Origin of the sequence: Pseudomonas kairouanensis (assembly GCF_004682055.1) — a bacterium.
GTDB classification, from domain to species: domain Bacteria; phylum Pseudomonadota; class Gammaproteobacteria; order Pseudomonadales; family Pseudomonadaceae; genus Aquipseudomonas; species Aquipseudomonas kairouanensis.
This window is the reverse complement of the sequence record NZ_QUZU01000019.1, coordinates 56,567-105,250: the sequence shown is the minus strand read 5'-3', so window position 1 is coordinate 105,250 and position 48,684 is coordinate 56,567. Positions and strand designations below refer to the sequence as shown.

General features: G+C 60.9%; 52 protein-coding genes (1 of these 52 running past the window's edge). 28 read left to right on the top strand and 24 right to left on the bottom strand.

Going from position 1 to position 48,684, the window contains the following annotated elements; genetic code table 11:
• Nucleotides 1–29 precede the first annotated feature (29 nt).
• From DYL59_RS16655 to DYL59_RS16640, 4 genes are read right to left on the bottom strand one after another with little or no spacing between them, the layout of a single operon-like run.
• Complete coding sequence (locus tag DYL59_RS16655) at nt 30–314, bottom strand: YceK/YidQ family lipoprotein (RefSeq protein WP_135290137.1); 285 nt, start codon at nt 312–314, stop codon at nt 30–32.
• Nucleotides 307–936: a flavin prenyltransferase UbiX gene (ubiX, locus tag DYL59_RS16650; RefSeq protein ID WP_017735613.1), complete on the bottom strand. Its 630-nt coding sequence runs from the start codon at nt 934–936 to the stop codon at nt 307–309. Before ubiX ends, DYL59_RS16655 begins: the two co-directional genes overlap by 8 nt.
• A complete protein-coding gene (gene mpl, locus DYL59_RS16645; protein ID WP_135290136.1) occupies nt 933–2,282 on the bottom strand; it encodes a UDP-N-acetylmuramate:L-alanyl-gamma-D-glutamyl-meso-diaminopimelate ligase in 1,350 nt (449 codons plus the stop codon). Before mpl ends, ubiX begins: the two co-directional genes overlap by 4 nt.
• A 57-nt stretch (nt 2,283–2,339) precedes the next feature.
• Nucleotides 2,340–4,247, bottom strand: coding sequence for a sigma-54-dependent Fis family transcriptional regulator (locus DYL59_RS16640; protein WP_135290135.1), 1,908 nt, complete (start codon nt 4,245–4,247; stop codon nt 2,340–2,342).
• Nucleotides 4,248–4,519: 272 nt separating this feature from the next.
• Between DYL59_RS16640 and exaC the strand changes: the two genes are divergently transcribed.
• The 9 genes from exaC to DYL59_RS16595 all read left to right on the top strand — a co-directional run bounded on the left by exaC (nt 4,520) and on the right by DYL59_RS16595 (nt 13,923).
• Nucleotides 4,520–6,040: an acetaldehyde dehydrogenase ExaC gene (gene exaC / locus DYL59_RS16635; protein ID WP_135290134.1), complete on the top strand. Its 1,521-nt coding sequence runs from the start codon at nt 4,520–4,522 to the stop codon at nt 6,038–6,040.
• 210 nt (nt 6,041–6,250) lie between these two features.
• On the top strand, nt 6,251–7,684 hold the full coding sequence (gene eat, locus DYL59_RS16630) for an ethanolamine permease (RefSeq protein WP_135290133.1): 1,434 nt from the start codon (nt 6,251–6,253) through the stop codon (nt 7,682–7,684).
• 52 nt (nt 7,685–7,736) lie between these two features.
• Nucleotides 7,737–9,131, top strand: a complete 1,395-nt coding sequence (locus DYL59_RS16625) for an ethanolamine ammonia-lyase subunit EutB (RefSeq protein ID WP_135290132.1) — start codon at nt 7,737–7,739, stop codon at nt 9,129–9,131.
• Entirely contained in the window at nt 9,128–9,961 is an 834-nt protein-coding gene (gene eutC / locus DYL59_RS16620; RefSeq protein ID WP_135290131.1) for an ethanolamine ammonia-lyase subunit EutC, read from the top strand. Before DYL59_RS16625 ends, eutC begins: the two co-directional genes overlap by 4 nt.
• A gap of 92 nt (nt 9,962–10,053) precedes the next feature.
• Nucleotides 10,054–10,512 carry a GNAT family N-acetyltransferase gene (locus tag DYL59_RS16615; RefSeq protein WP_003176320.1) on the top strand — a complete coding sequence of 153 codons (459 nt, stop codon included), beginning with the start codon at nt 10,054–10,056 and terminating at the stop codon, nt 10,510–10,512.
• Between the two features lie 310 nt (nt 10,513–10,822).
• Nucleotides 10,823–11,479, top strand: coding sequence for a DedA family protein (locus DYL59_RS16610; protein WP_135290130.1), 657 nt, complete (start codon nt 10,823–10,825; stop codon nt 11,477–11,479).
• A 6-nt stretch (nt 11,480–11,485) separates the two neighbouring features.
• Entirely contained in the window at nt 11,486–12,301 is an 816-nt protein-coding gene (locus DYL59_RS16605; protein ID WP_135290129.1) for a M90 family metallopeptidase, read from the top strand.
• A 109-nt stretch (nt 12,302–12,410) separates the two neighbouring features.
• The gene (gene ppa, locus DYL59_RS16600) at nt 12,411–12,938 is read left to right on the top strand and encodes an inorganic diphosphatase (RefSeq protein WP_003219382.1); all 528 of its coding nucleotides are present in this window, start codon (nt 12,411–12,413) and stop codon (nt 12,936–12,938) included.
• 214 nt (nt 12,939–13,152) lie between these two features.
• On the top strand, nt 13,153–13,923 hold the full coding sequence (locus DYL59_RS16595; protein ID WP_135290128.1) for a LexA family transcriptional regulator: 771 nt from the start codon (nt 13,153–13,155) through the stop codon (nt 13,921–13,923).
• Between the two features lie 150 nt (nt 13,924–14,073).
• On the opposite strand, the gene DYL59_RS31395 is transcribed toward DYL59_RS16595, so the two are convergent.
• Nucleotides 14,074–14,259: a hypothetical protein gene (locus tag DYL59_RS31395; RefSeq protein WP_167496687.1), complete on the bottom strand. Its 186-nt coding sequence runs from the start codon at nt 14,257–14,259 to the stop codon at nt 14,074–14,076.
• Nucleotides 14,260–14,352: 93 nt separating this feature from the next.
• On the opposite strand from DYL59_RS31395, the gene fic reads away from it, so the two are divergent.
• Both fic and ycaC (DYL59_RS16580) read left to right on the top strand, forming a co-directional pair.
• Nucleotides 14,353–15,474: a protein adenylyltransferase Fic gene (gene fic, locus DYL59_RS16585; protein WP_135290127.1), complete on the top strand. Its 1,122-nt coding sequence runs from the start codon at nt 14,353–14,355 to the stop codon at nt 15,472–15,474.
• A 257-nt stretch (nt 15,475–15,731) separates the two neighbouring features.
• Nucleotides 15,732–16,364: an isochorismate family cysteine hydrolase YcaC gene (ycaC, locus tag DYL59_RS16580; RefSeq protein ID WP_135290124.1), complete on the top strand. Its 633-nt coding sequence runs from the start codon at nt 15,732–15,734 to the stop codon at nt 16,362–16,364.
• Nucleotides 16,365–16,422: 58 nt separating this feature from the next.
• Here ycaC (DYL59_RS16580) and DYL59_RS16575 read toward each other — a convergent pair whose 3' ends face one another.
• Both DYL59_RS16575 and DYL59_RS16570 read right to left on the bottom strand, forming a co-directional pair.
• Nucleotides 16,423–17,349, bottom strand: a complete 927-nt coding sequence (locus DYL59_RS16575) for a nucleotidyl transferase AbiEii/AbiGii toxin family protein (RefSeq protein WP_135290126.1) — start codon at nt 17,347–17,349, stop codon at nt 16,423–16,425.
• A complete protein-coding gene (locus tag DYL59_RS16570; RefSeq protein WP_135290125.1) occupies nt 17,339–18,103 on the bottom strand; it encodes a type IV toxin-antitoxin system AbiEi family antitoxin in 765 nt (254 codons plus the stop codon). The genes DYL59_RS16575 and DYL59_RS16570 overlap by 11 nt, the downstream gene beginning before the upstream one ends.
• Nucleotides 18,104–18,311: 208 nt before the next feature.
• On the opposite strand from DYL59_RS16570, the gene ycaC (DYL59_RS16565) reads away from it, so the two are divergent.
• The 7 genes from ycaC (DYL59_RS16565) to DYL59_RS16535 all read left to right on the top strand — a co-directional run bounded on the left by ycaC (DYL59_RS16565) (nt 18,312) and on the right by DYL59_RS16535 (nt 25,294).
• Nucleotides 18,312–18,944, top strand: a complete 633-nt coding sequence (gene ycaC / locus DYL59_RS16565) for an isochorismate family cysteine hydrolase YcaC (RefSeq protein ID WP_135290124.1) — start codon at nt 18,312–18,314, stop codon at nt 18,942–18,944.
• A 119-nt stretch (nt 18,945–19,063) separates the two neighbouring features.
• The gene (locus DYL59_RS16560) at nt 19,064–19,708 is read left to right on the top strand and encodes an NAD(P)H-dependent oxidoreductase (RefSeq protein WP_135290123.1); all 645 of its coding nucleotides are present in this window, start codon (nt 19,064–19,066) and stop codon (nt 19,706–19,708) included.
• Nucleotides 19,647–20,024, top strand: a complete 378-nt coding sequence (locus DYL59_RS16555) for a MerR family transcriptional regulator (RefSeq protein ID WP_135290122.1) — start codon at nt 19,647–19,649, stop codon at nt 20,022–20,024. Before DYL59_RS16560 ends, DYL59_RS16555 begins: the two co-directional genes overlap by 62 nt.
• 135 nt (nt 20,025–20,159) lie before the next feature.
• Nucleotides 20,160–20,402, top strand: a complete 243-nt coding sequence (locus DYL59_RS16550; RefSeq protein WP_003176346.1) for an exodeoxyribonuclease VII small subunit — start codon at nt 20,160–20,162, stop codon at nt 20,400–20,402.
• Nucleotides 20,399–21,286: a (2E,6E)-farnesyl diphosphate synthase gene (ispA, locus tag DYL59_RS16545; protein ID WP_135290121.1), complete on the top strand. Its 888-nt coding sequence runs from the start codon at nt 20,399–20,401 to the stop codon at nt 21,284–21,286. Before DYL59_RS16550 ends, ispA begins: the two co-directional genes overlap by 4 nt.
• A 110-nt stretch (nt 21,287–21,396) precedes the next feature.
• Entirely contained in the window at nt 21,397–23,295 is a 1,899-nt protein-coding gene (gene dxs / locus DYL59_RS16540) for a 1-deoxy-D-xylulose-5-phosphate synthase (protein ID WP_135290120.1), read from the top strand.
• 139 nt (nt 23,296–23,434) lie between these two features.
• Entirely contained in the window at nt 23,435–25,294 is a 1,860-nt protein-coding gene (locus tag DYL59_RS16535) for a TonB-dependent receptor domain-containing protein (RefSeq protein WP_135290119.1), read from the top strand.
• Between the two features lie 95 nt (nt 25,295–25,389).
• Here DYL59_RS16535 and DYL59_RS16530 read toward each other — a convergent pair whose 3' ends face one another.
• The 11 genes from DYL59_RS16530 to nrdR all read right to left on the bottom strand — a co-directional run bounded on the left by DYL59_RS16530 (nt 25,390) and on the right by nrdR (nt 33,579).
• Nucleotides 25,390–26,175, bottom strand: a complete 786-nt coding sequence (locus DYL59_RS16530; protein WP_135290139.1) for a cobalamin-binding protein — start codon at nt 26,173–26,175, stop codon at nt 25,390–25,392.
• Nucleotides 26,175–26,594, bottom strand: a complete 420-nt coding sequence (locus DYL59_RS16525; RefSeq protein WP_135290118.1) for an MFS transporter — start codon at nt 26,592–26,594, stop codon at nt 26,175–26,177. The genes DYL59_RS16530 and DYL59_RS16525 overlap by 1 nt, the downstream gene beginning before the upstream one ends.
• Entirely contained in the window at nt 26,591–27,208 is a 618-nt protein-coding gene (ribA, locus tag DYL59_RS16520; RefSeq protein ID WP_095013680.1) for a GTP cyclohydrolase II, read from the bottom strand. Before ribA ends, DYL59_RS16525 begins: the two co-directional genes overlap by 4 nt.
• Nucleotides 27,209–27,337: 129 nt before the next feature.
• Nucleotides 27,338–28,066: a type 2 periplasmic-binding domain-containing protein gene (locus DYL59_RS16515; RefSeq protein WP_135290117.1), complete on the bottom strand. Its 729-nt coding sequence runs from the start codon at nt 28,064–28,066 to the stop codon at nt 27,338–27,340.
• 54 nt (nt 28,067–28,120) lie between these two features.
• Nucleotides 28,121–29,086, bottom strand: a complete 966-nt coding sequence (gene thiL / locus DYL59_RS16510) for a thiamine-phosphate kinase (RefSeq protein WP_135290116.1) — start codon at nt 29,084–29,086, stop codon at nt 28,121–28,123.
• Between the two features lie 18 nt (nt 29,087–29,104).
• On the bottom strand, nt 29,105–29,605 hold the full coding sequence (nusB, locus tag DYL59_RS16505; RefSeq protein ID WP_135290115.1) for a transcription antitermination factor NusB: 501 nt from the start codon (nt 29,603–29,605) through the stop codon (nt 29,105–29,107).
• Entirely contained in the window at nt 29,602–30,078 is a 477-nt protein-coding gene (ribH, locus tag DYL59_RS16500) for a 6,7-dimethyl-8-ribityllumazine synthase (RefSeq protein ID WP_122486058.1), read from the bottom strand. The genes nusB and ribH overlap by 4 nt, the downstream gene beginning before the upstream one ends.
• A gap of 88 nt (nt 30,079–30,166) precedes the next feature.
• Nucleotides 30,167–31,258, bottom strand: coding sequence for a bifunctional 3,4-dihydroxy-2-butanone-4-phosphate synthase/GTP cyclohydrolase II (ribBA, locus tag DYL59_RS16495; RefSeq protein WP_135290114.1), 1,092 nt, complete (start codon nt 31,256–31,258; stop codon nt 30,167–30,169).
• Between the two features lie 15 nt (nt 31,259–31,273).
• Nucleotides 31,274–31,936 carry a riboflavin synthase gene (locus DYL59_RS16490; RefSeq protein ID WP_135290113.1) on the bottom strand — a complete coding sequence of 221 codons (663 nt, stop codon included), beginning with the start codon at nt 31,934–31,936 and terminating at the stop codon, nt 31,274–31,276.
• Between the two features lie 45 nt (nt 31,937–31,981).
• Nucleotides 31,982–33,118 (bottom strand): bifunctional diaminohydroxyphosphoribosylaminopyrimidine deaminase/5-amino-6-(5-phosphoribosylamino)uracil reductase RibD, encoded by a 1,137-nt coding sequence (gene ribD, locus DYL59_RS16485; RefSeq protein WP_135290112.1) that lies wholly within the window; start codon nt 33,116–33,118, stop codon nt 31,982–31,984.
• Complete coding sequence (gene nrdR / locus DYL59_RS16480) at nt 33,115–33,579, bottom strand: transcriptional regulator NrdR (protein WP_010206843.1); 465 nt, start codon at nt 33,577–33,579, stop codon at nt 33,115–33,117. The genes ribD and nrdR overlap by 4 nt, the downstream gene beginning before the upstream one ends.
• A gap of 139 nt (nt 33,580–33,718) precedes the next feature.
• Between nrdR and DYL59_RS16475 the strand changes: the two genes are divergently transcribed.
• The 3 genes from DYL59_RS16475 (at nt 33,719) to trxA (ending at nt 35,851) form a co-directional block, all read left to right on the top strand.
• Entirely contained in the window at nt 33,719–34,174 is a 456-nt protein-coding gene (locus DYL59_RS16475; protein ID WP_135290110.1) for a YbaY family lipoprotein, read from the top strand.
• Nucleotides 34,171–34,827: a class I SAM-dependent methyltransferase gene (locus DYL59_RS16470; protein WP_135290109.1), complete on the top strand. Its 657-nt coding sequence runs from the start codon at nt 34,171–34,173 to the stop codon at nt 34,825–34,827. The genes DYL59_RS16475 and DYL59_RS16470 overlap by 4 nt, the downstream gene beginning before the upstream one ends.
• A gap of 151 nt (nt 34,828–34,978) precedes the next feature.
• A complete protein-coding gene (gene trxA, locus DYL59_RS16465) occupies nt 34,979–35,851 on the top strand; it encodes a thioredoxin (RefSeq protein WP_135290108.1) in 873 nt (290 codons plus the stop codon).
• Here trxA and DYL59_RS16460 read toward each other — a convergent pair.
• A complete protein-coding gene (locus DYL59_RS16460; protein WP_135290107.1) occupies nt 35,848–36,192 on the bottom strand; it encodes a hypothetical protein in 345 nt (114 codons plus the stop codon). The genes trxA and DYL59_RS16460 overlap by 4 nt on opposite strands.
• Nucleotides 36,193–36,324: 132 nt before the next feature.
• Between DYL59_RS16460 and DYL59_RS16455 the strand changes: the two genes are divergently transcribed.
• The 5 genes from DYL59_RS16455 (at nt 36,325) to DYL59_RS16435 (ending at nt 40,228) form a co-directional block, all read left to right on the top strand.
• Nucleotides 36,325–36,918 (top strand): DUF2796 domain-containing protein, encoded by a 594-nt coding sequence (locus DYL59_RS16455; protein ID WP_135290106.1) that lies wholly within the window; start codon nt 36,325–36,327, stop codon nt 36,916–36,918.
• A gap of 6 nt (nt 36,919–36,924) precedes the next feature.
• Nucleotides 36,925–37,635 (top strand): ABC transporter ATP-binding protein, encoded by a 711-nt coding sequence (locus DYL59_RS16450; protein WP_135290105.1) that lies wholly within the window; start codon nt 36,925–36,927, stop codon nt 37,633–37,635.
• A gap of 1 nt (nt 37,636) precedes the next feature.
• Nucleotides 37,637–38,902, top strand: coding sequence for an ABC transporter permease (locus tag DYL59_RS16445; RefSeq protein ID WP_135290104.1), 1,266 nt, complete (start codon nt 37,637–37,639; stop codon nt 38,900–38,902).
• 11 nt (nt 38,903–38,913) lie between these two features.
• Nucleotides 38,914–39,435, top strand: a complete 522-nt coding sequence (locus DYL59_RS16440) for a DUF3299 domain-containing protein (RefSeq protein ID WP_135290103.1) — start codon at nt 38,914–38,916, stop codon at nt 39,433–39,435.
• Nucleotides 39,436–39,529: 94 nt separating this feature from the next.
• Nucleotides 39,530–40,228: an OmpW/AlkL family protein gene (locus DYL59_RS16435; RefSeq protein WP_135290102.1), complete on the top strand. Its 699-nt coding sequence runs from the start codon at nt 39,530–39,532 to the stop codon at nt 40,226–40,228.
• Nucleotides 40,229–40,365: 137 nt separating this feature from the next.
• Here the strand turns inward: DYL59_RS16435 and DYL59_RS16425 are convergent, their stop codons facing one another.
• The 5 genes from DYL59_RS16425 to DYL59_RS16405 all read right to left on the bottom strand — a co-directional run bounded on the left by DYL59_RS16425 (nt 40,366) and on the right by DYL59_RS16405 (nt 47,449).
• Nucleotides 40,366–41,250 (bottom strand): sugar nucleotide-binding protein, encoded by an 885-nt coding sequence (locus tag DYL59_RS16425; RefSeq protein ID WP_135290101.1) that lies wholly within the window; start codon nt 41,248–41,250, stop codon nt 40,366–40,368.
• Nucleotides 41,251–41,337: 87 nt separating this feature from the next.
• Nucleotides 41,338–43,422, bottom strand: coding sequence for a mechanosensitive ion channel family protein (locus DYL59_RS16420; protein WP_135290100.1), 2,085 nt, complete (start codon nt 43,420–43,422; stop codon nt 41,338–41,340).
• A 169-nt stretch (nt 43,423–43,591) separates the two neighbouring features.
• Nucleotides 43,592–44,422, bottom strand: coding sequence for a hypothetical protein (locus DYL59_RS16415; protein WP_135290099.1), 831 nt, complete (start codon nt 44,420–44,422; stop codon nt 43,592–43,594).
• The gene (locus DYL59_RS16410; RefSeq protein ID WP_135290098.1) at nt 44,423–45,988 is read right to left on the bottom strand and encodes a hypothetical protein; all 1,566 of its coding nucleotides are present in this window, start codon (nt 45,986–45,988) and stop codon (nt 44,423–44,425) included.
• 18 nt (nt 45,989–46,006) lie between these two features.
• On the bottom strand, nt 46,007–47,449 hold the full coding sequence (locus DYL59_RS16405; RefSeq protein ID WP_135290097.1) for an OmpA family protein: 1,443 nt from the start codon (nt 47,447–47,449) through the stop codon (nt 46,007–46,009).
• A gap of 300 nt (nt 47,450–47,749) precedes the next feature.
• Here DYL59_RS16405 and DYL59_RS16400 point away from each other — a divergent pair, with 300 nt between their 5' ends.
• The gene (locus DYL59_RS16400; RefSeq protein ID WP_135290096.1) at nt 47,750–48,529 is read left to right on the top strand and encodes an endonuclease/exonuclease/phosphatase family protein; all 780 of its coding nucleotides are present in this window, start codon (nt 47,750–47,752) and stop codon (nt 48,527–48,529) included.
• A protein-coding gene (clsB, locus tag DYL59_RS16395) for a cardiolipin synthase ClsB (RefSeq protein WP_135290095.1) crosses the window boundary here: on the top strand, nt 48,526–48,684 show its beginning. 1,101 nt of this gene lie beyond the right edge of the window; the window shows 159 of its 1,260 coding nt (coding positions 1–159); its start codon is at nt 48,526–48,528; its stop codon lies beyond the right edge, outside the window. The genes DYL59_RS16400 and clsB overlap by 4 nt, the downstream gene beginning before the upstream one ends.

Below are 48,684 nucleotides of genomic sequence, written 5' to 3'. Positions count from 1 at the left end.
TTGGCTTTGTGCTGTTTTTGAAACTTGGGCTACAGACCGCCCGTGGCGTTAAAGCCCACTCCAAGCACCGTCAACACCGACAACGGCAACAGCAGCGTGTCGAGCAACGCACTGGCCGGCAGGTCCACATGGGGATAACTCGGCGCTTCGGCGCCAAAGCGGTCCTTGGCACAACACCCGCCATTGATCGCATACAGATCCAGCCGCGTGCCCGCATACACCACCGGCGCCCCCGGTTGCGCCGCATCCAGCGTGCGCGCAGTAGCGCAGCCTGCCAGTTGCAGCGCCAGCAGGATCAGCAACGCCTTATTCATCACTGCTCAAGTGGTGTTCGCCCCAACGCGGCAGCATGTCCTGGGGAATATTGAGCAGGTTGAGAATGCGCGCCACCACAAAGTCCACCAGGTCATCGATGGTCTGGGGCTGGTGATAGAAGCCCGGCGAGGCCGGCAAGATCGTCACGCCCATGTTCGACAGCTTGAGCATGTGCTCCAGGTGAATGCTCGAATACGGCGCTTCGCGCGGCACCAGGATCAACTGGCGGCGCTCCTTCAAGGTCACGTCCGCTGCGCGCTCGATCAAGTTGTTGCACGCGCCGGTCGCAATGGCCGACAGGGTGCCGGTGGAGCACGGCACCACCACCATCGCCGCAGGCGCGCCGGACCCCGAGGCCACCGGCGACATCCAGTCTTCTTTACCGTACACCTTGATCTGCCCCGCCGCCGCACCGGTGTATTCGGTGAGGAACGCCTGCATCATCTGCACCTTGGGCGGCAGTGCCACGTCGGTCTCGGTGGCCATCACCAATTGTGCAGCCTTGGAGATCAGGAAGTGCACCTCACGGTCTTCGCGCACCAGGCAATCGAGCAGACGCAAGCCATAAGGCGCACCCGATGCACCGGTCATCGCCAGGGTGACGCGCTCCGGCCCGCTCATTTCAAGGCCTCGGCCAGTTTGCCGTGCAGGCCGCCAAAGCCGCCGTTGCTCATCACCACCACATGGGTACCGGGCGTGGCCAGTTGCTTGACGTGTTCGATAATGCCCTCGATGGAATCGCAGACTTTCGACGGCACGGTGCACAACGCCGCAATGCCCGGCAGGTCCCAGCCCAGGTTGGCAGGCGCGTACCAGACAACCTGGTCGGCATCGTTGACACTTTCCGGCAGGCCGTCACGGTGGGCACCGAGCTTCATGGAGTTAGAACGTGGCTCCACAATGGCAATGATCGGCGCCTCGCCGACTCGTTTGCGCAAGCCATCCAACGTAGTGGCAATCGCGGTGGGGTGGTGGGCAAAGTCGTCGTAGATGGTAATCCCATTCACGTCGGCGACTTTTTCCATGCGCCGCTTCACGCTCTTGAACGCGCTCAGCGCGGCAATCCCCATGGACGGCACCACGCCCACATGCCGCGCCGCAGCCAAGGTCACCAAGGCGTTGGCAACGTTATGCTGGCCGGTCATGTCCCAATCGACGATGCCTTGGGCCACTCCTTCGAACAGCACTTCAAATCGGGAGCCGTCTTCACTGAGCAACTTGACCTGCCACTGCCCGCCCGCGCCGGTGGTTTGCACCGGGGTCCAGCAGCCCATCTCGATCACACGCTGCAACGCGGGCTCGGTGGTAGGGTGAATGACCAGGCCTTCACTCGGAATGGTGCGCACCAGATGGTGGAATTGCCGCTCGATAGCTGGCAAATCCGGGAAGATGTCAGCGTGATCGAACTCAAGGTTGTTCAGGATGGCCGTACGCGGGCGGTAGTGAACAAACTTGGAGCGCTTGTCGAAGAAGGCGCTGTCGTATTCATCGGCTTCGATCACGAAGAACGGCGTGTCACCCAGGCGCGCCGACACTGAAAAATTCTGCGGTACGCCACCAATCAGGAAACCGGGGCTCATGCCCGCATGTTCCAGCACCCAGGCCAGCATGCTACTGGTGGTGGTCTTGCCATGGGTACCGGCGACGGCCAGCACCCAACGCCCTTGCAGTACGTGGTCGGCCAGCCATTGCGGGCCGGACACATAGGGGAGGCCTTTGTTGAGTACGTATTCCACGGCGGGGTTGCCACGGGACATGGCATTGCCGATCACCACCAGGTCCGGCACCGGGTCGAACTGCGACGGGTCGTAGCCTTGGGTCAGTTCGATGCCCTGGGCCTCAAGTTGCGTGCTCATGGGCGGGTAAACGTTGGCGTCCGAGCCCGTTACATGGTGCCCGAGTTCCTTGGCCAGAACCGCCATCGAACCCATGAACGTGCCGCAAATACCGAGAATATGAATGTGCATAGTCGACCTCGTAAAACATCGAGGCAGGTTAGCGCAGGGGGGCGAAAATCGCACCCTTTAGCTGAGGGCGTGACGTGCGATGCCGTGCCTGCGCAGCTTGCGATACAGGGTGTTGCGGCTGACGCCCAGTTGCTCCGCGGTGTGGCTCATGTGCCAGCGCTGTTGCTCCAGCACCGCCAGCAGCGTCAAGCGCTCGGCATCGTCCAGCGGCGACTCTGCCGACTTGGCATCCACAGCCGTTGCCGGGGGTACCTGGCGGATCAGCGCGGGCAGGTCGTGCAGCGCCACACGCCCCTCATCACATAACGCCACCAGCGTACGCAGCACCGTGCGCAGTTGGCGCACGTTGCCCGGCCAGGCAAAGGCCAACAACGCCGCACGCGCTGGAGGGTCGAGCACTACCGTCTCGCCGCCAGCCTCCTGCGCGAGCAGGAAATCCAGCAACTGGGCCTTGTCACTGCGCTCGCGCAACGACGGCAAGCCCACTTCCAGACCATTGAGGCGGTAGTACAAATCTTCGCGGAAGCTGCCGTCCTCAACGCGCGCGAGCAAATTGCGGTGGGTCGCGCTGATGATTCGAACATTGACAGCCTGGGGCTCACCGCCGAGGGGCACCACCAAGCGGTCCTCCAACACCCTTAATAGACGGGTTTGCAGGGCCAGCGGCATATCGCCGATTTCATCCAGGAACAACGTGCCGCCATCCGCCTGCTGCAACTTGCCCTGCATGCCTTCTTTACGCGCCCCGGTAAAACTGCCGCCGCGATAACCGAACAGCTCGCTTTCGATCAGGCTTTCCGGGATAGCCGCGCAGTTGAGTGCTACAAATGCCCTGTCGGCGCGCTGGCTGGCCTGGTGTACCGCCTTGGCAAAGGCTTCTTTACCCGAGCCGGTTTCCCCATTGATCAGCAACGGCACATCCCGCTCGAATACCCGCAGCGCCTTGCCGAAATCCCGCTGCAGCGCCGGGTCGCCCAGGCAGATACCGGGCAAAGGCGGCCGCTGTACCACGGCAGGCTTGGCGATAGGTGCGACAACACTGCGCACCTGGCCCCGCAGGGCAGCGAACAACTGCCGGCCATCGCGGGTGCGCAACGGCCAACTGGCGGTGGCATTGGTACTGGAGCGACCGAGCAGTTGGTCCAGGGTGCACTCGAAAAACGCCTCCACCGGCTGCCCCAGTAAACCGCCGCGCAGTTGTCCCAACAGGTTCAACGCGCTCTGGTTCGCTGCGCAAATGCGCCCTTCACCGTCGAACGCCAGCAGGCCTTCGCTGAACAACCCCACCGACTCCGCCTGCAAATGGAAACGCAGCAGCCAGTGGTTTTCAAAGTGGCGCAAAAAGTAGCAACTCTCGATCATCTTGGCCGACAGGTTCACCAGCGCCATGGTGTGGAACTGGCTCTGGCGCGATACCGCTTCGCGCGCCGAGGACACATCCAGCACCGCCAGCAAGTCACCATGGGGGTCGAACACCGGGCTCGCTGAACAGGTCAGCCCGGTATGGCGCCCGCGAAAATGCTCATCGCGATGAATGGTCAGGGACTGGCGCTCCACCAGGCAGGTGCCGATGCCGTTGGTGCCTTCACAGGCCTCGCTCCAGTCGGCCCCCAGCCACAGCCCGGCGCGCTCGAAAATCTTGCGCTCGGAGGGCGCGGTGACACAGTTGAGGATCACCCCGCGGGCATCGGTGAGCAGTACCGCATGGCCGGCACCGGACAGCTGCTGGTGCAGGCTGTTCATCTCGCTGCCGGCGATATGCAGCACTTGTTGCAGGCGCTCGCGGCTTTCCAGCAGGCGGCCATGTTCAAGCACAGTGGGGGCAAGGGTTTGCGCAGGGTCAAGGTGGTAGTCCTCCAGGCAGCGCAACCAGGAGCGGGCGATGGACGGGTCGCTCGATGGGTCGCGGCCATGGGCCACGGTGAGGACTTGCTGGGCATGGCGGCTGAAATGATCGTTGTGCATTTCTTATTATTCTCCCTGCGTGAGAACGCCCAGCATCCCCCAGGCACCCGACCAATGCAATCCCGGCCAGACCCACCGGTCACAGGCTGTCCCGTTTGTGGCACAAACTGTCACATCGCCTGTATCACCCCTGTCACAGCAACGCCTTGCAACAAAGCCCAAGTCGTTGATTTGCCTGGCCCTCAAAGCACTGGCCCAACCTTTGCTCTACGCTTTATAGGCGCTTGCCGCGCTGCACTCCCAATAAACATAAGAGCCAGGAGATACCCACCATGCGTTACGCACACCCCGGTACTGAAGGCGCCATCGTTTCGTTCAAGGCCAAATACGGCAACTACATCGGTGGCGAATTCGTTGCGCCGGTCGATGGCAACTATTTCACCAACACCTCGCCGGTCAACGGCAAGGCCATTGCCGAATTCCCGCGCTCCACGGCCAAAGATATCGACAAGGCGCTGGACGCCGCCCACGCCGCCGCCGACGCCTGGGGCAAGACCTCGGCCCAGGACCGTTCACTGGTTCTGCTGAAAATCGCCGACCGCATCGAACAGAACCTCGAACTGCTGGCCATCACCGAAACCTGGGACAACGGTAAGGCCGTACGCGAAACCCTCAACGCCGATATCCCGCTGGCTGCCGACCACTTCCGCTACTTCGCCGGTTGCATCCGCGCCCAGGAAGGCACCAGCGCCGAGATCAACGAGCACACGGCCTCCTACCACTTCCACGAGCCGCTGGGCGTGGTTGGCCAGATCATCCCGTGGAACTTCCCAATCCTGATGGCCGCGTGGAAACTCGCGCCAGCCCTGGCCGCCGGTAACTGCGTGGTACTCAAGCCTGCCGAGCAGACCCCGCTGGGTATCACTGTGCTGATGGAAGTGATCGGCGACCTGCTGCCACCGGGTGTGCTGAACGTGGTGCAAGGTTTCGGTAAAGAAGCGGGCGAAGCCCTGGCCACCAGCAAGCGCATCGCCAAGATTGCCTTTACCGGTTCCACCCCCGTGGGTTCGCACATCATGCACGCGGCGGCCGAGAACATCATTCCGTCTACCGTTGAACTGGGCGGCAAGTCGCCGAACATCTTCTTCGCCGACATCATGAAAGCCGAGCCATCGTTCATCGAAAAAGCCGCCGAAGGCCTGGTGCTGGCGTTCTTCAACCAGGGTGAGGTGTGCACCTGCCCATCCCGCGCCTTGGTGCAAGAGTCGATCTACGACGACTTCATGAAAGTGGTGATGAAAAAGATCGAGTCGATCAAACGCGGCGACCCGCTGGACACCGACACCATGGTCGGCGCCCAGGCGTCCGAACAGCAATTCGACAAGATCCTGTCCTACCTGGAAATCGCCAAGGGCGAAGGCGCGCAGCTGCTCACCGGCGGCAAGGTCGAGAAGCTCAGCGGCGACATGGCTGGCGGCTATTACATCCAGCCGACCCTGCTCAAGGGCACCAACGAAATGCGCGTGTTCCAGGAAGAAATCTTCGGCCCGGTGGTGAGCATCACCACCTTCAAGGACGAAGCGGAAGCCCTGGCCATTGCCAACGACACCGAGTTCGGCCTGGGCGCTGGCGTGTGGACCCGTGACATCAACCGCGCCTACCGCATGGGCCGGGCGATCAAGGCGGGCCGCGTGTGGACCAACTGCTACCACCTGTACCCGGCGCATGCGGCGTTTGGCGGTTACAAGAAGTCGGGTGTGGGCCGTGAGACCCACAAGATGATGTTGGATCATTACCAGCAGACTAAAAACTTGCTGGTGAGTTACGACATTAATCCGTTGGGCTTCTTCTAACCATCACCCCCTCCCATATTTGAAATGCAATTAAAAATGTGGGAGCGGGCTTGCTCGCGAAAGCGGTGTATCAGTTACAAACTCATCAACTGACACACCGCTTTCGCGAGCAAGCCCGCTCTCACATTTAGATCTTCACAAGTACTTGCGATTTGCGTTCGGCACACAGAGGCCGAGTTAAAAAACAATAACAACGAAAGGTACTTTCCCATGCCTAGCGAACCGACTGGATCTTCCGTCGACTTCGAAAAAGTCGACTCTCAATACTTCCAACAACGCGAACTTAAAAAAGGCGCCGCCGGCTGGGTGCTGTTAGTGGGCCTTGGTGTTGCCTACGTTATTTCCGGCGACTACGCCGGCTGGAACTTCGGCCTGGCCCAAGGCGGTTGGGGCGGCATGTTCCTGGCCACGTTGCTGATGGCCACCATGTACCTGTGCATGTGTTTTTCCCTGGCCGAACTGTCTTCCATGATCCCTACCGCTGGCGGTGGCTACGGCTTTGCCCGCAGTGCATTCGGGCCGTGGGGCGGGTTTCTTACGGGCACCGCCATCCTGATCGAGTACGCCATCGCGCCTGCCGCCATTGCGGTGTTTATCGGCGCCTATTGCGAGTCGCTGTTTGGTATTGGCGGCTGGATGATTTACCTGGCGTTCTACATCATCTTTATCGGCATCCATATCTTCGGTGTTGGCGAAGCCTTGAAGCTGATGTTCGTGATTACCGCCGTTGCCGCCATCGCCCTGGGCGTGTTCCTGGTGTCGATGGTGCCGCACTTCAACGTGGCCAACCTGCTGGATATTCCAGTGACCGAAGCCAAGGGCGCCAGTACCTTCCTGCCGTTCGGCTATGTAGGTGTATGGGCTGCGATTCCCTACGCGATCTGGTTTTTCCTGGCCGTCGAAGGCGTGCCCCTGGCCGCTGAAGAAACCAAGAACCCCAAACGCGACCTGCCCCGTGGCCTGATTGGCGCCATTGTGGTGCTGACCAGTTTTGCCCTGTTGATCCTGGTGATTGCACCGGGCGGTGCGGGCACCTACGCGCTGGTCAAATCCGGCAACCCGCTGGTGGAAGCGCTGGCGTTGTCTTACGGCGGTTCAACCTGGATGGGCGGCTTCGTCAACCTTGTAGGCTTGGCGGGGCTGATTGCGAGCTTCTTCTCGATTATCTACGCCTATTCGCGGCAGATCTTTGCACTGTCCCGCGCCGGTTACTTGCCGCGCAAGCTGTCCCAAACCAACAAGAGCAAGGCGCCGGTACTGGCCTTGGTGATCCCCGGCATCATCGGTTTTGGCCTGTCGCTGACCGGCCAGGGCGACCTGTTGATTCTGGTGGCGGTTTTTGGCGCAACCATTTCCTACGTATTGATGATGGCTGCTCACATCACCCTGCGCATTCGTCGCCCCAAAATGGACCGTCCGTACCGCACACCGGGCGGCATCTTCACCTCCGGGGTTGCCCTGGTACTGGCCTGCGTGGCCGTGGTGGCGGGCTTTTTGGTGGACCCGCGCGTGGTGATTGGCGCCGCGATCATCTATGGAGTATTAATTGCTTACTTTGCTTTCTACAGCCGGCATCACTTGGTAGCAGGCACGCCCGAAGAGGAATTCGCGGCGATCCAGGCCGCAGAAGCCGCCTTGCACTAACTGCCGTAAACCTCGACGGGGGCCGCTGCTCCCGTCGTCAAGGAGACACTGTATGGCAAGCTTTTCCCACGCGGTGGGTACACAAACCTACCGCTTCGACAGCCTCAAGGACGTGATGGCCAAGGCCAGCCCTGCACGCTCCGGGGACTTCCTCGCCGGCGTGGCCGCACAGAACGATGGCGAGCGGGTGGCCGCGCAGATGGCGTTGGCGAATATCCCCCTCAAGCAATTTCTTGAGGAAGTGCTGATCCCTTATGAAAGCGACGAAGTCACACGACTGATCATCGACACCCACGACAAACAGGCGTTTGCACCGGTCAGCCACCTGACCGTAGGCGGCCTGCGGGACTGGCTGCTCAGCGACGCTGCCGATGAACACAGCCTACGGGCGCTGGCGCCAGGCCTTACACCGGAGATGGCGGCCGCCGTGTCCAAGATCATGCGCGTGCAAGACTTGGTGCTGGTGGCGCAGAAGATCCGCGTGGTCACGCAGTTTCGCGGCACCATGGGCCTGCGCGGGCGTTTATCCACACGCCTGCAGCCCAACCATCCGACCGACGAACCGGCCGGGATCGCCGCGAGCATTCTCGACGGCCTGCTGTACGGCAACGGCGACGCCATGATCGGCATCAACCCGGCCACCGACAGCATCGCCTCGATCTGCGCGATGCTGGAGATGCTCGATGCGATCATCCAGCGCTACGAAATCCCCACCCAGGCCTGCGTGCTGACCCACGTCACCACGTCCATCGAAGCGATCAACCGTGGCGTGCCGCTGGACCTGGTGTTTCAGTCGATTGCCGGTACGGAGGCGGCCAACGCCAGCTTCGGTATCAACCTGAACGTACTGCAAGAGGGTTACGAAGCAGGCTTGAGCCTCAAGCGCGGCACCCTGGGGCAAAACCTGATGTATTTCGAGACCGGCCAGGGCAGCGCCTTGTCGGCCAACGCGCACTTTGGCGTTGACCAGCAAACCTGCGAAACCCGCGCGTATGCGGTGGCCCGGCATTTCAAGCCGTTTTTGGTAAACACCGTTGTAGGCTTTATCGGCCCTGAGTACCTGTACAACGGCAAGCAGATCATCCGTGCCGGTCTCGAAGACCACTTCTGCGGCAAGTTGCTGGGCGTGCCGATGGGTTGCGACATCTGCTACACCAACCATGCCGAAGCCGACCAGGATGACATGGACACCCTGCTGACCTTGCTCGGCGTGGCCGGGATCAACTTCATCATGGGTATCCCTGGCTCCGACGACATCATGCTCAACTACCAGACCACCTCGTTCCACGACGCCCTGTACGCCCGCCAGACCCTGGGTTTAAAGCCGGCGCCGGAGTTTGAACAATGGCTGGCGAAAATGGGCATCTTCACGCAAGCCGACGGCAAGGTGCAGTTTGGCAACAGCCTGCCACCGGCGTTTCGCCACGCCTTGGCGCAATTGGGATGAAGGAGCCGCCCGTGCAACTTGACCTACCTGAGAACCCGTGGCTGGAACTGCGCCGCCTGACCCCGGCGCGCATCGCGCTGGGGCGTACCGGCACCAGCATCCCCACCAACGCCCAGCTTGATTTTCAGTTTGCCCACGCCCAGGCACGGGACGCGGTGCACCTGCCGTTTGACCATGCGGGCCTTAGCAGCCAACTGGCCGAGCGGGGCCGCGACAGCCTGTTGCTGCACAGCGCTGCGCCTGACCGTCATATGTACCTGCAACGCCCGGATCTGGGGCGGCGCTTGAGTGATGAGTCGGCACAGATGCTACGCGAGCATGCTTCGACCAACCCTGGTGGGGTGGACTTGGCGGTCGTGGTGGCTGACGGCCTGTCGGCCTTGGCGGTGCATAAGCACACCTTGCCGTTCCTGACACGCCTGGAGGAACAGAGCCATGCAGACGGCTGGTCCCTTTCACCGGTCATTCTGGTGGAGCAAGGCCGCGTGGCAGTGGCCGACGAAATCGGGCAATTGCTTGGCGCCAAGATGACCGTGATCCTGATCGGCGAACGGCCTGGGCTCAGTTCGCCGGACAGTTTGGGACTGTATTTTACTTACAACCCCAAGGTCGGCCTCACCGATGCCTATCGCAACTGCATCTCGAATGTGCGCCTGGAAGGCTTGAGTTATGGCATGGCGGCCCATCGTTTGCTGTACTTGATGCGAGAGGCGTGTCGGCGCCAGTTGTCGGGCGTCAATCTCAAGGATGAGGCGCAGGTTCAGACGATCGAGTCGGACGATCCGGACCTGATGAAGGGCAATTTCCTGCTCAGCCCAGCGAAGGACTGATACCCGCACGATTGCGCTTTTTCGCGTCTTTAGGCAGCATCAAGTCACGGCCGCTCGCGTGGTCATACCCCATTTGGAAGTTGAGGCCTGGCATGCGGATCACTCAAGCGACCCTGGAACACCTGGACCTGTTGACCCCGTTGTTCGTCAAATACCGCGAGTTCTACGGGGCCCTGCCTTTCCCGGACTCATCGCGGGCCTTCCTGGAAAAACGCCTGCGCCGTAAGGAATCGGTGATCTACCTGGCCCTTGCCGACGATGACGACAAGAAAGTGCTCGGCTTTTGCCAGCTGTACCCGAGCTTTTCGTCCTTGTCGCTCAAGCGGGTGTGGATCCTGAACGACATCTACGTGGCCGAAGACGCCCGCCGCCAGTTGGTGGCGGACAACCTGATGCGCACGGCGAAGAAGATGGCCAAGGAAACCCATGCAGTGCGGCTGCGGGTGTCCACCAGCAGTGACAACGAGGTGGCGCAGAAGACCTATGAGTCGATTGGGTTTCGCGAGGACACGGAGTTCAAGAACTATACGTTGCCGATCAGCGAAGACTGAGCCCAATTCTCAAAATACCAATGTCCCAATGTGGGAGGGGGCTTGCCCCCGATGGCGGTGTATCAGTCAGACAATTTGTAACTGACGCTCTGCCATCAGGGGCAAGCCCCCTCCCACATTTGGCGCTGCGGTGCTTGAAAGGCCAACTCCCACGACATCCCCCGCTACAAAACCAACAGGCTTTTCACCTCTCAATCCGTATAATGCGGACCTTTCAGGGCTGTAAGAAATGCGGCATATATTTGTAGCCTTACTTACCCTAGCGTCCGCACTGGCCTGCTGAGCCGGGCCATTCACACAGGTGCCATCCATGGATTTCAACCCGCTCGACCTTATCCTGCATCTCGACGTCTACCTCGACATGCTGGTAACCAATTACGGTCCGTGGATCTACGCCATTCTGTTCCTGGTCATCTTTTGCGAAACCGGCCTTGTGGTCATGCCCTTCCTGCCGGGTGATTCGTTGCTGTTCATTGCCGGCGCCGTTGCCGCGGGCGGCGGCATGGACCCGGTGTTGCTGGGCGGCTTGCTGATGCTGGCGGCGATCCTCGGGGACAGTACCAACTACGTGATTGGGCGAACGGTGGGCGAGCGCCTGTTCAACAACCCGAACTCGAAAATCTTCCGCCGCGACTACCTGCAAAAAACCCACGACTTCTACGACAAGCACGGCGGTAAAACCGTGACCCTGGCGCGCTTCCTGCCAATCCTGCGGACCTTTGCGCCGTTCGTCGCCGGTATCGCCAAGATGCCTTACGGGCGGTTCTTCGGGTTCAGCGTTTTGGGCACCATCCTCTGGGTGGGCGGCCTTGTGACCCTGGGCTACTTCTTCGGCAACGTGCCTTTTATCAAGAAAAACCTGTCGCTGCTGGTGGTGTTCATCATCCTGCTGTCGCTGGTGCCGATGATTCTTGGCGTGTTCCGCAGCCGCTTTGGCCGCACTTCTTCCGAAGCCAAGCCGCACTGACCTGCGATGTGGTCCCTTAGCGCTTGGCGTCGCCGGCGCCTGCTGGCCAAGCACCCGATTGCCGATGACACCTGGCAACGGGTGCGCCACCACCTGACCTTCCTCGACGGCATCACCGCCGAGCAGGACCTGTGGCTGCGCGAAGCCTGCGTGTTGTTCCTCGCCGAAAAGCACCTGACGGCCCTGCCCGGCGTTGAACTGCACCAGGAACAACGCCTGCTGCTCGCCGCCCAGGCGCAACTGCCGCTGATGAACCTTGGCGACCTCGACTGGTACCAGGGTTTCCACGAGATTGTGCTGTACCCCGATGACTTCCTCAGCCCCCAGCGCCACCGCGACAGCAGCGGCATCGAACACGAATGGGACGGCGAGCACAGCGGCGAAGCCTGGCAGCAAGGCCCGGTAATCCTTGCCTGGCCTGGGGTGCTGGCCAGTGGCAATTGGGAAGGCTACAACCTGGTCATCCACGAACTGGCGCACAAACTCGACATGCTCAACGGCGACGCCAACGGCCTGCCGCCCCTGCATAACGACATGCGCGTGCAAGAGTGGGCCAGCGTGATGCAAGGCGCCTACGACGACCTCAATCGCCAACTGGATGCCAACCCAGATGCCGACACCGAGATCGACCCCTACGCCGCCGAAAACCCGGCCGAATTCTTCGCCGTCACCAGCGAATATTTTTTCAGCGCCCCGGATTTACTGGCTAATAGTTATCCACAGGTATACGCCCAACTGAGCCGCTTTTATCGCCAGGATCCCCTGGCCCGCCTGCTCCAACTGCAAGCCAGCGACCCGCGTTATCAGCCGCAAGGCGAATGACCGTACGACGTCTGGCGCATGGCATCGGCGTCAGAATGTGCCTATAATCGCCGCCACTTTTAGGCCAATCCGGCCAAGTTTCTTGGCCAACTAACGGGGGCAACGCCCAATGAGCTACAGCAAGATTCCGGCTGGCAAAGACCTGCCGAACGACATCTACGTCGCCATCGAGATTCCGGCCAACCACGCGCCGATCAAATACGAAATCGACAAAGACAGCGACTGCCTGTTCGTTGACCGTTTCATGGCCACCCCGATGTTCTACCCGGCCAACTACGGTTTTATCCCCAACACCCTGGCTGACGACGGTGACCCCCTCGACGTGCTGGTGGTAACCCCTTACCCGGTTACCCCAGGTTCGGTTATCCGCGCTCGTCCAGTAGGTATCCTGAACATGACCGACGACGGCGGCGGCGATGCCAAAGTCATCGCGGTACCCCACGACAAGCTGTCCCAGCTGTACGTGGACGTGAAGGAATACACCGACCTGCCGCCACTGCTGCTGGAACAGATCAAGCACTTCTTCGAGAACTACAAAGACCTCGAAAAAGGCAAATGGGTGAAGATCGACGGTTGGGGCAACGCAGACGCCGCCCGTGCCGAGATCCTGAAGTCGGTAGCTGCCTACAAGGGCTAACCCCGATTACTCATTGCTGCACCAATAAAAAAAGCCCCGACTATTTCGGGGCTTTTTTATGCCTGAAACTAAACCAAAAGTTTAACTACCAACAACTTAAGTTTATAAAACTTTTTAGTCGGACAACTCAGGCTACAACTCAGTAAAAACCTACGCCCGCAAGTCAACGCATAGTTTATTTGAATAATTTTTTCGGCCAGTAAACTCTGCGTTTATGAATAAATCAGGTGATCGTTTAAAAGAGCTGCTGCGGGAAGTTCATCTTTCTGCCTCCGATTTCGCCAAGAACCGTGGGGTCACGCCTCAACACGTGAACAACTGGTTCAAACGCGGCGTGCCCATGGGCCGACTCAACGAGTTCGCAGAACTGTTGTGCGTCTCCAGCCGCTGGCTGCGCACCGGCGAAGGCCCCAAACACCCACCGGCCAACTTTCTGTTGGAAGGCCCCACTGCAAGGAATGCACTGCCCACCCGCGAAGAAAGCGGCAAATACCTCACGGGCCCTGCCCGTCACCCGGAAAACATTGACGTGGAGATCCCTCTCCACCCCACTTTCACCTCAACCGAACGCATCCGCGTCTCCCTGCACACCCTCCAAACCCTCAACGTCGACCCCGACCGCGCACTGGGCGCCTACATGGTCGACAACAGCATGATCGACATCATCCAACAAGGCGCCACCCTCGCCGTGGACCGAGGCCGCACCCAAATCACCGACGGCGAAATCTATGCCGTCGAACACGACGGCATGCTGCGCATCAAATACCTCTACAACCGACCGGGTGGTGGTTTGCGCATGCGCAGCCACAATGCCAGCGAGCACCCCGACGAGTACCTGAACCATGAAGAACGGTATGAACAAAACTTCCAGATCGTTGGCTGGGTGTTCTGGTGGTCAACCCTGAACAACCGCAGGCCGGTACCGCTCGATGAGCATTTATTGGGCTGGGACGGCTCTAAGTCGGAACCGGAGGTGGGCATTTGAAGTGAATGTGGGTATCATGCGCCGCACATTTGGCAGGGGTAGCGTCTAGCTACTTCTCCTGCCTGGCGACGCGGAGGAGTTCCCGCCGATGCCCCTACTATTCAGCCAGACGCGACGTGGGCTGAGCGATTTGAAGGCTGGTGAGGCTTGTCAAAAACAAGCTGAAGCAGTCCCCGAGAAGCCGGCCACAAGCCGGCTTTTTAACGCCTGCAAAATCTCACGACCGGAACCCGCTTCCCGCACGTCGGAGAGGGTTGCTGGCTGGACGATATTCAACACGTCCTTATCAGCGACACAAGAACGTAACATGTCGCAAAAATCTAAAAACAGCGACACGTCTTGTTCCCATGCTTACACTGACGACATGATAAAGGCGCTCACAAGAGCCGCCTCGACATTAATTGGGCAACTTCGTGAGCATAGGCCCCCATGAGCAAACTCCATCTTCCTTGGCAGGCTGATAAACCCTATAACCAGCTTCCGCCATTACCACCAGCATCAGACTTGGAAACCCGGGCCGTACTCAAACGCTGCATTGAAGCTCGCGCAGCCTTGGCCGAATTGAAACAGGCAGCCGAACTGATCCCTAACCAAACGATGTTGATAAACACTCTCCCATTGCTGGAGGCCAAGGACAGTTCCGAGATCGAAAGTATCGTCACCACTACAGACTTGCTCTTCCAGCACGCCCAAGACGACGCCAATCATGCAGACCCCGCGACCAAAGAAGCGCTGCGTTATCGCAAGGCTCTGCACAACGGTTACCAATCATTGGCTGAGCGACCGTTGTCCACCGGTACAGCAGTAGAGATCTGTCGTACTCTCAAGGGCGTCAACATGGACATCCGCCGAGTTCCAGGCGTCCAACTGGCCAACGATCGATCCGGCGAGATCATCTATACCCCTCCGGAGGGTGAAGATCGTTTACGCGACTTACTCGCCAATTGGGAACGCTTTCTGCACAACGAGACGGACCTCGACCCTCTGGTGCGAATGGCTGTAGGACACTATCAGTTCGAAGCCATTCACCCGTTCACCGACGGCAATGGCCGTACCGGCCGAGTGCTCAATACCCTATATCTAATTCAGGAAGGTCTGTTGAATTTGCCGATTCTCTACCTGAGCCATTTCATTATTGCGCATAGGGCTGATTACTACCGATTGCTGCTTGATGTGACTCGCGAACAAGCCTGGGAGCCCTGGCTTCTGTACATGCTCACCGCTGTGGAAGAAACGGCCCGCTGGACCACTGCCAAAATTGCCGCAATTCGCAACCTATCCGAGCACACGAGCCAGTTTGTACGTGAACGCCTGCCGAAAACGTATTCCCGCGAACTAGTGGATGTGATTTTCGAACAGCCCTACTGTCGTATCAGCAACGTCGTCGACAAGCAGATCGCTCAGCGCCAGGCTGCCTCTCGCTACCTCAAAGAATTGGTATCTATTGGCGTGTTAGAAGAGGTCCAGGTCGGCAAGGAAAAACTCTTCATTCATCCCAAGCTGATGAAACTACTGATTCGTGACAGCAACGACTTCAGACGTTACGCCTGAGTAGCACTGAGCGATTAGGTCGCGTGAACGTTGAAGGCAAAACCGGCGACGGGCTTACGCTGCCGCAAGCATCAAGGACTTCTCGGAAACGTCCTGCAAATGAAAAGTATCGGTACTGCTGGCGACTCAATCAATTGTCTCCTATAGGTTGACGGTATTACCCGTCGCAGCCGATTTATCACCCCCAGCCAACCAATTAATCTGTGCCCATGTTGAACGCAACGCCCTACCCCAACTTAAACAAAAAGGATTCAACCATGAGCACTCCAACCTACAACCGCCTCAACAAAGACGACGCCGTAGTTCTGCTGGTCGACCACCAAACCGGCCTGATTTCCCTGGTGCAAGACTTCTCCCCCAACGAGTTCAAGAACAACGTGCTCGCCCTGGCGGACCTGGCCAAGTTCTTCGAACTGCCGACCATCCTCACCACCAGCTTCGAACAAGGCCCCAACGGCCCGCTGGTACCAGAGTTGAAAGAAATGTTCCCGGACGCGCCGTACATCGCTCGCCCTGGCCAGATCAACGCATGGGACAACGAAGACTTCGTCAAGGCGATCAAGGCCACCGGCCGTAAGCAGATCATCATTGCCGGTGTGGTAACGGATGTGTGCGTGGCGTTCCCGACACTGTCGGCGCTGGCGGAAGGGTTTGATGTGTTTGTGGTGACTGATGCTTCCGGTACTTTCAACACCACGGTACAGCAGGCGGCGTGGAACCGGATGACCCAGGCGGGTGCGCAGATGATGAACTGGTTCTCGGTGGCCTGTGAGCTGCATCGCGACTGGCGCAATGACATTGAAGGGCTGGGCAACTTGCTGTCCCAGCGGATTCCCAACTATCGCAACTTGATGAATGGTTACTCGGCGCTGACGGCGCGTAAGGACTGATTAACCACGCCACACACAAAGCCTGCCCTGAAAAGCGGGCTTTTTTGATTCGTTAAAACTAAGCGCTTACCAGTATTTCGCCGATTACACGGTCCAGCTTTACCAATGCCTCATTACGCCTTTCGCCAGACATCGCCGTGATATTTCGCAGCTTCCATTGCACTGCGGGCAGTTGATCGATCCCCATTAGAGCCAGTAACCCCCAATCAGGCTTTCCACCTTTGAGCGAGAGTAAAAACGCTGCGTCTTGCTCATTGAACTGCTGCCGTATTGCTACGAGCAAGTCCAGCCTTGTGGATTCCAATTGTTCAAGCGTGACCTGCTCACGTGTCATGCCTGCAAATTCAGCTTTGAAAATACCTGCAAGCGGCTTCCATCGTGGAGCCAGCAACTCACCCATCGGCCTTCGATGGCTGATCAAGTACACCAGAAACCCCTCGAAGATCTCGCGTGTCAGCCCTTCCTCCCGGAGCATCAGCATCACGTCGAAAAGATCTCGGGGGTGTTGTCGATCCAATGCAGCACACATTTTGCCGCCATACAGATCGGGCAACGACACGACCGGAATAGAAGCAAAGCCAAACTGGTCTTCAACCAACGCCACTACGTCACGCACTTGCGGGGCATGCACAGTGCCCCGTATCACGGGAGAAACCTCAACCTTGATTTGCGCCATCGGGCCACGCACCAGTACACGCAGTTCATCGTCTCGATTGGCCTGAACCGACGCGACGGTCTGAGGTAAGCCGCGTGCAATCGCCTCTGCAATCCGCTGGAGCGCCATACGAACATCGTTCAACGCTTGCTCGCGATCAAAGTTTGGCAGATACGCCAAGTCTATATCCACCGACAGACGAGGCAGGTCTCGCACAAACAGATTGATAGCGGTGCCCCCTTTAAGCGCAAAACATCGCTCTGCCGCGACGTAGGGGATGACCTGTACCAACAAACGAACCTGTGCGGCATATCGAGCATCAAGCACCACTGGCAAAACTCTCCGGCACGGTGATTAGGAACTCTTTATCGAGTCGACCACCCCGGATGATTTGTCGCTTGCCTTTGCCTAGATTGATTCTGGAAAGATCTATCCGCTCATACCACGCGTGACCCGCGTTTCGCGCCAATAGGAGGAAAACACGTTTGACTCGAATGGAATTGCACGCTTCAAGCAACCTCTGCAAGCGCCTAGGGCTCAATGAGCCCAAACCGCCAAGCATATCGACCACGCCGCTGAAGAGCATCTCGTCGGCGCTTTGGTGGATGAGTTCGAGTACTGCGCGTTCCGGGGTTGAGATTTTTAACTCAAATCGGCTGTAAGGCACTGGGAAAACTTGTAACGCCACATCTTCCACTTCGTTAAATAGCCCACCGGGATGGAAGTTCACATCGACCGGCCAGAGATATTTACGAAACCAACCCGGCAGAACTGCGCCCGGTGTTGCGAACAGATCAACTGTTTGCTTGCCGAAAGCCAGGTAATGGCTATAACCCGCCAAGCTCAGTGCCGTCGCACCACCTGGCCAGATATCGACGCAAGTGCCTTGCTGCAAAGCAAACACCCCGCTCTGCCAATCGATATCGTCGCCCTTGCGCTTCCACGCGCCATGGCCCACGCGTTCAACCCAGCCACTGCGTAGGTATTTCTGGACGAGGTTCGGCCCTATGCCCTGCTCATGTAACCAGGCCTGTGTCGCGATTGTTCCAGGCAGCCAATCAGCCAAAAGCTGGTTTATTTTCATGTAAAAAAAGAACCTTAAAGGTGATTTTTTAAATAAATATTAAACCACTTTAGCAAGTCTTCACAAATTGGCCAGCAGCCTCTGAATGTCTCCTTCAAGTTGACGGTAAGACACATCTCACCCGATTTATCACCCCCAGCCAACCCATTAATCTGTGCCCATGTTGAACGCAACGCCCTACCCCAACTTAAACAAAAAGGATTCAACCATGAGCACTCCAACCTACAACCGCCTCAACAAAGACGACGCCGTAGTTCTGCTGGTCGACCACCAAACCGGCCTGATTTCCTTGGTGCAAGACTTCTCCCCCAACGAGTTCAAGAACAACGTGCTCGCCCTGGCGGACCTGGCCAAGTTCTTCGAACTGCCGACCATCCTCACCACCAGCTTCGAACAAGGCCCCAATGGCCCGCTGGTACCAGAGTTGAAAGAAATGTTCCCGGACGCGCCGTACATCGCTCGCCCTGGCCAGATCAACGCATGGGACAACGAAGACTTCGTCAAGGCGATCAAGGCCACCGGCCGTAAGCAGATCATCATTGCCGGTGTGGTAACGGATGTGTGCGTGGCGTTCCCGACACTGTCGGCGCTGGCGGAAGGGTTTGATGTGTTTGTGGTGACTGATGCTTCCGGCACCTTCAACACCACGGTACAGCAGGCGGCGTGGAACCGGATGACTCAGGCGGGTGCGCAGATGATGAACTGGTTCTCGGTGGCCTGTGAGCTGCATCGCGACTGGCGCAATGACATTGAAGGGCTGGGCAACTTGCTGTCCCAGCGGATTCCTAACTATCGCAACCTGATGAATGGTTACTCGGCGCTGACGGCGCGTAAGGATTAATCGACCACGCCTCGCACAAAAAGCCTGCCCTGAAAAGCAGGCTTTTTTAATTGGCGTGCGCTTGACTCTCCCCTATACAGCACCCCCTACCCTGAAACGCCAATTTCAGGACCACGCCCATGCCCCACCGCATCCTCATCATCCTCGGTCACCCATCCACGTCGAGCTTTTGCTCCGCCCTGGCCGATACCTACGCCCACCACGCAAAGTCCGCCGGTCATGAAGTGCGCACTCTGAACCTGGGCGCTCTCACGTTCGATCCCGTGTTGCACCAGGGCTACACCCAAATCCAGGCGCTGGAGCCGGATTTGCTCAGCGCCCAATCCGACATCCTCTGGGCCACCCACCTGACGTTCGTGTTCCCCATCTGGTGGGGCGGCATACCGGCCTTGATGAAGGGCTTTCTCGACCGAGTTTTCCTACCCGGCTTCGCCTTTAAATACCGCGCCGGCAAGGCATTCCCCGACAAGCTGCTGGCCGGCAGAACCGCACACTTGCTGGTGACCCTGGACACGCCGCCATGGTATTTCCGCTGGTTCTACCGCATGCCGGGTATCCATCAGATGCGCAAGACTACGCTGGCGTTTTGCGGGATCAAGCCGGCCAAGACGTTGCTGTTCGGTCCCGTGCTGGGCTCTACTGCGGTGCAACGAGCCAAGTGGCTGAACCAGGCTGGCCTACTCGCGGGAACAGGGAGTTTTCATGTACATCGGCAAAGCCGCGCAGTTGTCGGGCACGACCATCAAGGCGATTCGTCACTATGAGGCGATCGGGCTGCTGCCCGCGCCGCAGCGTCTGGGGCAATACCGGATATATACAGAGCAATGTGTCGAGCGGCTGATGTTTATCAAGTGTGCGCAGCAGTTGGGGTTCAAGCTCAAGGAGTTGCAAGGCATTCTTCGAGGCCATCAGGGCGATGAGCTGCCCTGGGCACGGGCGGATAAGGCCATTGCCGACAAAAAGCACGAACTGGCCGTCCAAATTGGCCTGCTACAGAACATGTACAGGGGGTTGTCGGAATTTGAGGCACAGTTAAAGAACGCACACGGGCGGTGCTCATCATCAGCGAAAAGCGATTGACGGACCATGAGCCGCATAACTCATTTGATCGGCTCATGCTCTCGGCCCAGCCCCCACTCATTTGCCCGCTTATTTGCCCAGAATCCCCATGTCTGCTAGTGTCGCGCCGGTTTACCGTCTACCGGAATAGCCGCCATGGCCCGCAAAAAAGTTGCACTCGATTTCGAACAATCCCTCGCCGACCTGCAAACCCTGGTCGAGCGTCTGGAGAACGGCGAGTTGTCGCTGGAAGACTCGTTGACAGCGTTCGAGCAAGGCATCGGCCTGACTCGCGACTGCCAGAGCGCGCTGGCGCAGGCGGAGCAAAAGGTGCAAGTGCTGCTCGAACGTGACGGGGAGTTGGCCGAAGAACCTTTCGATGCGGAACAGCCGGAATGATCGACGCGTATCAGGCCAGTAGCCAAGCCCGGGTCAATGCGGCGTTGGAACCCTTGTTTGTTGCGCCAAGCCCCGAATTGAATCGCCTCTATGAAGCCATGCGCTACAGCGTGATGAATGGCGGCAAGCGCGTGCGCCCGTTGCTGGCGTATGCAGCGTGCGAAGCGTTGGGCGCACCGGCCGAGCAGGCCAATGGCGCAGCGTGTGCAGTGGAGTTGATCCACGCCTATTCCCTGGTGCATGACGATTTGCCGGCGATGGACGATGACGATTTGCGTCGCGGCCAGCCCACCACCCACAAAGCCTTTGATGAAGCCTGCGCGATTCTTGCCGGTGACGGCCTGCAAAGCCTGGCGTTCAGCGCCCTGCTGGACCCGACGCTGAGCAGCGTCAATGCCGAGATCCGCTTGCGTATGGTCACTGCCCTGGCAGTGGCGGCGGGCCCGGCCGGTATGGTCGGCGGCCAAGCCATTGACCTGGGCTCGGTCGGCCAGAAGCTTGATCAACAAGCCCTCGAATACATGCATCGCCACAAGACCGGTGCCCTGATCGAAGCCGCCGTGCAGCTCGGCGCCCTGGCCAGCGGCCGCGCCGGAGCCGAACAATTGGCCGCGCTGAAGACTTATTCGCGCGCCATCGGCCTGGCCTTCCAGGTGCAGGACGACATCCTCGACGTCGAAAGTGACACCGCCACCCTGGGCAAACGCCAAGGTGCTGATATCGCACGGGACAAGCCGACCTACCCCGCACTGCTCGGGCTCGACGCGGCCAAGGCCTATGCCCTGGAACTGCGCGACCAGGCCCTGCACGCCCTGCGACCTTTCGACGCGGCGGCCGAGCCGTTGCGCGACCTGGCGCGGTATATCGTCGAGCGCCGCCACTGATAACCGCGGCCATTGCGGCCGCATATCAGCCAAGTTCGGCGCTCTGCGTGGGCAGTTTGCGATGCTTGAGGTAAACTGCCGCCTCTTCTATACCTATAACGATTCGCCTGATGCCCACGACGTTTCAAGAGATTCCCCGCAAGCGCCCGTCCACGCCCCTGCTCGACCGTGCTGTCACGCCGGCCGGGCTGCGCCGTCTGGGTGAAGCCGAGCTGGAAACCCTGGCCGATGAGTTGCGCCTGGAATTGCTCTACACGGTCGGCCAGACCGGTGGGCATTTCGGTGCCGGCCTGGGCGTCATCGAGCTGACCATTGCCCTGCATTATGTGTTCGACACCCCGGATGACCGGCTGGTGTGGGACGTGGGCCATCAGGCGTACCCGCACAAGATCCTCACGGGCCGCCGCGAACAAATGGGCACCCTGCGCCAGAAGGACGGCATCGCGGCCTTCCCGCGTCGCGCCGAGAGCGAGTACGACACCTTTGGTGTTGGCCACTCCAGCACCTCCATCAGTGCAGCGCTGGGCATGGCCATTGCCGCCCGCCTGCAAGGCAGCGAGCGCAAGGCCATTGCGGTGATTGGCGACGGCGCATTGACCGCCGGCATGGCCTTCGAGGCGCTCAACCATGCGCCGGAAGTGAACGCCAACATGTTGGTGATTCTCAACGACAACGACATGTCGATCTCGCGCAATGTCGGTGGCCTGTCCAATTACCTGGCAAAAATCCTCTCCAGCCGCACCTACGCCAGCATGCGCGAAGGCAGCAAGAAGGTGCTCTCGCGTCTGCCCGGCGCGTGGGAAATTGCCCGCCGCACCGAGGAATATGCCAAGGGCATGCTGGTGCCCGGCACCCTGTTCGAAGAGCTGGGCTGGAACTACATCGGCCCGATCGACGGCCACGACCTGCCGACCCTGATCGCCACACTGCGCAACATGCGTGACCTCAAGGGCCCGCAGTTCCTGCATATCGTCACCAAAAAGGGCAAGGGCTTCGCTCCGGCGGAAGTCGACCCGATTGGCTACCACGCCATCACCAAGCTGGAACCCGTGGACGCCCCCGCCGCCGCGCCGAAAAAGGCCAGCGGGCCGAAGTATTCCGGCGTATTCGGCGAATGGCTGTGCGACATGGCTGCCGCCGATTCGCGCCTGGTGGGCATTACCCCGGCGATGAAGGAAGGCTCCGACCTGGTGGCGTTCAGCGAGCGTTTCCCACTGCGCTACTTCGATGTGGCAATTGCCGAGCAGCACGCTGTGACCTTCGCGGCCGGTATGGCCTGTGAAGGCGCCAAGCCAGTGGTGGCGATCTATTCCACCTTCCTGCAGCGCGGCTACGACCAGTTGATTCACGACGTGGCGGTGCAGAACCTCGACGTGCTGTTTGCCATCGACCGCGCAGGCCTGGTGGGCGAAGACGGCCCGACCCACGCCGGCAGTTTCGATTTGTCCTACCTGCGTTGCATCCCCGGCATGCTGGTGATGACGCCGAGCGACGAGAACGAACTGCGCAAGATGCTCAGCACCGGTCACCTGTACAACGGCCCGGCCGCCGTGCGCTACCCGCGTGGCAACGGCCCGAACGCGGCAATCGAAAAGGACTTGGCGCCTATCGAGATCGGCAAAGGCATCGTGCGCCGCCAAGGCAGCAAGACGGCGTTCCTGGTGTTTGGCGTGCAATTGGCCGAAGCCTTGAAAGTCGCCGAGAAGATCGACGCCACCGTGGTCGACATGCGTTTCGTCAAACCGCTGGATGAAGCGCTGGTGCGCGAAATCGCCGGTACCCATGAGCTGCTGGTGACGGTCGAAGAAAACGCCATCATGGGCGGCGCCGGTGCGGCGGTCAGTGAGTTCCTGGCGCGGGAGAACATTCTCAAGTCGGTGCTGCACCTGGGCTTGCCGGATGTGTATGTCGAACACGCCAAGCCGGCGCAAATGTTGGCTGAGTGTGGGCTGGATGAAGCCGGCATCGAAGCGTCGGTCGTCAAACGCATGGCGCAACTGGGCCTGTAAACCGGCTTTAAAATGTGGGAGGGGGCTTGCCCCCGATAGCGGTGGTTCAGTGAAAGATACTGAGACTGACACACCGCCATCGGGGGCAAGCCCCCTCCCACATTTGGTTTATGTACATCTCAAACAATATGGACAGCCCATGAAACGTCTGTACCTCGCCCTGCTGCTTGTGCCCGCCCCCGAGCTGTTCGCCGACACCCGCGACCAGGCCCTGAACCTTCCGGATGTGGTCATCAGCGCCAACCGCCAGGTGCAGGCGCGCAACGACAGCAGCGCCGCCAACAGCGTCTTCACCCGCGACGACATCGATCGCTTGCAGCCCACCAGCGTGACTGACCTGCTCAGCCGCGTCCCTGGGGTGCAAGTGGCACAAACCGGTGGCCGTGGCAGCCTGCCGGGGATTTTCATTCGCGGCACCAAGGCCGCCCAAAGCCTGGTGCTGGTGGATGGCCAGCGCATTGCCAACGCCACCTCGGGTGACAGCGGCCTGCAATTTTTGAGTGTCGACCAGATCGAGCGGGTGGAAGTGCTGCGCGGTTCACGCTCGGTGATCTACGGCAGCGACGCCATCGGCGGGGTTATCCAGATTTTCACCCGGCGCAACGCACAAGCCGGCGTTCACCCGCGCTTGCACCTGGGGTTCGGCAGCAACCACACCTGGGAACGCAGCCTGGGCCTGTCGGGCGGTGACGAGCGTACCCGCTTCAACCTCGGCGCCAGCCTGGATGAAACCCACGGCATCAACTGGACCCATGAGTCGTTTGCCAGTGATGGCGACCACGATGCGTATCGCAACAAGTCCGTGAGCCTGAACCTCAGCCACGCACTGAGCGACGACATCGAAATCGGCTTCAATCTGCTCGATGGCCGGGGCAAGTCCGAGTATGACAACCCCTTCGTCAGTCAAAAGCCCTACACCGACTACAACGTCAGCAGCGCCAGCAGCTACGTGGACGCCACGCTCAACGAACACTGGCAAACCCGCCTGGAACTGGGCCACAGCGAGAATCGCGATACAAAACGCGACGCCCTGAGCGACAGCACCAGCGCCTTCAACACTTACCGCGACTCGGTGAACTGGCAGAACGACCTGACCCTCAATGCGCGCAACAGCCTGATCCTGGGCGGCGACTGGTATGAAGATCGCGTGCACGCCAGCACCGATTTCGATCAGGACAGCCGCTGGAACCGAGCCGTGTTTGTCCAGCACCGCTTTGCAGCCGACAGTTTCTCCACCGAACTGGGCCTGCGCCACGACACCAACCAGCAATTCGGCAGCCAGAACACTTGGAGTGGCACCCTTACAGTGCCGCTCAACCCAGACAACGACGTGCTGCTGTCCTACAGCGAAGGCTTCCGCGCGCCCAGCTTCAACGATTTGTACTACCCCGACAGCAGCAACCCCAACCTCAAGCCCGAGCATTCAAAAAGCTACGAACTGCAATGGCGCAGTCAGTTGACCGACACCACGCGCCTGGAAACCTCGCTGTACCGCACCGACCTCAGGGACGCCATCGTCGCGCAGTCAGAGACCTTGTTTATCCCTTACAACGTCGCCTCAGCCCGTATCAACGGCTTCGAGGCGGCCCTCAAGCAGGAACTGTTCGGCTGGCAGAGCAACCTGGGGCTCTCGATCATCGACCCACGCGATCGCGACAGCGGCCACACCCTGGCCCGGCGGGCGCGGCGTACGTTGAGCCTGGATGTGGACCGGCAGTTCGACAAATTGGGGGTTGGCGCTACCTGGCAGGCCGTCAGTACCCGTTATGACGACGAAGCGAATGCTCATCGCCTGGCGGGTTATGGCTTACTGGGCTTGCGCAGCAGCTGGGCGTTGAACCGGGAAGTGGCGCTTTCGGTGAAGGTGGATAACCTGCTGGACAAGGCTTATGCCCGAGCGATGTATAGCTATCAAGATCCGGGGTTTGAGGTGAATCAGCGGTATCGGGAGCAAGGCCGGGTTTGGATGTTTGGGGTGACGTGGACGCCTGAAATTTGATGGGGCCTGTGCCGGCCCTTTCGCGAGCAAGCCCGCACATTCTGAATATATTCACAGATCAAAAGGTGGGAGCGGGCTTGCTCGCGAAAGCGGTCTCACAGGTTTGGAGCAATCACCTGACACAACCGCCCCACCGCTTCCAGCATCTGCCCACTGGGCCGTTCCAGCCCTTTATCCGGCACTACCCGCACCCGGGGCGCCATGGTGGGCCAGGTTTTCCAGGCATCCAGTTGTGCCTGATCCCCCACCAGAATCATCTCGGGATCACGCTGCAACACCGACTCAATACTCACCTGCGGCGCAGGCAACTTGAGGTCATCGAACACATTGCGCGCACCGCACACACCCAAGGCATCGCTGATGATCTGCCCACCGCCCACGGTGTACAACGGCTGGTTCCACACCTGGTAGAACACCCGCAGCGGCTGCGCCCGCTGATAGCGCTGACGCAGCTCGGCCAGGCGCTGACGCAAGTGCGCGGCCAATTGCCGACCGGCATCGGCGCGGCCCAATTGCTCGGCGATGGCCTGGACCTGGGTGGTGAGTTGTTCAAGGCTGTGGGGTTCGGCGACGTAGACGGGGATGTTCAAACGCTGCAACTGCTCGCGCTGGGCCGGGCCGACGCTACCGGGCCAAAGCAGGATCAGGTCGGGCTTGAGGCTGAGCAGGCGTTCCATATCCAGTTGGCCGTACTGCCCGACTGACGGCAGGTTCGCCAATGCCGCAGGCCGCTTGCCACCCTCAAGCACACCCACCAGCAGTTCGCTAGCCCCCAGTTCAACCACGATTTCAGACAGTGACGGCGCCAGGCTCACGACACGCTCGGCCGCCAGCACCTGAGCGCTCAACGCCAACAGCAGAGCGAGCAAGCCGCAGCGCATCATCCCAGTTGACGAGGGATACGGTAGAGGTAGAACAACACCAGGGTCGACAGCGCCAGCAGACACAGCGGCACGGCCTCCAGGCCGACGAACACTGCCAACGCGCCGATCCAGGCCGGTACGGCCGCAATCAACAACGCCGCACGGCGGCGGGCCGCCAGGGTGATCCAGGCAGCGGGTTCTTCGGGGGTGTCGAGGGCTTTGGACGTGGCGATCAGCGCGTGTTTATAGCCGTTGAAATAGCGCAGGCTGAGGAACATCGAGGCCACGCCGGCGATAAAGAACGGCATGGCCAGCACTGGCAGCAGGGATTGGGCCTGGCCAAATACCAGGTTGATCACGAACAGGGGCAGCAACGCCAGGGCCAGGTACTGCCACCAGTTGAAGGACAGTCGCCGTTTCACCTGGCCTCGGGTCACGCGCGGTCGACCTCGCCCTGATGCTCGTTGCCCATCATGTGGTCAAGCTTGCTGGCCTTGGTGGCCAGGTAGAGTTTGTTGTGCGGGTTGTGCCCCGTGTGCAGCGGCACACGCTCGGCCACGGTGATACCCATGTCGGTCAAGGCTTTGACCTTGCGCGGGTTGTTGGTCATCAGCCGCAGGGATTTGACCCCCAGGTGTTCGAGCATCGGCAGGCAGATCGCGTAGTCACGCTGGTCGGCCGCAAAGCCCAGGCGTTCGTTGGCTTCAACGGTGTCGGCACCGCCATCTTGCAACTCGTAGGCGCGGATCTTGTTCATCAGGCCAATTCCCCGGCCTTCCTGACGCAAGTACAGCAATACACCCCGGCCTTCACGGGCAATGGCACGCATGGCGGCTTCCAATTGCGAACCGCAGTCGCAACGCTGGCTGAACAGTGCATCACCGGTCAGGCACTCGGAGTGCACGCGGCCAAGCACCGGCGCGCCGTCAGCGATGTCGCCCAGGCTGAGCACAACGTGCTCGCGGCCAGTGGCTTCTTCGAGAAAGCCGTTCATGGTGAACGTGGCAAAAGGGGTAGGCAGCTTGGAAGCGGCGACGAAAACGACGGGCACCGTGTGCTCCTGATTTCAGTTTTTACAAAGGCGGCTATTGTAACAGCAGGTTCCTACAGACGCTTAAGCTGAATTATCGCTGATAAAGATCAATCGGTTCGATTGGCCTTCACCTCGGTTCTATGCAGTTCAGAACGGGTACGGCTGTTTCCAGTGCTCGAAAATCGGCTTTAGCTCGCCGCTGTTCACCAACTGCGCCATGCGTTCATCGAATACCGCCATCAGGCCTCGGCCCCGCTCGTTATCGGCAAACCCCACGTACAGCGGCAACTCGGCCACATGGGTCAAGCGGAACAGGGAAGGGTCATCGGCTTGTCTGAGCACTTCGGTGACTTCGGTCAGGGCATCGATGTAGAAGTCGGCCCGGGCGTGCTGCAGCATCGAAGGAATGCCATCTCGGCGTTCGATCTGGTTGAAGCGGCGCACGTTGGGCAGATAGTCCTCGTACTTGTAGCCGCGCACCCACGCCAGGCGGTAATCGCCCAGGGTTGCAGGGGTGGGTGGGGGCGTAGTTGCCAGGCCGAGGGCGTAGATATGGTCGGAATCGAAGTTCCAATGGGGGTACAGCACGCCCTGGGCTTCGTCGCGGTAGGAGCCGACCCATCCATCCACCTCGCCACGCTGGGCCAGGCCGACCGAGCGCGTGTAAGGTTCAGTGCGGGTTTGCAGGGTGATCCCGGCCGGTTCGAAGACCTTGCGCAACACGTCCCAGGCCAGGCCACGACCGTCGGCGTTGGTGTAGTCGTCCCAGGCCTCGCTGGCCAACAGCACCTTGCCGGGCACCTGCGGCACCTCATCGGCGTGCACCCACGGCGTGAAGGCGCACAGCACTACCACCAGCCAGCGGCGCACATCCATGGGACAACCTCCTACTGCGTCATGATCGTATAGAGGGTAGCGCAGGTCGCCGGCTTACGGCGCCGCGTGAAAGTGCTGATAGCCACGCACGGCCGGGGTGATGTCCTGGCCACTGGCATCGAGCAGCGTCACGCCCTGCCCCGCCGCCACCCGGCCGATCACATGGACCGGCCAACCGCCGGCCTGTAACGGTGCCAGCTCGGCAGGTGGCAGGGTGAATGCCAGCACATAGTCATCGCCCCCGCTCAAGGCCGCCACCCGCGCCGCCTCATCACCAACAAACGCCAGTAACGCCTTGGACAGTGGCAGTTGCTGGCGCTCGATCAGCAGGCTGACGGCCGACGCCTTGGCGATATGCCCGCAATCAGCCAGAAGCCCGTCAGAAATATCCATCGCAGACGTAGCCTTGCCCCGTAGCGCAAGCCCCAGGGCCAACTGCGGCTGGGGTGACCAGTAGTGGGCCAGCAATGGGTCTGCGATGGCCGCATCAGCCGTACGCTGGCCCAATACCAACGCCAAGGCGCCAGCGGCATTGCCCAGTTCGCCGCCCACGCACAGCAGGTCACCCGGCTGCGCGCCGCTGCGGGTCAATGCCTGCCCGGCGGGCACACGGCCGAACACGGTCAGGGTCAGGCTCAACGGCCCCCGCGTGGTATCGCCGCCCACCAGGCCAACGCCGCAGCTTTGCGCCATCAGGTTCAAACCCTGGGCATAGCGCTGCAGCCAATCGGCATCAACCGTCGGGGTGGTGAGTGCAAGGGTAAACGCGAGGGGATGGGCGCCCATGGCGGCCAGGTCGCTCACGGCCACGGCCAACGAACGCTGGCCCAGCAGGAACGGGTCGCAGGGGTCGGCAAAATGCACCCCGGCCACCAACGTATCGGTAGAGATTGCCAGTTGCTCCCCAGCGGGGAGCGCCAGCAGGGCGCAGTCGTCGCCGATCCCCAAGGCAATGCCTTCGCCGCCCTGCGCACAGGGCGCGGCGGCGAAGTAGTTGCGGATCAGCTCGAACTCACCCATCAAGGATTCAAGCGCAGGTTAGCGCTTGTACGCCTTCACTTCGGCTTCACGCAGGCGCGGGGCCAGCTTGTCGAGCACGCCGTTGACGAACTTGTGGCCGTCGGTCGAACCGTAGACTTTCGCCAGTTCGATGCCTTCGTTGATCACCACGCGGTACGGCACGTCGACGCGGTAGAGCAATTCCCAGGTAGACAGGCGCATTACGCACAGTTCAACCGGGTCCAGCTCCTCGATGGTCAGGTCCAGGCAAGGGGCCAGGGCCGTGTCGATCTCGGTCAGGTGGGCATGCACACCGTGCAAGATGTCGTGGAAGTACGGCAGGTCGGCAAAGGTGAAATCGTTGTCGACGCGAAACTGCGCTTCGATTTCGTTCAACGACGCACCGGCCAGGTGACGCTGGTACAGCGCCTGGGTCGCCAACTGACGAGCAGCGCGACGCTTCTCGTTCTTGGATGGCTTGCCAGCGTCTGCTGGGCGTGGCTCACGCGGGTTGAAGTTGTCGCTCTCGTCGGAAATCACTTGGCCTCCAACTGCGACAGCAGGCTGACCATTTCCAGGGCGGACAAGGCAGCTTCAGCGCCTTTGTTACCGGCCTTGGTGCCGGAACGCTCGATGGCTTGCTCGATGGAATCCACAGTCAGTACGCCGAACGCGACCGGCACGCCGAACTCCATGGACACCTGGGCCAGGCCCTTGGTGCATTCGCCAGCCACGTATTCGAAGTGCGGAGTACCGCCACGAATCACCGCGCCCAGGGCGATGATCGCCGCGTATTCACCCTGTTGGGCAACTTTTTGCGCAACCAGTGGAATTTCGAAGGCGCCAGGGGCACGGATAACGGTGATGTCGCTTTCGCTCACACCGTGGCGAACCAGGGCGTCCACGGCACCGCTTACCAGGCTTTCAACCACGAAGCTGTTGAAGCGGCCAACTACCAGGGCGTAGCGGCCTTTGGGGGCGATGAAGGTACCTTCGATGGTCTTCAGGGTCATTCGACAAATCTCTTAAAGAGCCGGGACGCGAAAAGTGCGTCCCTTAGTGATGATTTAACCGCGAACAAGGGGCAAGAATCGCCGGCCTTTATTCGGAGGGCACGTATTCTACAACTTCCAGATCGAAACCGGATATCGCATTAAATTTCATCGGCGCACTCATCAGGCGCATTTTGCGCACGCCGAGGTCACGCAGGATCTGCGAACCGGCACCGACGATGCTGTAGGTGGTCGGCGTTTTCACTGGCGCCGAGTCGGCGGTTTCGCGGATATGCGCCAGCAAAACATCACCATCCAACGGGTGACCGAGCAACAGCACCACACCGCTGCCTGCCTCGGAGACCGCAGCCATGGCGGCCCGCAGGCTCCAGCGTCCCGGTTGCTTGACCATCAAAAGGTCGCGCAGCGGGTCCATGTTGTGCACCCGTACCAGGGTCGGCTCCTCGGCACAAATGGTGCCCAGGGTCAGCGCCATGTGCACGTCGCCTTCCACTGAATCACGGTAGGTCACCAAATTGAATTGGCCCAGTTCGCTGTCCAGTGGCTGCTCGGCAATCCGCTGAACGGTACGTTCGTGGATCATCCGGTAGTGAATCAGGTCGGCAATGGTGCCGACCTTGATGTTGTGTTCGGCCGCAAAGGCTTCGAGTTCGGCGCGACGGGCCATGGTGCCGTCGTCGTTCATCACTTCGCAGATCACCCCGCACGGCTCGAAACCGGCCATGCGCGCCAAGTCGCAGGCGGCTTCGGTGTGGCCGGCACGGGCCAGGGTGCCACCCGGCTGGGCCATCAGCGGAAAAATGTGGCCGGGGCTCACGATGTCTTCGGCCTTGGCGTCTTTAGCGGCGGCGGCCTGCACGGTACGCGCACGGTCGGCGGCGGAGATGCCGGTGGTGACGCCCGTAGTGGCTTCGATAGACACCGTGAACTTGGTACCAAAACCCGAGCCATTGCGCGGCGCCATCAACGGCAGCTTGAGCAGTTCGCAGCGCTCGCGGCTCATGGGCATGCAGATCAGCCCGCGGGCGTGCTTGGCCATGAAGTTGATGTGCTCAGGCTTGCAGGCCTCGGCGGCCATGATGATGTCGCCTTCGTTCTCGCGGTCTTCGTCATCCATCAGGATGACCATCTTGCCTTGGCGGATGTCTTCAACCAGTTCTTCGATGCTATTGAGCGCCACGGGGCACCCCCTTGGTCAGGATTTCAGGTAGCCGTTAGCGGCCAGAAAGCTTTCGGTGATGTTACCGGCAGTAGGCTCTGCGGCCTTCTCGCCCAACAGCAGGCGCTCCAGGTAACGGGCAAGCAAGTCCACTTCCAGGTTCACCCGGCGACCTGGCTGGTAAGACGCCATGATGGTTTCGCTGAGGGTGTGGGGAATGATGGTCAGTTCAAATTCGGCGCCATTCACGGCATTCACGGTGAGGCTGGTGCCATCGACGGTGATCGAGCCTTTGTGGGCGATGTACTTGGCCAGCTCTTTGGGCGCACGGATACGGAATTCCACGGCACGCGCATTTTCGCTGCGGGAAACCACTTCACCCACGCCATCGACGTGGCCGCTGACCAGGTGACCGCCCAGGCGGGTGGTGGGGGTCAGGGCTTTTTCCAGGTTCACCGGGCTGCCGGCCTTGAGGTCGTTCATCGCCGTGCAGTCCAGGGTTTCCCGGCTGACGTCGGCGGCAAAGCCATTGCCCGGCAGCTCGATGACGGTGAGGCACACGCCGTTGATGGCAATGCTGTCGCCCAGCTTGACGTCGCCAAGGTCGAGCTTGCCGGTTTCAACCGACAGGCGAACGTCGCCGCCTTTTGGGGTCATTGCACGAATGCTGCCGATGGATTCGATGATGCCGGTGAACATGGCCTTCTCCTGGAATACGGTGCCGCGCTGGGCGCAGGCGGGAAATTATACGCTCGCTGATGGAACAGGAATGGCGGTGACTTGCCAGTCGTCGCCCACAGCGCGCATTTGCGTGATCTTGAGTTGGGGGGCATCGGCCAGTTTCTCAAGCGGCCAGTCCAGCAAAGGCCGCGCGGCAGAGCCGAGGAACTTGCCAGCGATGAAAATCACGTACTCGTCCACCAGGCCTTGCTGGGCAAAGGCACCAGCAAGACTTGGGCCGGCTTCCACCAGCACCTCGTTGACGCCACGGGCGGCCAGCGCCACCAAGGCCGAACGCAGGTCGACCTGGCCTTCGACGCCCGGCACCACCAGGCATTCAGGGCCACGGGGGAATTGGTTTTCCGGGGTCACGCAAGTGATGACCAATGCCGGCCCCGCCTTGAAGAACGGCGCATTGAGCGGCACCCGCAGGCGGCCGTCGATCAGCACGCGCAAGGGTGGGCGCGACATCGCGAGCGCGGTGGTTGCGTCATCCAGGCCAAGTTCGGCGGCACGCACCGTGAGGCGCGCACCATCGGCCAGCACCGTGTCGGCGCCGGTCAGCACCACGCTGGCCTCGGCGCGCAGGCGCTGTACGGCGGCACGGGCGGCCGGGCCGGTGATCCATTGGCTTTCGCCGCTGGCCATGGCAGTGCGGCCGTCCAGGCTCATCGCCAGCTTGACTCGCACAAAGGGCAAACCATGCTCCATACGCTTGAGGAAGCCGGGGTTGAGTGCACGCGCTTCGCTTTCCAGCACGCCACTGCGGGTCTCGATGCCGGCCTGGGCCAAGCGCTGCATGCCGCGCCCCGCCACTTCCGGGTTCGGGTCCTGCATGCCGGCCACCACGCGGGCCACACCGGCACTTACCAGCGCATCGGCGCAGGGCGGCGTGCGACCGTGGTGGCTGCAGGGTTCGAGGGTCACGTACACCGTGGCGCCACGGGCCTTGTCGCCGGCCGCGCGCAACGCATTGGGCTCGGCATGGGGCTCGCCGGTGCGCTCATGCCAGCCTTCGCCGACAATCTGCCCATCTCGAACAATCACGCAACCCACCCGTGGGTTGGGATGGGTGGTGTACAGGCCCTTGCGGGCCAGTTCGAGGGCGCGGGCCATGTAGTGGGCATCGAGCACAGCTTGTTCGGCAGACGGTGGGTTCATTCTTTGGCAGGCTCTCGGGCCAGGCGGTCGATCTCTTCGCGGAACTCATTGAGGTCCTGGAAGCGTCGATACACCGAGGCGAAACGGATATAGGCAACTTCGTCGAGCTTTTGCAGCTCGCCCATCACCAGCTCGCCAACCACCAGGCTCTTGACCTCGCGCTCGCCGGTCGCCCGCAGCTTGTGCTTGATATGCACCAGCGCCGCTTCCAGGCGCTCGACGCTCACCGGGCGTTTTTCCAGGGCACGCTGCATACCGGCGCGCAGTTTTTCTTCGTCGAAAGGTTGGCGGCTGCCGTCGGACTTGATCAGCCGTGGCAACACCAGTTCGGCGGTTTCGAAGGTGGTGAAACGTTCACCGCAGGCCAGGCATTCACGCCGGCGACGCACTTGATCGCCCTCGGCGACCAGACGCGAGTCAATGACCTTGGTGTCGTTGGCACCGCAGAAGGGACAGTGCATGGTGGCAGGCAACAAAAAAAGGGAGGGCCATGGTAGCGCATCCCCGTGGCAAGACAAGCCATAGCCTTTACGGTATACAGGCAGGCTTATATGTTTCTTTGTGTTCAAGTCACGGATTTTGCCCTCCCTGGAGCCGTACATGCAGTTACGACCACTTGTTTTGCTCGCCCTGTTCAGTGTTCTGGTCGCCTGCAGCAGCGAAGCCCCCAAGCCTGCCGCCCCGCAACCGACGCCCGCCCAGGAGAAAAAAGTGCCTGGCATTGAAGACCTCGGCCCACTGCCCGCTTATCAGCGTGAAATCAGCGGCAGCCTGACCAATGTGCCCGCCGGCGCCGAAGTCGAGATGGCCCTCTTGGTGATCGACGACCGCTCACGCCCACAACAATTGCTCGCCAGCAGTGTATTGACCGGCAACGGAAAGCCCCTGGCCTTCCGCCTGCGCTTCAACCCCGAGGCGTTCCCGGCCGGTGCACGGGTTGAATTGCGCGGCCGCGCCAGCCAGTCCGGCCAGTTGATCCTGCACCTGCCCGCCGTGCGCATCACCCAGGCGATCACCCAAGCCACCGGCCCCCTGCAACTCGTCAAGGCACCATGACGCCACCTTTGGCCCTGCAAGCGGCCCTGAGCGAACTGATCGGCGACGCCCACTTGGTGCCCTGCCCGCTGCCGGGCACCGAGCTGTCGTTGTGGCTGCTGGATGCGGACAACATGGACCGCGCCTTCAGCCCCGAAGAAACCCGACGCATCCTGCATGAACCGCCCTACTGGAGTTTTTGCTGGGCCAGCGGCTTGGCGCTGGCACGCTACCTGGCGGCCAACCCCGACTGGGTCGCGGGCAAGCGCGTGCTGGACTTCGGCGCCGGCTCCGGCGTGGCCGGGATTGCCGCCGTCAAGGCGGGTGCGCTGGAGGTGGTAGCCTGCGATCTTGACCCCCTGGCACTGGCCTCGTGCCGGGCGAATGCGCAACTCAACGGTGTGGAACTGGGTTATTCGGCAGATTTTTTCGCCGAGGCCGACCGCTTCGACCTGATCCTGGTGGCCGACGTACTCTACGACCGCGCCAACCTGCCGTTGCTGGATCAATTCCTCACCCGTGGCCGAGAGGCGCTAGTGGCGGATTCGCGGGTGCGGGACTTTCAGCATGCGGCTTACCAGCGACTGGAGATCCTCGACGCACTGACTTTGCCAGACCTGGCCGAGCCTTGGGAGTTTCGTAAGGTGAGCCTGTACCATTCGCGGCGCTCTTAAGGCCATCGCGGGCAAGCCCGCTCCCACAGGGAGAACGCGATCACTGTGGGAGCGGGCTTGCCCGCGATGACGATCTCGAACCCGCCACGCTTTCAGCCAACTGCCCCAGCCCTTATAGTTCCCCCCATTCCCGCTTTATTCGAGACGCGCCATGAGTGAGCCCACGCCGTATATCTTCGATGTCACCACTGCCACCTTCGACCAGGCAGTGATCGAGAACTCGTTCCACAAGCCGGTACTGGTGGATTTCTGGGCCGAGTGGTGTGCGCCGTGCAAGGCGTTGATGCCGTTGCTGGCGCAGGTTGCCGAGAGCTACCAGGGCGAGTTGCTGCTGGCCAAGGTCGATTGCGAGGCCGAGCAGGATATCGTTGCGCGCTTTGGCATTCGCAGCCTGCCGACGGTGGTGCTGTTCAAGGACGGCCAGCCAGTGGACGGGTTTGCCGGGGCGCAGCCGGAGTCGGCGGTGCGGGCCATGCTTGAGCCCCATGTGCAGATGCCACCGCCGGCTGCGGCGGACCCGTTGGAGCAGGCTCAGGCGTTGTTTGCCGAAGGGCGCATCAGCGATGCCGAGGCGGTGCTGGTCGCTTTGCTCGGCGAGGACAATACCAACGCTGCGGCGCTGATCCTGTATGCACGCTGCCTGGCTGAACGCGGTGAATTGGGCGAAGCGCAAACCGTTTTGGACGCCGTCAAGAGTGACGATCACAAAGCCGCCCTCGCCGGTGCCAAGGCGCAGATCACCTTCCTGCGCCAGGCCGCCGACCTGCCGGATACCGCCGACCTGAAAAGCCGCTTGGCGCAAAACCCGCAGGACGACGAGGCAGCCTACCAACTGAGCATCCAGCAACTGGCCCGCCAGCAGTACGATGCGGCGCTTGAAGGCTTGCTGAAGTTGTTTATCCGCAACCGCAGCTACAGCGAAGGCCTGCCCCACAAGACCTTGCTGCAGGTGTTCGAACTGCTGGGCAATGACCACCCGCTGGTCACGGTGTACCGCCGCAAGTTGTTTGCTGCGCTGTACTAATCGCCGACCCAGCTGTACAGCGGCGTATCCCCGCCGCTGGCCACCTTCACCTTGGCGCTATGGCGCAGGCGCACCAACAGGCGCTTGCCCGCCGCCGCATCGCCAGCCAGCCCTTCCAATTGATCGAGCAGTTCCAGGCCGCTGAGTTGCCCGGCCTTGCGCAATAGGTCCTGAGCGTTCTGCCACTGATCCTCATCCTGTTTAGCTGGCGCCGCGGCCGGTGCGACGTTTGGCACTGGCGCTGCCTGCAATTGCGCACCCAGACGCGCCCAATCGCCGTCATCCAGCTCCAGGGTCAAGTCCACCGGCAGGTCACCGACGGTTCCACGAATTCGCAACATCGCCCTTCCTCCTGCAGTTTTTCTGACGGGCATGCTCCCATGCGGCTTGCGCAACGCCAAGCGGGCGGTCAAACTCTCGGCACTATTGTTATAAGATCACATAACAAAACTTTCATATCCTGGAGCTTTCCCATGCGCCGTCTGCTGCTTGCCTTGCCGTTTGCCCTGCTGCCACTGGCGGTTGCCCATGCCCACGAAGATCACGACCATGAACACGCAAGCCTTGGTGCCCATGAACATGGCGTGGGCCGCCTCAACGCCGTGTTGGACGGCCAGGCACTGGAGCTGGAGCTGGACAGCCCGGCAATGAACCTGGTGGGCTTCGAACACCTGGCCACCACCGCCGCCGACAAAGCCAAGGTCGCCGCCGTACGCAAGCAGCTGGAAAACCCGCTGGCCTTGTTCAGCTTGCCTAAAGGCGCCGGTTGCGTGGTCAGCACCCAGGAACTCAACAGCCCGCTGTTCGGCGACAAGCCAGAAGCCGATCATGACGACGATGATGACCACGATCACGACGCCAAAGCCGGCGAACATCATCACGACCACAGCGAAATCCACGCCCACTACCAGTTCACCTGCGCCACGCCGACCGCCCTTAGCAACCTCGACCTGACGCAAGTGTTCAAGACCTTCCCCGCCACCCAGAAAATTCAGGTACAACTGATCGGCCCTAGCGGCCAACAAGGCGTTGACGCGACGGCCACAGCAGCCACCCTGAAGTTCTGAGTTCCCATGACCCAAGCACTGATCGAACTGTCTGACCTGGGCTTCAACTGGCCCGGTCACCCGCAGTTGCTGGACATCCCCGCGTTCCGCCTGGACGCGGGGGAAACCCTGTTCCTCAAGGGCCCGAGTGGCAGTGGCAAAACCACGCTGCTGGGGCTGCTCGGGGGCGTGCAGAAACCCAGCCAGGGCAGCATCCGCCTGCTTGGCCAGGAACTGACCGAACTCTCGGCCGGCGCCCGCGACCGCTTTCGTGTCGACCACACCGGCTATATCTTCCAGCAGTTCAACCTGCTGCCGTTCCTGTCGGTGCGCGAGAACGTCGAGTTGCCGTGTCACTTTTCCAAGCTGCGGGCACAGCGGGCCAAACAGCGGCATGGCAGTATCGATCAAGCCGCTGCAACCTTGTTGGCCCACCTGGGCTTAAAAGACAAGAACCTGCTGGAGCGCCGTGCCGACTCACTGTCCATCGGCCAACAGCAACGGGTCGCCGCAGCCCGCGCGCTGATCGGCCAGCCGGAACTGGTAATCGCCGACGAGCCCACCTCGGCCCTGGACTACGACGCCCGCGAAGCCTTCCTGCAATTGTTGTTCGCCGAATGCCGCGACGCTGGCGCCAGCCTGTTATTTGTCAGCCACGACCAGAGCCTGGCCGCGCTGTTCGACCGCAACCTGTCGTTGGCCGAGCTCAATCGCGCCGCCACGCCCGCAGAGGTTTGAGATGTATCTGTTCCGTCTAGCCATGGCCAGCCTGGCTAACCGCCGCTTTACCGCGATCCTCACCGCCTTCGCCATCGCCTTGTCGGTATGCCTGTTGCTGGCGGTGGAGCGCGTGCGCGTCGAGGCGCGCAACAGTTTCGCCAGCACCATCAGCGGCACCGACCTGATCGTCGGCGCCCGCTCAGGCTCGGTGAACCTGCTGCTGTACTCGGTATTCCGCATCGGTAACGCCACCAACAACATCCGCTGGGACAGCTTCGAGCATTTCGCTGCCAGCCCCCAGGTGAAGTGGGCGATCCCAATTTCCCTCGGCGACTCCCATCGCGGCTACCGCGTGATGGGCACCAATGAATCGTACTTCGAACACTATCAATACGGCCGCAGGCAAAACCTGGAACTGGCCAGCGGCCGCGCCTTCGCCACCGACCCGTTCGAAGTGGTACTCGGCGCCGAAGTGGCCGAGGCGTTGCACTACAAACTGGGTGACAAACTGGTGCTGGCCCACGGCGTGGCGGTGGTCAGCCTGGTCAAGCATGACGACAAGCCCTTCACCGTGGTCGGCATCCTCAAGCGTACCGGCACACCGGTGGACCGCACGCTGCACATCAGCCTGGGCGGCATGGAGGCGATCCATATCGACTGGCACAACGGCGTGCCGGCCCAGGGCAAAGGCCGCATCAGCGCCGACCAGGCGCGCAACATGGACCTCACGCCGCAGGCCATCACCGCCTTTATGCTCGGCCTTAACAACAAGATTTCCACCTTTGCCCTGCAACGGGAAATCAACGAATTCCGTGGCGAGCCGATGCTGGCGATTCTGCCTGGCGTGGCGCTGCAAGAGCTGTGGAGCATGATGGGCACCGCCGAAAAAGCGCTGTTCGTGATCTCGTTGTTCGTGGTGTTGACTGGTTTGATTGGGATGCTCACGGCGATCCTCACCAGCCTCAACGAACGCCGCCGCGAGATGGCGATCTTGCGTTCGGTGGGCGCACGCCCCTGGCATATCGCGACGCTGCTGATCTTCGAAGCCTTCGCCCTGGCGTTGTCGGGTGTGATCGCGGGGGTTGGCTTGCTGTATGTGTGCATCGCCGCCTCGCGCGGCTACTTGCAGGCCAACTACGGCCTGGACTTGCCAATGACGTGGCCCAGCGAATATGAATGGACACTGCTCGCCGGTATCCTGGCTGCCGCGCTGTTGATGGGCAGCGTGCCCGCGTGGCGCGCTTATCGACAATCCCTGGCCGACGGCCTGTCCATACGTTTATGAGGAAGGCTTCGATGCGTCGTGTGCTGTTTGCGCTGTTGCTGCTGGTGGTCGTGCCCGCCTGGGCCGATGGGCAGCCCAAGGACCTGTCGTGGCAGGAGATGATCCCGCCGGATGCACCGCCGGAAATCCCCAACATGAAACCGCTGCACGACCTGTCGAACATGGCCGATGCCTTGTCCGTCGAAGCAGCGCCTGCGGCCAAGCAAGACCTGCCCAATGCGCCGGTGGTACAGAGCCTGGACGGCAAGCACATCCGCCTGCCGGGCTATATCGTGCCGCTGGAAGTCAGCGAAGAAGGCCGCACCACCGAGTTTTTGCTGGTGCCGTATTTCGGCGCCTGCATCCATGTGCCGCCACCGCCGTCGAACCAGATCGTGCACGTTAAAAGCGAAGTCGGCGTGAAGCTTGACGAGCTGTACCAGCCGTATTGGATCGAAGGTGCGATGCAGGTCAAGCCGTCCACCAGCGAGCTTGCCGACGCCGGTTACCAGATGGAAGCCGAGAAGATTTACATGTACGAACTGCCGGAATAGGGCTGATCACCCTTTCATTGAGCTGAATCAAAAGACCGAACGGAACGATCTTTACCATTGGACCTACAACTTTTAAACGTCCTTTGGAGCTCCCATGAACAAGTCTCTGCTCGGCGCGTCCCTTGTCGCGCTCGCCCTCGTCGCCCCCATTGCCCATGCTCACGAAGCGGGCGATATTCTGGTTCGCGCCGGTGCAATCACCGTGAACCCGAAGGCTGACAGCGGCCACGTCAAGGTCGACCAGGGCCCGCTGGCAGGTACCAACCTGGGCGGCAAGGCGACCATGAGCAGCGACACCCAACTGGGCCTGAACTTTGCCTACATGCTGACCAATCACGTCGGTATCGAACTGCTCGCCGCCACACCGTTCGAGCACGACGTGAAGATCAAGGGCACCGCCCTCGGCGCCGCCAACGGCAAGCTCGGTACCCTCAAACACCTGCCGCCGACCCTGAGCGTCGTGTACTACCCGCTGGACAACAAATCCGCCTTCCAGCCGTATGTAGGCGCCGGTATCAACTACACCTGGATCTACGACGAACACGTCGGCAGCCGCGCCCAGGGCGCCGGTTTCAGCAATTTCAAGGCTGAAAACTCCTGGGGCTGGGCCGCGCAGATCGGTGCGGACTACATGATCAACGACAAGTGGATGATCAACGCCCAGGCGCGTTATATCGACATCAGCACCAAGGCCACCGTGGAAAACAACGCCGTAGCCCCAGGCACTCGCGCCAAGGTCAATGTGGACGTGGACCCAATGGTTTACATGGTGGGTATTGGCTACAAGTTCTAACTGAGATCCAACAAACACCGCATAGCAAATGTGGGAGCGGGCTTGCTCGCGAAAGCGGTGGATCAGTCAATGAATCTGTTGACTGACACTCCGTCTTCGCGAGCAAGCCCGCTCCCACATTTTGGATCTATGTTTCTTCAGGTATGGCGGTAGTAACGGTCCAGCAACGCCGGCAACCCCGCCCGCCACGCCCGTGGCTTGATGCCAAAGGTGTGCAGAATCTTCTTGCAGGCCAGCACCGCATGTTGCGGCTCATCGCTCGCATCCGGCCGTGCCGCGTGGGCCTGGGCGGTGGGCGATTCGATGGCCAGCGGGTGGTAGTTGCGCGCTTCGGTGAGGATCGCCTGGCCCAGCGCCAGCGGCGTGGTCGCCTCTTGGCCGGCGTAATGGTAGGTGCCCCACAGCGGCGCCGCACAATCGAGTTGCTTGAGCACCGAGATGATTACCCGCGCCGCATCATCCACCGGCGTCGGGTTACCGCGACGGTCATCGGCCATCAGCAATTCATCCGGCTTTTCGGCACGGGCCAGGAAGCGCCCCAGGGTGCCGTCCACACTGTCATCGAGCAACCAGCCAAAGCGCAGCAGCACATGTTGCGGGCAGGTAGCGCGCACGCTCTGTTCGATACGCCACAACGCCTGGCCACGCAGGCCCAAGGGCACCGGCTCGTCCTTCTCGCTGTAGGCGGTGGCGCGGGAGCCATCGAACACGCGGTAGCTGGACGGTTGCAGCAAGGTAATGGTGTGGTGCTGGCACAGTTCGGCCAGGCGCTCGATCGCGAACTCCTGGGACGCCAGGCGGGTTTCGCTGACGGCTTCGGCCTGGAACCAGTCGAAATAGTAGGCGAGGTTGATCAACGCATCGGGACGGGTGTCGTCGAGCAATTGGGTAAGGCTCGCGGCATCCCAGCCGTCTTGGGGCGGTTTGGGTGCGAGGAAACCGATGTCTTCCTCTGCACCGAGGCGAATCAGCGCTTGCCCGAGGGCATTCCCGCCGCCCAGTAACATAAGGCGCATTCGCATAGATTGAGCAGGCCCGGTCAGTGTGGAACGATGGCTATTTAGGTATTTGTCAGAATCGTTGCATTTTGCGGGTTTGTAGCGCAACCGTCACGGATTAACTATCTTCGCGCCACCCTCACCAGCGTCATGCTCCAAAGCTGCCCGGGGAGGCATCACCACCTGCTGTGGATAAGTCTGCGCAAATTGCACCTCGGCGCAGTTATCCACAAGCTTTTTCAAGCGCTGGTTGAACGCCCGGCTCACCGCATATTGCCCGCCCGACACCGTGCGGAACTGCGCGGTGAGCACCACGCCATTGAGGTCCATCTTGTCGACGCCGAACACCTCCAGCGGCCCCTGCAGGTTGTACTTGAGGAACACATCGTCGCGAATCGACTGCCCTGCCTCACGGATCAACTCCACGGCTTTATCCACATCGGTGTCGTAGGTGAACTGCACAGAGAAGAACGCATAGGCAAATTGCCGCGATTGATTGGTCACCGCCTTGATCTGCCCGAACGGCACCGAATGCACAAAACCCTTGCCGTCACGCAGGCGCAGGGTGCGGATGGTCAGGCCCTCGACGGTACCGGCATGACCGGAGTCGAGCACTACCCAGTCGCCGATGGACAAGGTGTCTTCAATAATGATGAACAGGCCGGTAATCACATCCTGCACCAGTTGTTGCGAGCCAAAACCAATGGCCAGGCCGACCACACCCGCACCTGCCAGCAGCGGCGCAACATTGATACCCAGGTTGGCCATGGTGGTGATCGCGCAGATCACCACCAGGATGATCTTCACGGCATTGCGCACCAGCGGCAGGATAGTTTTAACCCGCGTGCTCGGCTGGCGATTGGAGCGTTTGTTTACCGGCGGTTTGAGCGCTTCCTGGATCGCCGTGTCGAGCACTACCCAGAACAGCCAGGTCATCAGCAGGATCAAGCCGATGCTGCTGAGTGAGTCGCTGATCGCCCGGCCAATGGAGTTGCGCTCAGCGAATTCAAACAGCGAAACGCCCCATATACGCCCGAGAATCTCGATAAACGCGATGGCCATCGCAATACGCAAAATCGCATGCAGCAGGCTCAGGAACCGCTCTTTGTAAGCACTGCTGCGCTGGATCGCCACTTGGCTGCGGGACTTGAACAGGTGCTGCAACACAGTACTGAGGAACACCGTGCCGATCAGCAAAATGGTGGTGAACAATGCGCAGCGCAACGCCTTCTGGTTATCGTCGCCGGCGCCAATCAGGTTGATCGCCGACACCAACACCATCAGCAGGATCGGCCAGTACCACAACCCGGAAAACACCCTGAGCGACTGTTGCAGCGCGGGGTGTTTAAGACGCTGGGCCAGCGGCCGATTGCGAATCAAATGAGCCACCGGCCGGCGCAGGCGCACCACCAGCACGCCAAAGATCACCGCCGCAAACAGGCCGGTGAACACTGCGATGCTGCTGGTGATATTACCGCCCAATTGGCGCGCAATCTGCGGGCTGGTCAACGCGTCACTGAGGGCGGCGAGGAAGCCGATCAGGAACAGCGGCTTGGGACAATAACCACGAATTATCCGCACCGCCGGGCGCTTGTGCCCAACGTTGAACATGACAATCACGCACAACAGCATCGAGGTGGAGAAGATGCCGCTGCTGGTGGCGTAGGCGAAACACAGCGCCAGCGCACGGCCTATCGACGTGGGCAGAAAGTGGCTGACATACAGCGTCAAGGGCAGGCAGATCAGCGCGGGGATCGTGTAGGGCACCACATAGCCGAGCACCCCTTGCAGGCGCTCGCGTTGCTCGACAAAACCACGTCGGTTCAAGCGCTGCACGATAAAGCGCCCGACCAACGTCAACACGATAAAGGCGCCGATCCACACCCCCGACAACAGCAGAAAGTTACCCGCCACGGTCCAGGGCGAACGCTCGGACGTCTGGTCCACCAGCCGCCCAACTTCATCCGCCGCGCGATCGGCACGCAAGCGCCAGGCGTCGATCAGGTTCTGGTTGAGGTCGAGTTTGTCTTGCACGCTGTCGATGCTGGAGCTGATAGCACCGAGCAATCCGCCTTCTACCAGCAGCTCCGGCTGAGCGGGTGCTTCGGGCTCCGGCGCGGTGGCCGCGGCTTGTAGCGCGCCGCTGCCACACAACATCAGTGCGCCGAGCAGTAATGCAGTCTTGAGATTGAGCAAAACACCGAGCTCCTTACAGAAGGGTCTGTAAGGAACTGACGGAATTGAGTCGTGATCGTTCCCTGTAGGAGCGAGCTTGCTCGCGAAAATCGTCAACGATTACGCGGGCATTCTGGATGACCGCAGCGCCTGTGCGTTCTTCGCGAGCAAGCTCGCTCCTACAAAGGTGTTATTTCAGGTCGACATTCAGGCTTGGCGCCCCAAACGCTACCAACTGCGCGTTAGAGCCGGCGAACCAGCCTTTCCAGAAGTCTTCCAGGGCTTGAATGGTTTTGCCCGAGCGATAGGCCTGCTTGATGTCCTTGGTCACCAGTGCCGCACCGGCCACGTATACCCGCGCGCCTTGCAAGTCGGCGAATAAATGCTTGTCCCCTACCCGCTTGAGCTCGGCCTCCGGTTGCAGGTCACGAATGCGGTTGTTGGCGTAGAAGCTGCCGAAGTCGCTGTTTTCCAGCATGTCGGACACCAACAGCACCACGCGCTCCTGGGCCGGTTGCTGGCCCAGGTCGTTGCCGATCTCGCGCAGCGAATGGAAGATCTCGCTGCGGGCGATATCCTCCGAGGCTTCGCGCAGCGTGGTCACGAACACCTTGCCCAGGGTTTTGTTGAAGAAGCTGCGCTGTTCGGTCAAGCAGGTGTCGAAGGTGCGCAGCGACTGCATGCCGACGTTGTTGCGCACTTTGTCATCAATACCCTGGTTGAGCTGCCCGGCAAAGCGCAGCTGCATGAACTGCCCCGGCACGAACGCCGAGAAGCTGTACAGCCGCACCTTGTCGCCCGGCTGCACAAAGCGCTGCACCTGCGCCCAGGTAGCTTTCTGGATCACTTCGGGCATGGGGATCGTCTGGTCGATGATCACCGTGAGCTCTCGCCCGCTGTCGGCCGGGCGATAGTCGCCGACCTTGGCATAGGCATAGCAATCCGGGATGTCGTTGCGCTCACCGGCCACCGCCAGCAACGGCGCCAGCAGCAGCGCCGGGAAAAACCGCGAGATCTTCATTCAGGCACCCGTGGCGTCAAAGTCTTTGAGCAGTTGCTGTTCGGCCCGCAGCGCCAGCACGTCTTCCAGGGCATGGCCCTTGGCGCGGCTGATGGTCGCCAGTTGCTCTTCGCTGTAGGCGGTCAGGTCTTTGCTGCGCAGGGCGTCGAGGTTCGACGGCGACGCGACAGGGGCTGGCGCTGGCGCTGGCGCAATAATCGGCTCGACCACTTCAGCCACCACCGGTGCTGCCGGAGCGACCGGCGCAACGGGCACAGCCACCGGTTTGGCAGCGGCTTGTGGCGTACCCGGCATGGCTTGCTTGCGCGCCAGGTAGGTTTCGAAGTTACGGTTGTGGGCGCTGGTCAACGCCGCCTGTTGCTGGGCGTTGGTGGTCGAGCGACCGGCCAGCTTGAGTTGCAGCTTGCTCAGCTTGTGGTCGGCATGGGAGGCAATTTCCACACGCTGGCTCTGCATCCAGTTTTCCAGGGCTTCGCCGCTGGAGAATTTATGGGTGTGCTCCCAAGCGGTCTTGGATTCCACGCCGGCAAAGCCGAAGATCGACGCCAGCCAGATGCTGGTGATCTGGATCGCGATGTAGATCACCGACAGCACGATGAACGTGATCAGAGAGGCCTTGCGAATCGCATCCATCTTGTCGGTGAGGGTTTGCTTGTCGGCCTGGTCGTTGATCGCCGCCGAATCGGCCGGCAGCTCAAACGGGCTGGCCGACTCGTAGTTCTGCTGGGCAAAGGCGTGGGGGCTGCCGACCATCTCGGTCTCGATGCTCTTGAGCTGCATGGTACGGATACCAAACGCCGCCACCGCGATGATCGCGATCCAGATCCCGGTGGTGATCATCCAGCCACGGCTTGGAGTCACGGTGTGGTTGGTGTTGATACGCGCCAGGATGCGGCTGTAATCCTTGCCGTCCTTATCGCTGTCGGTGTCTTTGATACCAATGCCTGGCAGCTCCTTGAGCTGTGGTGGGCGATTGGCTTCGGTGTCGTTTTCCCACCAGTGGCGTGCCTTGCTGATCAGCGCGTTCTTGTGCACGGCGCGGCCAGTGACTTCCGCCAGGATCGCCGAGGCCACCGCCAGCAGGAAGGCAAACAACCAACCCATCCAGCTTTGATCATTGGCCGACAGGTTCTGGTTGATGAACGGCACCAGCACGTAAGCAAAACCCACGGCTTCGAACATGATCAGCATGAAAATCAGCGCAAACACCCAGAACGGCCGTTCACGGCGGCCGCGCTCGCCGATGGTGCGCAGGTAGGATTCGCTTTTGTTGAAGAAATCCACGTCTTTGGCGCCGATCTTTTCATAGCGCGAGTAGTACGCGTCGCACAGCTCGCTCTCCGATTTCGGCCAGCCATGGGAGTCGAGCATCAGGCTCTGCCTGGACAGGCGCGCGACCTTGCCGATCAGCGGCACGCCGTGCCACACACGCATCACGAAGTAGCCCACTTTGTCCCAGTACGCCTGGATCAGGATGGCGGCCAGCAGCGTGGAAATCACAAGGCCTGTGATCAACTTGTTGGCCCAGAGCAGGGCCGTCAGCGCATTGAAGCTGAACTCTTCCATGGTGTTTTTCCTTGAGACTTACGCGCGAATCGGCACGAAACGGGTGGTGAAGGCTTCACGGCTGCGGGGGTAGAACAACGCACCGTCAGTGGCTTCGGAATTTTTCTTGCTGAACACCACGTCGATACACGACACCGGCGCCTTGGGGTCTTGGGTGAATACCCGATACAGCACCAGGTCCTCACCCTCGTAGGTGTTGGCCACGGCTTTGCTTTTGATCGACTTGCGATTGCCCTCGTTGTAGCCCTTGACCACTTCGATGAACGGCTGGCGGTCGACACTGGCACCGTCGCGCAGGATCGACACCGGCGACAGGGTCACCAGGTGACCATTGACCACATTGGCCCACACGCGGTTGTTGTAGCCCGGCAGGTATTCAGTGGTGGTCTGGGTGTCCAGTGCCTTGCCGCTGGCGAGGTTGAACACTTTGCCGCTTTCGCGCGGGCGGTCGGCTTCGCAACTGCTGGATGGCAGGTCACCGGCATGGGCGCTGGAGACCAGGGCGAAACCGGCCTTTTTCGGGGCGATGGCCTGGCCCATGGTCCAGCGGGTATCGCTGGCCGGTTCGCCGCCGAAATCCACCAGGGCGGTGCCGGCATCGGCAGGTTTGCTCTCGGCGGCGGGTTTGGCCGCCACCGAGGGCTTGGCCTTGGGCGCGCTGGCAACGGTGCGCGCAGGCTCGGTCGAGGTGCCGTGGGCCAGGTACTTGGTGTTGTTCTGCTCGGCGTTGACGCGCTTGACCAGCATGTTGCGGTCGGTCACTTCAACGATTTCCACACGACGGTTCTTGCCGCGCTGCGCGCTGTCGCTGTTGTCGGCAATCGGCCGCGAAGCACCGGCGCCCTGGAAGAACATGCGCTGCGGGGCAATGCCTTGCTCGGCCAGGATCGACGCCACGGCGCGGGCACGCTGCTCGGACAGGCGTTGGTTGGTGGCAGCGCTGCCAGTGGCATCGGTGTGGCCCACCACCAGGATCGCGGCCTGGGAACTCTGCCCCTGCTTGGGCGCAAAAGCGGCGGCCAGCTTGCGCACTTGGCGCTGGCCATTGACGCTCAATTGCGCGCTGCCTGTGGCAAACATGCCTTCGTCCTGAACCTGGGCGACGATGCCCGCCTCGGTCGGCGCTGGCGCCCGCGCGTTGCCGGCAGCTACCTCCTGGCTCTGCAAGGTTTGCACCTGGATATTCAGGTTCTCTTCCTTGGCGATGCGCTCCAGCTCCTGCAAGCGGTTCTGCCACAGGTTGCCCGCCACGCAGCCGGCGGCGGCGCCCACACCACCACCCACGACGGCCTTTTTGGCATCACCGGTAATGGCATAGGTCAAGCCGGCGCCCAGAATGGCGCCGCCCGCACAGCCAATGGCGGTGCCGTAGTTTTTGCCTGCTTCGTTGAGGGTCGCGCAGCCACTGAGCGCGATGGCGCCGGCCAGCAGGCTGATTTTTCGGGTAAGGGAGGTATTCACGTAATGGGTTCCGGCCTTTATAAAAAAGAGCCGCCGACCCACTGCCAACACCGAACGGTGTCAGCCGCATCATCCATGAACAGGCCCTGCAAAATCGTATGATTGAATAGAGATCGCGCGGAATTTGACCATGTCAGTAATGGCATTTCAATAGCATCTGTAACACTTTATTGCCTTTTATTGCTCTAAACCGGACTTCTCAACCTTAGGCACCGTCTGTAGGACGCTGGAAACTTTCCAGCAAAAATCAGAGTCAGCCATAAACGGGGGCCAGGCCCCCACTCTTTTTCAGGAGCAACCATGGCTGCGATTCCCGACTGGGTGCCCATCACCCCCAGCGTCGCCATCACTCGCTTCACGGTGCTGACGGTCAATATCCACAAGGGCTTCACCGCCCTGAACCGACGCTTCATCCTGCCCGAGCTGCGCGAAGCGGTACGCAGTGTGGGCGCCGACATGGTGTTCCTGCAGGAAATCCATGGCACCCACGAACGCCACCCACAGCGCTACAGCGAGTGGCCGAACATGCCGCAGTACGAGTTTTTGGCCGACAGCATCTGGCCGCAGTTCGCCTACGGGCGCAACGCGGTCTACCCCCATGGCGACCATGGCAACGCGTTGCTGTCGAAATTCCAGATCGTGCGCTACGACAACCTCGACATCTCCCAGAGCGGCCATGAAAACCGTGGCCTGCTGCATTGCGTATTGCGCCTGCCGGGCACTGGGCAAGAGGTGCACGCCATCTGTATTCACCTGGGCCTGCGCGAGGTGCATCGCCAGCAGCAATTGCGTTTGCTGGAGCAGCGCATCAGCGAGATCCCAACCGATGCGCCGCTGGTGGTGGCCGGCGACTTCAACGACTGGCGCCAAAAGGCCGACCTGAGTCAAAGCGGCCTGCAGGAAGTGTTCGTGCAGGCCCATGGCAAACCGGCGCGCACCTTTCCAGCACGCCTGCCGCTGTTGCCGTTAGACCGCATCTACGTGCGCAACCTTAAGGTGCACAACCCCCGTGTACTGACCACGCGGCCCTGGTCGCATTTATCGGACCATGTGCCGCTGTCGGTGGAGATCGAGCTATGAACATCGCCGTGGAGCACATCGCCACCGACCAACCACCGGACGAAGCCAAGGCCCGTGACCTGGATTACGGCTGGCAAAGCGGCAATCAGGTGATGTTGCTGGAAAACGGCGAGGCGTACTTCCCGCAGGTGTTCGAGGCCTTGCGCGGGGCGCAG

What these genes read in the sequence shown, in the direction of transcription:
- ribD (WP_135290112.1), bottom strand. Translation starts at nt 33,118, where the DNA reads ATGAACCCACCGTCTGCCGAACAAGCTGTGCTCGATGCCCACTACATG.
- DYL59_RS16515 (WP_135290117.1), bottom strand. Translation starts at nt 28,066, where the DNA reads ATGGATGTGCGCCGCTGGCTGGTGGTAGTGCTGTGCGCCTTCACGCCG.
- DYL59_RS16550 (WP_003176346.1), top strand. Translation starts at nt 20,160, where the DNA reads ATGGCCCGCAAAAAAGTTGCACTCGATTTCGAACAATCCCTCGCCGAC.
- thiL (WP_135290116.1), bottom strand. Translation starts at nt 29,086, where the DNA reads ATGGGTGAGTTCGAGCTGATCCGCAACTACTTCGCCGCCGCGCCCTGT.
- DYL59_RS16555 (WP_135290122.1), top strand. Translation starts at nt 19,647, where the DNA reads ATGTACATCGGCAAAGCCGCGCAGTTGTCGGGCACGACCATCAAGGCG.
- DYL59_RS16640 (WP_135290135.1), bottom strand. Translation starts at nt 4,247, where the DNA reads ATGCACAACGATCATTTCAGCCGCCATGCCCAGCAAGTCCTCACCGTG.
- ispA (WP_135290121.1), top strand. Translation starts at nt 20,399, where the DNA reads ATGATCGACGCGTATCAGGCCAGTAGCCAAGCCCGGGTCAATGCGGCG.
- exaC (WP_135290134.1), top strand. Translation starts at nt 4,520, where the DNA reads ATGCGTTACGCACACCCCGGTACTGAAGGCGCCATCGTTTCGTTCAAG.
- DYL59_RS16470 (WP_135290109.1), top strand. Translation starts at nt 34,171, where the DNA reads ATGACGCCACCTTTGGCCCTGCAAGCGGCCCTGAGCGAACTGATCGGC.
- DYL59_RS16415 (WP_135290099.1), bottom strand. Translation starts at nt 44,422, where the DNA reads ATGAAGATCTCGCGGTTTTTCCCGGCGCTGCTGCTGGCGCCGTTGCTG.
- DYL59_RS16450 (WP_135290105.1), top strand. Translation starts at nt 36,925, where the DNA reads ATGACCCAAGCACTGATCGAACTGTCTGACCTGGGCTTCAACTGGCCC.
- DYL59_RS16410 (WP_135290098.1), bottom strand. Translation starts at nt 45,988, where the DNA reads ATGGAAGAGTTCAGCTTCAATGCGCTGACGGCCCTGCTCTGGGCCAAC.
- ubiX (WP_017735613.1), bottom strand. Translation starts at nt 936, where the DNA reads ATGAGCGGGCCGGAGCGCGTCACCCTGGCGATGACCGGTGCATCGGGT.
- ppa (WP_003219382.1), top strand. Translation starts at nt 12,411, where the DNA reads ATGAGCTACAGCAAGATTCCGGCTGGCAAAGACCTGCCGAACGACATC.
- DYL59_RS16455 (WP_135290106.1), top strand. Translation starts at nt 36,325, where the DNA reads ATGCGCCGTCTGCTGCTTGCCTTGCCGTTTGCCCTGCTGCCACTGGCG.
- DYL59_RS16625 (WP_135290132.1), top strand. Translation starts at nt 7,737, where the DNA reads ATGGCAAGCTTTTCCCACGCGGTGGGTACACAAACCTACCGCTTCGAC.
- DYL59_RS16595 (WP_135290128.1), top strand. Translation starts at nt 13,153, where the DNA reads ATGAATAAATCAGGTGATCGTTTAAAAGAGCTGCTGCGGGAAGTTCAT.
- DYL59_RS16425 (WP_135290101.1), bottom strand. Translation starts at nt 41,250, where the DNA reads ATGCGAATGCGCCTTATGTTACTGGGCGGCGGGAATGCCCTCGGGCAA.
- DYL59_RS16445 (WP_135290104.1), top strand. Translation starts at nt 37,637, where the DNA reads ATGTATCTGTTCCGTCTAGCCATGGCCAGCCTGGCTAACCGCCGCTTT.
- nrdR (WP_010206843.1), bottom strand. Translation starts at nt 33,579, where the DNA reads ATGCACTGTCCCTTCTGCGGTGCCAACGACACCAAGGTCATTGACTCG.
- DYL59_RS16610 (WP_135290130.1), top strand. Translation starts at nt 10,823, where the DNA reads ATGGATTTCAACCCGCTCGACCTTATCCTGCATCTCGACGTCTACCTC.
- DYL59_RS16475 (WP_135290110.1), top strand. Translation starts at nt 33,719, where the DNA reads ATGCAGTTACGACCACTTGTTTTGCTCGCCCTGTTCAGTGTTCTGGTC.
- DYL59_RS16655 (WP_135290137.1), bottom strand. Translation starts at nt 314, where the DNA reads ATGAATAAGGCGTTGCTGATCCTGCTGGCGCTGCAACTGGCAGGCTGC.
- DYL59_RS16560 (WP_135290123.1), top strand. Translation starts at nt 19,064, where the DNA reads ATGCCCCACCGCATCCTCATCATCCTCGGTCACCCATCCACGTCGAGC.
- DYL59_RS16530 (WP_135290139.1), bottom strand. Translation starts at nt 26,175, where the DNA reads ATGCGCTGCGGCTTGCTCGCTCTGCTGTTGGCGTTGAGCGCTCAGGTG.
- ycaC (WP_135290124.1), top strand. Translation starts at nt 15,732, where the DNA reads ATGAGCACTCCAACCTACAACCGCCTCAACAAAGACGACGCCGTAGTT.
- DYL59_RS16440 (WP_135290103.1), top strand. Translation starts at nt 38,914, where the DNA reads ATGCGTCGTGTGCTGTTTGCGCTGTTGCTGCTGGTGGTCGTGCCCGCC.
- ribH (WP_122486058.1), bottom strand. Translation starts at nt 30,078, where the DNA reads ATGACCCTGAAGACCATCGAAGGTACCTTCATCGCCCCCAAAGGCCGC.
- eat (WP_135290133.1), top strand. Translation starts at nt 6,251, where the DNA reads ATGCCTAGCGAACCGACTGGATCTTCCGTCGACTTCGAAAAAGTCGAC.
- trxA (WP_135290108.1), top strand. Translation starts at nt 34,979, where the DNA reads ATGAGTGAGCCCACGCCGTATATCTTCGATGTCACCACTGCCACCTTC.
- DYL59_RS16460 (WP_135290107.1), bottom strand. Translation starts at nt 36,192, where the DNA reads ATGTTGCGAATTCGTGGAACCGTCGGTGACCTGCCGGTGGACTTGACC.
- DYL59_RS16400 (WP_135290096.1), top strand. Translation starts at nt 47,750, where the DNA reads ATGGCTGCGATTCCCGACTGGGTGCCCATCACCCCCAGCGTCGCCATC.
- DYL59_RS16490 (WP_135290113.1), bottom strand. Translation starts at nt 31,936, where the DNA reads ATGTTCACCGGCATCATCGAATCCATCGGCAGCATTCGTGCAATGACC.
- DYL59_RS16535 (WP_135290119.1), top strand. Translation starts at nt 23,435, where the DNA reads ATGAAACGTCTGTACCTCGCCCTGCTGCTTGTGCCCGCCCCCGAGCTG.
- DYL59_RS16615 (WP_003176320.1), top strand. Translation starts at nt 10,054, where the DNA reads ATGCGGATCACTCAAGCGACCCTGGAACACCTGGACCTGTTGACCCCG.
- DYL59_RS16570 (WP_135290125.1), bottom strand. Translation starts at nt 18,103, where the DNA reads ATGAAAATAAACCAGCTTTTGGCTGATTGGCTGCCTGGAACAATCGCG.
- eutC (WP_135290131.1), top strand. Translation starts at nt 9,128, where the DNA reads ATGAAGGAGCCGCCCGTGCAACTTGACCTACCTGAGAACCCGTGGCTG.
- ycaC (WP_135290124.1), top strand. Translation starts at nt 18,312, where the DNA reads ATGAGCACTCCAACCTACAACCGCCTCAACAAAGACGACGCCGTAGTT.
- DYL59_RS16605 (WP_135290129.1), top strand. Translation starts at nt 11,486, where the DNA reads ATGTGGTCCCTTAGCGCTTGGCGTCGCCGGCGCCTGCTGGCCAAGCAC.
- mpl (WP_135290136.1), bottom strand. Translation starts at nt 2,282, where the DNA reads ATGCACATTCATATTCTCGGTATTTGCGGCACGTTCATGGGTTCGATG.
- DYL59_RS16435 (WP_135290102.1), top strand. Translation starts at nt 39,530, where the DNA reads ATGAACAAGTCTCTGCTCGGCGCGTCCCTTGTCGCGCTCGCCCTCGTC.
- fic (WP_135290127.1), top strand. Translation starts at nt 14,353, where the DNA reads ATGAGCAAACTCCATCTTCCTTGGCAGGCTGATAAACCCTATAACCAG.
- dxs (WP_135290120.1), top strand. Translation starts at nt 21,397, where the DNA reads ATGCCCACGACGTTTCAAGAGATTCCCCGCAAGCGCCCGTCCACGCCC.